The 52474-nt window shown below is 68.7% G+C and carries 59 protein-coding genes, 1 tRNA gene and 1 pseudogene (1 of these 61 cut by a window edge); 29 read left to right on the plus strand and 32 right to left on the minus strand.

Features of this window, described 5'->3' with window-relative positions:
- Positions 1-427 (minus strand): alcohol dehydrogenase catalytic domain-containing protein (locus tag I7S92_RS05310; protein ID WP_197642452.1); only part of this gene is annotated, 427 nt, incomplete at its 3' end.
- 98 nt (positions 428-525) lie between these two features.
- Between I7S92_RS05310 and I7S92_RS05315 the strand changes: the two genes are divergently transcribed.
- The gene (locus I7S92_RS05315) at positions 526-801 is read left to right on the plus strand and encodes an I78 family peptidase inhibitor (RefSeq protein ID WP_197642453.1); all 276 of its coding nucleotides are present in this window, start codon (positions 526-528) and stop codon (positions 799-801) included.
- A gap of 57 nt (positions 802-858) precedes the next feature.
- Here the strand turns inward: I7S92_RS05315 and I7S92_RS05320 are convergent, their stop codons facing one another.
- Entirely contained in the window at positions 859-1302 is a 444-nt protein-coding gene (locus I7S92_RS05320) for a c-type cytochrome (protein ID WP_197642454.1), read from the minus strand.
- Between the two features lie 234 nt (positions 1303-1536).
- On the opposite strand from I7S92_RS05320, the gene I7S92_RS05325 reads away from it, so the two are divergent.
- The 9 genes from I7S92_RS05325 to I7S92_RS05365 all read left to right on the plus strand — a co-directional run bounded on the left by I7S92_RS05325 (position 1537) and on the right by I7S92_RS05365 (position 9035).
- The gene (locus I7S92_RS05325; protein ID WP_197642455.1) at positions 1537-1755 is read left to right on the plus strand and encodes a hypothetical protein; all 219 of its coding nucleotides are present in this window, start codon (positions 1537-1539) and stop codon (positions 1753-1755) included.
- A gap of 13 nt (positions 1756-1768) precedes the next feature.
- Positions 1769-3070: an RNA polymerase factor sigma-54 gene (locus I7S92_RS05330; RefSeq protein WP_197642456.1), complete on the plus strand. Its 1302-nt coding sequence runs from the start codon at positions 1769-1771 to the stop codon at positions 3068-3070.
- A 33-nt stretch (positions 3071-3103) separates the two neighbouring features.
- Entirely contained in the window at positions 3104-5104 is a 2001-nt protein-coding gene (locus I7S92_RS05335) for a hydantoinase/oxoprolinase N-terminal domain-containing protein (RefSeq protein WP_197642457.1), read from the plus strand.
- A 272-nt stretch (positions 5105-5376) separates the two neighbouring features.
- Positions 5377-5453: transfer RNA gene (locus I7S92_RS05340), tRNA-Met, on the plus strand.
- Positions 5454-5558: 105 nt separating this feature from the next.
- The gene (locus tag I7S92_RS05345) at positions 5559-6020 is read left to right on the plus strand and encodes a RidA family protein (RefSeq protein ID WP_197642458.1); all 462 of its coding nucleotides are present in this window, start codon (positions 5559-5561) and stop codon (positions 6018-6020) included.
- Positions 6017-6790 carry a glycerophosphodiester phosphodiesterase family protein gene (locus I7S92_RS05350; RefSeq protein ID WP_197642459.1) on the plus strand — a complete coding sequence of 258 codons (774 nt, stop codon included), beginning with the start codon at positions 6017-6019 and terminating at the stop codon, positions 6788-6790. The genes I7S92_RS05345 and I7S92_RS05350 overlap by 4 nt, the downstream gene beginning before the upstream one ends.
- 96 nt (positions 6791-6886) lie before the next feature.
- On the plus strand, positions 6887-8038 hold the full coding sequence (locus I7S92_RS05355; RefSeq protein WP_197642460.1) for a GNAT family N-acetyltransferase: 1152 nt from the start codon (positions 6887-6889) through the stop codon (positions 8036-8038).
- A gap of 23 nt (positions 8039-8061) precedes the next feature.
- Positions 8062-8673, plus strand: a complete 612-nt coding sequence (locus I7S92_RS05360; protein WP_197642461.1) for a glutathione S-transferase family protein — start codon at positions 8062-8064, stop codon at positions 8671-8673.
- On the plus strand, positions 8670-9035 hold the full coding sequence (locus tag I7S92_RS05365) for a 4a-hydroxytetrahydrobiopterin dehydratase (RefSeq protein ID WP_197642462.1): 366 nt from the start codon (positions 8670-8672) through the stop codon (positions 9033-9035). The genes I7S92_RS05360 and I7S92_RS05365 overlap by 4 nt, the downstream gene beginning before the upstream one ends.
- A 38-nt stretch (positions 9036-9073) precedes the next feature.
- Here the strand turns inward: I7S92_RS05365 and I7S92_RS05370 are convergent, their stop codons facing one another.
- Entirely contained in the window at positions 9074-9559 is a 486-nt protein-coding gene (locus I7S92_RS05370) for a peroxiredoxin (RefSeq protein WP_197642463.1), read from the minus strand.
- Positions 9560-9603: 44 nt separating this feature from the next.
- Here I7S92_RS05370 and I7S92_RS05375 point away from each other — a divergent pair, with 44 nt between their 5' ends.
- The 4 genes from I7S92_RS05375 to I7S92_RS05390 all read left to right on the plus strand — a co-directional run bounded on the left by I7S92_RS05375 (position 9604) and on the right by I7S92_RS05390 (position 14147).
- On the plus strand, positions 9604-10851 hold the full coding sequence (locus tag I7S92_RS05375) for an NAD(P)/FAD-dependent oxidoreductase (RefSeq protein WP_242070085.1): 1248 nt from the start codon (positions 9604-9606) through the stop codon (positions 10849-10851).
- Entirely contained in the window at positions 10848-11408 is a 561-nt protein-coding gene (gene rsmD / locus I7S92_RS05380; RefSeq protein ID WP_197642464.1) for a 16S rRNA (guanine(966)-N(2))-methyltransferase RsmD, read from the plus strand. Before I7S92_RS05375 ends, rsmD begins: the two co-directional genes overlap by 4 nt.
- Positions 11405-12061, plus strand: coding sequence for an HAD family hydrolase (locus I7S92_RS05385; protein ID WP_197642465.1), 657 nt, complete (start codon positions 11405-11407; stop codon positions 12059-12061). The genes rsmD and I7S92_RS05385 overlap by 4 nt, the downstream gene beginning before the upstream one ends.
- A 61-nt stretch (positions 12062-12122) precedes the next feature.
- Positions 12123-14147 carry an NADPH-dependent 2,4-dienoyl-CoA reductase gene (locus I7S92_RS05390; RefSeq protein ID WP_197642466.1) on the plus strand — a complete coding sequence of 675 codons (2025 nt, stop codon included), beginning with the start codon at positions 12123-12125 and terminating at the stop codon, positions 14145-14147.
- Here the strand turns inward: I7S92_RS05390 and I7S92_RS05395 are convergent.
- Positions 14144-14401, minus strand: a complete 258-nt coding sequence (locus tag I7S92_RS05395) for an EF-hand domain-containing protein (protein ID WP_197642467.1) — start codon at positions 14399-14401, stop codon at positions 14144-14146. The two genes, I7S92_RS05390 and I7S92_RS05395, sit on opposite strands and share 4 nt — an antisense overlap.
- A gap of 112 nt (positions 14402-14513) precedes the next feature.
- On the opposite strand from I7S92_RS05395, the gene I7S92_RS05400 reads away from it, so the two are divergent.
- Together I7S92_RS05400 and I7S92_RS05405 are read left to right on the plus strand one after the other, a co-directional pair.
- Positions 14514-14693, plus strand: a complete 180-nt coding sequence (locus tag I7S92_RS05400) for a hypothetical protein (RefSeq protein WP_197642468.1) — start codon at positions 14514-14516, stop codon at positions 14691-14693.
- Positions 14694-14763: 70 nt separating this feature from the next.
- Positions 14764-15669, plus strand: a complete 906-nt coding sequence (locus I7S92_RS05405; protein ID WP_197642469.1) for a LysR family transcriptional regulator — start codon at positions 14764-14766, stop codon at positions 15667-15669.
- Positions 15670-15700: 31 nt separating this feature from the next.
- Here I7S92_RS05405 and I7S92_RS05410 read toward each other — a convergent pair whose 3' ends face one another.
- Genes I7S92_RS05410 through I7S92_RS05420 form a run of 3 tightly spaced genes read right to left on the minus strand, consistent with a single transcriptional unit; the run spans position 15701 to position 18066 of the window.
- Complete coding sequence (locus tag I7S92_RS05410) at positions 15701-16645, minus strand: OmpA family protein (RefSeq protein ID WP_354001304.1); 945 nt, start codon at positions 16643-16645, stop codon at positions 15701-15703.
- A 21-nt stretch (positions 16646-16666) separates the two neighbouring features.
- Positions 16667-17350, minus strand: coding sequence for a GNAT family N-acetyltransferase (locus tag I7S92_RS05415; protein ID WP_197642470.1), 684 nt, complete (start codon positions 17348-17350; stop codon positions 16667-16669).
- Positions 17347-18066 (minus strand): competence/damage-inducible protein A, encoded by a 720-nt coding sequence (locus I7S92_RS05420; RefSeq protein ID WP_197642471.1) that lies wholly within the window; start codon positions 18064-18066, stop codon positions 17347-17349. The genes I7S92_RS05415 and I7S92_RS05420 overlap by 4 nt, the downstream gene beginning before the upstream one ends.
- Positions 18067-18175: 109 nt before the next feature.
- Between I7S92_RS05420 and map the strand changes: the two genes are divergently transcribed.
- Entirely contained in the window at positions 18176-18985 is an 810-nt protein-coding gene (gene map, locus I7S92_RS05425) for a type I methionyl aminopeptidase (RefSeq protein WP_197642472.1), read from the plus strand.
- A gap of 57 nt (positions 18986-19042) precedes the next feature.
- Here map and I7S92_RS05430 read toward each other — a convergent pair whose 3' ends face one another.
- From I7S92_RS05430 to I7S92_RS23450, 5 genes and pseudogenes are all read right to left on the minus strand, one after another.
- Positions 19043-19402: a hypothetical protein gene (locus I7S92_RS05430; protein ID WP_197642473.1), complete on the minus strand. Its 360-nt coding sequence runs from the start codon at positions 19400-19402 to the stop codon at positions 19043-19045.
- A gap of 7 nt (positions 19403-19409) precedes the next feature.
- A complete protein-coding gene (locus I7S92_RS05435; protein WP_197642474.1) occupies positions 19410-20162 on the minus strand; it encodes a DUF6478 family protein in 753 nt (250 codons plus the stop codon).
- Positions 20163-20168: 6 nt separating this feature from the next.
- Positions 20169-21902 (minus strand): dihydroxy-acid dehydratase, encoded by a 1734-nt coding sequence (gene ilvD, locus I7S92_RS05440; protein ID WP_197642475.1) that lies wholly within the window; start codon positions 21900-21902, stop codon positions 20169-20171.
- Between the two features lie 76 nt (positions 21903-21978).
- Positions 21979-22797, minus strand: coding sequence for a hypothetical protein (locus tag I7S92_RS05445; protein WP_242070086.1), 819 nt, complete (start codon positions 22795-22797; stop codon positions 21979-21981).
- A gap of 15 nt (positions 22798-22812) precedes the next feature.
- Positions 22813-22908: pseudogene (locus I7S92_RS23450) on the minus strand (zinc-ribbon domain-containing protein); the annotation flags it as partial.
- Between the two features lie 164 nt (positions 22909-23072).
- On the opposite strand from I7S92_RS23450, the gene I7S92_RS05450 reads away from it, so the two are divergent.
- From I7S92_RS05450 to I7S92_RS05460, 3 genes are read left to right on the plus strand one after another with little or no spacing between them, the layout of a single operon-like run.
- Positions 23073-23744, plus strand: coding sequence for a cell division ATP-binding protein FtsE (locus tag I7S92_RS05450; protein ID WP_197642477.1), 672 nt, complete (start codon positions 23073-23075; stop codon positions 23742-23744).
- The gene (locus I7S92_RS05455; RefSeq protein WP_197642478.1) at positions 23741-24637 is read left to right on the plus strand and encodes a cell division protein FtsX; all 897 of its coding nucleotides are present in this window, start codon (positions 23741-23743) and stop codon (positions 24635-24637) included. The genes I7S92_RS05450 and I7S92_RS05455 overlap by 4 nt, the downstream gene beginning before the upstream one ends.
- The gene (locus I7S92_RS05460) at positions 24634-25371 is read left to right on the plus strand and encodes a lysophospholipid acyltransferase family protein (protein WP_197642479.1); all 738 of its coding nucleotides are present in this window, start codon (positions 24634-24636) and stop codon (positions 25369-25371) included. The genes I7S92_RS05455 and I7S92_RS05460 overlap by 4 nt, the downstream gene beginning before the upstream one ends.
- Here I7S92_RS05460 and I7S92_RS05465 read toward each other — a convergent pair.
- The gene (locus I7S92_RS05465; protein ID WP_197642480.1) at positions 25354-25683 is read right to left on the minus strand and encodes a DMT family transporter; all 330 of its coding nucleotides are present in this window, start codon (positions 25681-25683) and stop codon (positions 25354-25356) included. The genes I7S92_RS05460 and I7S92_RS05465 overlap by 18 nt on opposite strands.
- Before the next feature lie 25 nt (positions 25684-25708).
- The gene (locus I7S92_RS05470; protein WP_197642481.1) at positions 25709-26668 is read right to left on the minus strand and encodes an acetyl-CoA carboxylase carboxyltransferase subunit alpha; all 960 of its coding nucleotides are present in this window, start codon (positions 26666-26668) and stop codon (positions 25709-25711) included.
- Between the two features lie 134 nt (positions 26669-26802).
- On the opposite strand from I7S92_RS05470, the gene I7S92_RS05475 reads away from it, so the two are divergent.
- The gene (locus tag I7S92_RS05475; protein ID WP_197642482.1) at positions 26803-27657 is read left to right on the plus strand and encodes a glycosyltransferase family protein; all 855 of its coding nucleotides are present in this window, start codon (positions 26803-26805) and stop codon (positions 27655-27657) included.
- Between the two features lie 316 nt (positions 27658-27973).
- Here the strand turns inward: I7S92_RS05475 and I7S92_RS05480 are convergent, their stop codons facing one another.
- Positions 27974-28936 carry an L-malyl-CoA/beta-methylmalyl-CoA lyase gene (locus I7S92_RS05480; protein WP_197642483.1) on the minus strand — a complete coding sequence of 321 codons (963 nt, stop codon included), beginning with the start codon at positions 28934-28936 and terminating at the stop codon, positions 27974-27976.
- A 140-nt stretch (positions 28937-29076) separates the two neighbouring features.
- On the opposite strand from I7S92_RS05480, the gene dgcA reads away from it, so the two are divergent.
- Genes dgcA through I7S92_RS05495 form a run of 3 tightly spaced genes read left to right on the plus strand, consistent with a single transcriptional unit; the run spans position 29077 to position 31295 of the window.
- Positions 29077-30039: an N-acetyl-D-Glu racemase DgcA gene (gene dgcA, locus I7S92_RS05485; RefSeq protein WP_197642484.1), complete on the plus strand. Its 963-nt coding sequence runs from the start codon at positions 29077-29079 to the stop codon at positions 30037-30039.
- A gap of 3 nt (positions 30040-30042) precedes the next feature.
- Positions 30043-30906, plus strand: a complete 864-nt coding sequence (locus I7S92_RS05490; RefSeq protein WP_197642485.1) for a D-amino-acid transaminase — start codon at positions 30043-30045, stop codon at positions 30904-30906.
- A complete protein-coding gene (locus I7S92_RS05495) occupies positions 30906-31295 on the plus strand; it encodes a rhodanese-like domain-containing protein (protein ID WP_197642486.1) in 390 nt (129 codons plus the stop codon). The genes I7S92_RS05490 and I7S92_RS05495 overlap by 1 nt, the downstream gene beginning before the upstream one ends.
- Positions 31296-31297: 2 nt before the next feature.
- Here the strand turns inward: I7S92_RS05495 and I7S92_RS05500 are convergent, their stop codons facing one another.
- The 7 genes from I7S92_RS05500 to paaN all read right to left on the minus strand — a co-directional run bounded on the left by I7S92_RS05500 (position 31298) and on the right by paaN (position 39383).
- Complete coding sequence (locus I7S92_RS05500) at positions 31298-33232, minus strand: 3-hydroxyacyl-CoA dehydrogenase NAD-binding domain-containing protein (protein ID WP_197642487.1); 1935 nt, start codon at positions 33230-33232, stop codon at positions 31298-31300.
- Position 33233: 1 nt separating this feature from the next.
- Complete coding sequence (locus I7S92_RS05505; protein WP_197642488.1) at positions 33234-33935, minus strand: ABC transporter ATP-binding protein; 702 nt, start codon at positions 33933-33935, stop codon at positions 33234-33236.
- Positions 33922-34692, minus strand: a complete 771-nt coding sequence (locus I7S92_RS05510) for an ABC transporter ATP-binding protein (protein WP_197642489.1) — start codon at positions 34690-34692, stop codon at positions 33922-33924. Before I7S92_RS05510 ends, I7S92_RS05505 begins: the two co-directional genes overlap by 14 nt.
- On the minus strand, positions 34689-35645 hold the full coding sequence (locus I7S92_RS05515; protein WP_197642490.1) for a branched-chain amino acid ABC transporter permease: 957 nt from the start codon (positions 35643-35645) through the stop codon (positions 34689-34691). Before I7S92_RS05515 ends, I7S92_RS05510 begins: the two co-directional genes overlap by 4 nt.
- Before the next feature lie 2 nt (positions 35646-35647).
- Positions 35648-36520 (minus strand): branched-chain amino acid ABC transporter permease, encoded by an 873-nt coding sequence (locus I7S92_RS05520; protein WP_197642491.1) that lies wholly within the window; start codon positions 36518-36520, stop codon positions 35648-35650.
- 64 nt (positions 36521-36584) lie between these two features.
- The gene (locus I7S92_RS05525; RefSeq protein WP_197642492.1) at positions 36585-37715 is read right to left on the minus strand and encodes an ABC transporter substrate-binding protein; all 1131 of its coding nucleotides are present in this window, start codon (positions 37713-37715) and stop codon (positions 36585-36587) included.
- A 30-nt stretch (positions 37716-37745) separates the two neighbouring features.
- Positions 37746-39383, minus strand: coding sequence for a phenylacetic acid degradation protein PaaN (gene paaN, locus I7S92_RS05530; protein WP_197642493.1), 1638 nt, complete (start codon positions 39381-39383; stop codon positions 37746-37748).
- Positions 39384-39502: 119 nt separating this feature from the next.
- Here paaN and paaG point away from each other — a divergent pair, with 119 nt between their 5' ends.
- The 4 genes from paaG to I7S92_RS05550 all read left to right on the plus strand — a co-directional run bounded on the left by paaG (position 39503) and on the right by I7S92_RS05550 (position 42769).
- The gene (gene paaG, locus I7S92_RS05535) at positions 39503-40297 is read left to right on the plus strand and encodes a 2-(1,2-epoxy-1,2-dihydrophenyl)acetyl-CoA isomerase PaaG (protein WP_197642494.1); all 795 of its coding nucleotides are present in this window, start codon (positions 39503-39505) and stop codon (positions 40295-40297) included.
- Between the two features lie 14 nt (positions 40298-40311).
- Positions 40312-40743, plus strand: a complete 432-nt coding sequence (gene paaI / locus I7S92_RS05540) for a hydroxyphenylacetyl-CoA thioesterase PaaI (RefSeq protein WP_197642669.1) — start codon at positions 40312-40314, stop codon at positions 40741-40743.
- A gap of 30 nt (positions 40744-40773) precedes the next feature.
- The gene (paaK, locus tag I7S92_RS05545) at positions 40774-42084 is read left to right on the plus strand and encodes a phenylacetate--CoA ligase PaaK (protein ID WP_197642495.1); all 1311 of its coding nucleotides are present in this window, start codon (positions 40774-40776) and stop codon (positions 42082-42084) included.
- Between the two features lie 85 nt (positions 42085-42169).
- Positions 42170-42769, plus strand: a complete 600-nt coding sequence (locus tag I7S92_RS05550; RefSeq protein ID WP_197642496.1) for a TetR/AcrR family transcriptional regulator — start codon at positions 42170-42172, stop codon at positions 42767-42769.
- Here the strand turns inward: I7S92_RS05550 and I7S92_RS05555 are convergent.
- The 10 genes from I7S92_RS05555 to I7S92_RS05600 all read right to left on the minus strand — a co-directional run bounded on the left by I7S92_RS05555 (position 42753) and on the right by I7S92_RS05600 (position 52228).
- Positions 42753-43370: an acyltransferase gene (locus tag I7S92_RS05555; RefSeq protein WP_197642497.1), complete on the minus strand. Its 618-nt coding sequence runs from the start codon at positions 43368-43370 to the stop codon at positions 42753-42755. The genes I7S92_RS05550 and I7S92_RS05555 overlap by 17 nt on opposite strands.
- Complete coding sequence (paaZ, locus tag I7S92_RS05560; protein ID WP_197642498.1) at positions 43367-45445, minus strand: phenylacetic acid degradation bifunctional protein PaaZ; 2079 nt, start codon at positions 45443-45445, stop codon at positions 43367-43369. Before paaZ ends, I7S92_RS05555 begins: the two co-directional genes overlap by 4 nt.
- A gap of 53 nt (positions 45446-45498) precedes the next feature.
- Positions 45499-46254 carry a Phenylacetic acid catabolic protein gene (locus I7S92_RS05565; protein ID WP_197642499.1) on the minus strand — a complete coding sequence of 252 codons (756 nt, stop codon included), beginning with the start codon at positions 46252-46254 and terminating at the stop codon, positions 45499-45501.
- A 7-nt stretch (positions 46255-46261) separates the two neighbouring features.
- Positions 46262-47338, minus strand: a complete 1077-nt coding sequence (paaE, locus tag I7S92_RS05570) for a 1,2-phenylacetyl-CoA epoxidase subunit PaaE (RefSeq protein WP_197642500.1) — start codon at positions 47336-47338, stop codon at positions 46262-46264.
- Positions 47339-47363: 25 nt separating this feature from the next.
- Positions 47364-47888: a 1,2-phenylacetyl-CoA epoxidase subunit PaaD gene (gene paaD / locus I7S92_RS05575; RefSeq protein WP_197642501.1), complete on the minus strand. Its 525-nt coding sequence runs from the start codon at positions 47886-47888 to the stop codon at positions 47364-47366.
- Between the two features lie 4 nt (positions 47889-47892).
- Complete coding sequence (paaC, locus tag I7S92_RS05580) at positions 47893-48669, minus strand: 1,2-phenylacetyl-CoA epoxidase subunit PaaC (RefSeq protein WP_197642502.1); 777 nt, start codon at positions 48667-48669, stop codon at positions 47893-47895.
- Entirely contained in the window at positions 48669-48953 is a 285-nt protein-coding gene (gene paaB / locus I7S92_RS05585) for a 1,2-phenylacetyl-CoA epoxidase subunit PaaB (RefSeq protein ID WP_197642503.1), read from the minus strand. The genes paaC and paaB overlap by 1 nt, the downstream gene beginning before the upstream one ends.
- Before the next feature lie 60 nt (positions 48954-49013).
- A complete protein-coding gene (paaA, locus tag I7S92_RS05590; protein WP_197642504.1) occupies positions 49014-50015 on the minus strand; it encodes a 1,2-phenylacetyl-CoA epoxidase subunit PaaA in 1002 nt (333 codons plus the stop codon).
- Positions 50016-50028: 13 nt separating this feature from the next.
- Positions 50029-51234 carry a 3-oxoadipyl-CoA thiolase gene (gene pcaF / locus I7S92_RS05595; protein WP_197642505.1) on the minus strand — a complete coding sequence of 402 codons (1206 nt, stop codon included), beginning with the start codon at positions 51232-51234 and terminating at the stop codon, positions 50029-50031.
- A 160-nt stretch (positions 51235-51394) separates the two neighbouring features.
- Positions 51395-52228, minus strand: a complete 834-nt coding sequence (locus I7S92_RS05600) for a PaaX family transcriptional regulator C-terminal domain-containing protein (RefSeq protein ID WP_354001305.1) — start codon at positions 52226-52228, stop codon at positions 51395-51397.
- Positions 52229-52356: 128 nt separating this feature from the next.
- Between I7S92_RS05600 and I7S92_RS05605 the strand changes: the two genes are divergently transcribed.
- Positions 52357-52474, plus strand: partial view of an AzlC family ABC transporter permease gene (locus I7S92_RS05605; protein WP_197642506.1) — the 5' portion only. 581 nt of this gene lie beyond the right edge of the window; the window shows 118 of its 699 coding nt (coding positions 1-118); it begins with the start codon at positions 52357-52359; its stop codon lies beyond the right edge, outside the window.

Consider the following 52474-nt stretch of genomic DNA (forward strand, 5'->3'; position numbering starts at 1 on the left):
CGAAGGTCGAGCAGCCCATGTAGTGATGGATCGGCGTGCCGTCGAGCATCGAGAACCGCGTCGTCCCGTCCGGCATCAGCCCCTTGCCTTGCGTGTCGCGGATCGCGGTGCAGAGGTTGGTCTTGCGGCTGAGGCAGGACGGGCATTCCCGGCATTCCGGCGTGTAGAGCGGGATCACATGGTCGCCCGGTTTCAGGCTTTTCACCCCCGGCCCGCATTTCACCACCACGCCCGCGCCTTCATGGCCGAGAATGGAGGGGAAGATCCCCTCCGGGTCCGCGCCCGAGAGGGTGAATTCGTCGGTATGGCAGATGCCGGTGGCCTTGATCTCGACCAGGACCTCGCCTTCCCTGGGGTCGTCGAGATTGACCTCCATCACCTGCAAGGGTTGTCCGGCGGCGACTGCAACGGCGGCTCGGGTGCGCATGGGGTTTGACCTCCTTCAAGATTTTCCGGAACCTGTGCCAAACTCGGGCGTAAAGCAATCAGGTATTCCCGATGCACCCCAGGACTATGGAGCGAAAGATGAAACATGGCCTGCCCCTGCTGCTCTGCGCCCCGCTGCTGCTGGCCGCCTGCGTCGAGCCGATGCCGCCCCCCTACGACCCGGTGGACGCCTGCGGCGCGTCCGAATTCCAGTATCTCGTCGGCAAGCCCGGCGTGCTTCTGGACGGGATGCATTTCAGCCAGGAGGTGCGGGTGATCCAGTACGGGATGGCGGTCACGATGGACTTCCGCGCCGACCGGCTGAACTTCTGGCTGGACCGGCGTGACGTGATCGAAAAGGTCGTCTGCGGCTGATCGCATGAAAAAGGCCCCGGTCGGAGGACCGGGGCCCGTGCTTCCGTGTGACGGGACTTATTCCTTCATCACGCGATAGGTGGTGTGGCAATCCTTGCAGGCGCCGCCCAGCTTGCCCATCCCCGCGCCGATGCTTTCGGCCGAGGCGACATCCATCGCGCCCGCCGCCTCGCCAAGCGTCTTGGCCTTGACCAGGAAATCCTCCCAGTTGGTCCAGATCTCGGGCTTGGCTTCCGAGACCGGATCGGTCGCGCCCGGCTCGGCGAAGGTGGCCTCGATCTTGCCCGCGGCTTCGACCAGGGCGGCCTTGGCGGTCTCGGCCTGGGCGGCGTCGAAGGCAGTCTTGCCCTTGGCCATGTCGCCCAGGATGCCGGTGTTCTTGCCGACCAGTTCCATCAGCTCCTCGCGGGCGATGGCGTTCGGGTCGGTGCGTTCGGCCTCGGCCTGGGCGGTGCCGGCGGCAAGGATGGTGGCGATGGCGAAGGCTTTCGCAAGTTTCATTCGTCGGGCTCCCGTGCGGTTTTGTCGCAGGCCACTATAGGGACGGCGATCCGGCCCGGAAGCGGGCGTTACACCCCCTCACGCAGTTGTCATTGCAACCGCAGGTTCGGACTCGGCCTGTGCGAGGCAGGGCGGGGATGGCCCGAGCCAAAGGAGAATGAATGTCCGGTCGGCGCATCCTTGCGCTCTGGTTGCCGCGCCCGGCGCCGGAGTGTCCAGCACCTCCGCCCGGACGTGCTGCACGCGCCGCTCGCCGCCGTGGCCGAGGTGAACGGGGCCGAGGCCGAGGCGGGGAGAATCCCGGCTGGCGCGAGGGTGCGCGATTGCCGATGGCTGGTATTGCGGGAGATCTTCGGCTGGCCTCGCGGCGGGGCGACGGAATTCCAGGAAGAATTCCGGCCCGGAAATCGTTCGATTTCCGGCGTTTCGCTTGCCAGCCTCGTGCCCGCGTGAAACGATCCGGCCCATGAAGTCCAGAAGCCGCATCTCGGTGCAGCAGACGCAGCGGCTGACGCTGACGACGAAGCTCGCCGCCTCGATCCGCCTGTTGCGCGCCGATGCCGCCGGGCTGAGCCGCTATCTCGAGGAACAGGCGGCGGAAAATCCGCAACTGCTTCTGTCGCGCCCGCCGCCTGCCGACTGGCTTCCCCGCTGGCGGGCGGCTTTCGCCCCGGCCGGAGAGCTTCCCGAAACCGCTGCCCTGGCGCCCAGCCTCGTCTCGCACGCGCTTGCGCTGGTCGACACGCTGCGCCTCTCCCCGCGGGAGGCCCGCATCGCCGAGGCCCTGGTCGAGGGGCTGGAGCCTTCGGGCTGGCTTGGCCCGCCGCTTTCCGCCATCGCCCGGCAAGCCGGGGCGTCCCTGGCCGAGATCGAGAGCCTGCTTTCCCGCCTGCAGGCCCGCGCCGAGCCGACCGGCCTTTTCGCCCGGAACCTGTCGGAATGCCTGCGCCTGCAGGCCGAGGACGCGGGTGAGCTGGATCCGCCGATGGTGGCCGTTCTCGACCGGCTCGACCTGGTGGCGCGGGGCGAGATCGACCGGATCGCCCGCGATTCCGGTTTCGACGCCGATGCGATCCGCCTGCGCATCGGTCGCCTGCGCCGCTACGACCCGAAGCCCGGTGCCGGATTCCACCCCCTTGCCGCGCCGCTGCGCGAGCCCGATCTGGTCGCCGAAAAGCGCGAAGGGGTCTGGGTGGTGCAGCTGAACCGCTCGGCCCTGCCGACGCTTGCCGTCGCCCCCGGCCGGGGTGGCGGCCGGGCCGAGGCGCGGGCGCTGATCCGGTTGGTCGAAGGGCGGAACGCCACGCTCCTCAGCGTCGCGCAGGAGATCCTGGCGCGGCAGCATCCCGCCTTGGAACTGGGGCCCGGCGCGCTTCTGCCGATGACCATGGCCGAGGTGGCCGAGGCCCTGGGCCTGCATGAAAGCACCGTCAGCCGGGTGGTTGCCGGAACCGCCGTGGACACGCCGCGCGGCACCTGGTGGCTGCGCGCGCTGTTCACCCGGCCGGCGCGCGACGGCGGGCCGGCGGCCGGGGCACTGCGCGACCGGCTGGCCCGGCTGGTGGCCGAGGAGGACCCCGCCGCGCCCCTGACCGACGAGGCCCTGGCCCTGGCCCTGGCCGAGGGCGGGGCCCCGCTCGCCCGGCGCACCGTGGCCAAGTATCGCGCCATGCTGGGCCTGCCGCCCGCCCATCGCCGCCGCCTGCGCGCCGCTCGACCGACGGCGCGTGTCGCTTCCGGGGATGACAGGGGTCAGAAGCTGGCTTAGCTGGCAGGAAAGGGCAGGCAGGCAGGGACTGGCATGGCGATCTTTCTGGGTGTCGATACCGGGGGCACCTATACCGATGCGGTGATCCTGGACGATGTGGCGAACCAGGTCCTCGGCAAGGCCAAGGCGCTGACCAGCCGGCATGACCTGGCCATCGGCATCGGCCAGGCGGTCGACGCGGCCCTTGCCGCCGCCGGGGTCGCCGCGGGCGAGGTGGCGCTGGTCTCGCTTTCCACCACGCTGGCGACCAATGCGCTGGTGGAAGGGCAGGGCGCCCGGGTGGCGCTGGTCTTCATCGGCTTTGGCGACAGCGACCTGTCGCGCGGCGGCCTGTCCGAGGCGCTGAAGGGCGACCCCGTGATCGCCCTCGGCGGCGGCCACACCCATGCCGGGAACGAGGCCGCGCCCCTGGACCTCGCCGCGCTGGAGGAGGGGCTGCGCACCCTCGGCGATCAGGTCTCGGGCTATGCCATCGCCTCCAGCTTCGCCACCCGCAACCCCGAGCACGAGATCGCCGCGCGGAATCTGGTCCGCCGCCTGACCGGCAGTCCGGTGACCTGCAGCCACGAGCTCTCGGCCAATCTGAACGGCCCCAAGCGCGCGCTGACCGCCGTGCTGAACGCCCGGCTGATCGGGATGATCGACCGCCTCGTCGCCGCCTGCGAGCGTCACCTGGCCCGGGTTGGCATCGACGCGCCGCTGATGGTGGTGCGCGGCGACGGGGCGCTGATCAGCGCCGCCATGGTGCGCGAGCGCCCGATCGAGACCATCCTCTCCGGCCCCGCCGCCAGCATCGTCGGCGCGCGCTGGCTGACCGGCGCCTCGGACGCGCTCGTCTCGGACATCGGCGGCACCACGACCGACGTGGCGCTGCTGCGGGACGGCCTGCCCGAGATCGACCCCGAGGGCGCGCGCGTCGGCGGCTTCCGCACCATGGTCGAGGCGGTGGCGATGCGCACCTCGGGCCTGGGCGGCGACAGCGAGGTGCATCTGGTCACCGAGGGCCTGGCGGGCGGGTTGCACCTTGGACCCCGGCGGCTGATGCCGGTCTCGCTCCTTGCGATGGAGCACGGGCCGATGGTCCATGCCGCCCTCGACCGCTGGCTCTCGACCGAATCCGCGGGCGAGATGGACGGCCGTTTCGTCGTCCCGATGACCGGCCAGCGCGGCGGGCTGAACGCCCGCGACATCGCGGTGCTGGACCGGATCACCCGGCCGATGCCGATGGCCTCTGCCCTGACCTCGCGGCTGGAGGTGGCGGCGCTGGAGCGGCTGGTGGCGCGCGGCCTCGTGATGATCTCGGGCGTGACGCCCTCGGATGCCAGCCACATGCTGGGGCGGCAGGAGGGGTGGGACGCGGCGGCGGCCGAAAAGGCGCTGCGCCTGCTGGCCCGGCGCCGCACCGGCGCGGGCGAGCGCTTCGCCGGCGGGCCCGAGACCCTGTCGCAGGCGATCGTGGACCAGCTGACGCGGCAGACCGTCGACTGCCTTCTGGAAGCCGCCTTCGCCGAGGACCCGCGCTTTGCCGCCGAGCCCCCCGTCGGACTGGCCCGCCACGGCCTGACCCGCGCCGGGATGGACCAGCATCGCGGCATCGTCGAGATCGGCCTCCGGCTCGGCGTGCCGGTGATCGGCCTCGGCGCCTCGGCCCCGTCCTATTACGGCGCGGTGGGCGAGCGGCTGGGCTGCCCGATGATCCTGCCCGACCATGCCGGGGTCGCCAATGCCATCGGCGCCGTCGCGGGCCAGGTCAGCCAGCGCGCGACCGGCACCATCTCCTCGCCGGCCGAGGGGCGCTATGTGACCCATCTCGCTTCCGGGCTGCAGAATTTCTCCACCCCCGAGGCGGCGCTCGAGGCGCTCGAGGCCGCGCTGGTGGCCGAGGCGTCAGAGCGCGCGCGTGAGGCCGGGGCGGTGGACCTGCGCCTCACCATCGACCGCCAGGTGAAGGACGTCGAGATCGAGGGCCGCACCATGTTCATCGAGGCAAGGGTCTCTGCCACCGCCTCGGGCCGCCCCCGCGTCGCCCGCTAGCCGGGCTCGACCCGGGGCAGGGTGAAGATTTCCGGCAGCGCCGGGGCTCAGGCTGCGGTTGGCCTCGTTAAAGATGGCGGAACCTCCGGGGCCGGCTCCGCAAGGCCGGGCGTCGCAGCCATGGCCGCCTACTCCAGATCCGCCAGAACCTGCCCCTCGCGGAAATCGGCCTCCTCCATGGCATGCGGGATGCTGCATAAGTGGCCGGAAGGCAAACCCGCCCAGATTCACCCTTGACCTCGCCCCGCCGCGCCCTTAATCCGCGCCGCAGTGGCTAGGTAGCTCAGCTGGTTAGAGCGTGCGACTCATAATCGCAAGGTCGAGGGTTCGAGTCCCTCCCTCGCCACCATTTCCCTCTCGGACGCGTCGCAAGTGCCTGGAAAGGCGTCGGCCCCGCCTTGCCCCTCCTCCGGCCAGCCGCTAGGCTCCGCCCCGACCAGCTGCGGAGGACCCCATGCACCCGATCGAGAAACGCCTTGCCGAACTGGGCGTCACCCTGCCCGACGCCCCCGCCCCGGCGGCGAATTATGTGCCCTTCGTGCAGCTGGGCAATCTGGTCCACATCTCGGGCCAGATCAGCCAGAGCGAGCAGGGCCTGATCAAGGGTCGGTTGGGTGCGGACATGGCCGTCGAACAGGGGGCCGAGGCGGCGAAACGCTGCGCGATCTCGCTTCTGGCGCAGCTGAAGAAGGCCGTCGGCGGCGACTGGGACCGGCTGGACCGCGCGGTCAAGCTGGTGGGCTTCGTGAACTCCACCCCCGATTTCACCGACCAGCCCAAGGTGATCAACGGCGCTTCCGACTTCATGGTCGCCGTCCTGGGCGATGCCGGCCGCCACGCCCGTTCGGCCGTCTCGGCCGCCTCGCTGCCCCTCGGCGTCGCGGTCGAGATCGAGGCGATCTTCGCCCTGAAATGAGCCGGGTCCCGCTGCCGGAAAGCTTCCTCCGCCTGCCGATCGCGCATCGTGCCCTGCACGACCGGGCGGCGGGCCGGATCGAGAATTCGCCCGCCGCGATCCGCGCGGCGGTGGCGGCGGGCTATGCGATCGAGGTGGACCTGCAGCTGTCGCGCGATGGCGTGGCGATGGTCTTCCATGACGAGGAACTGGACCGCCTGACCGGCGAGACCGGCCCGGTGAACGCCCGCAGCGCCGAGGAACTGGGTCGCATCCGCCTGAAGGATGCGGCCGACACGATCCCGACCCTCGCCCAGGTCCTGGCCCTGATCGATGGCCGCGTGCCGCTGCTGGTCGAACTTAAGGACCAGACCCTTGCCATGGGCCCGACCGACGGCCGGCTGGAGGCGGCGACGGCCCAGGCGCTGACCGGCTACCGGGGCGATGTGGCGGTGATGTCCTTCAATCCCCACTCCATCGCCCATATGGCCCGCCTTGCCCCGCAGCTGCCGCGTGGGATCACCACCTCGGCCTATGACCCCGAGGACTGGGCCCCCCTGCCTCCCGCCACCTGCGACCGGCTGCGCGCGATCCCGGATTACGCCCCGACCCTCTCCAGCTTCATCAGCCACGAGGCCGCCGACCTTGCCCGCCCCCGCGTGGCCGAACTGAAGGCGCAGGGCGCGGCGATCCTGTGCTGGACCATCCGCTCGCCCGAGGCCGAGGCGAAGGCGCGCGAGATTGCCCAGAACGTGACCTTCGAAGGCTATGCGGCGCAGTTCCCGGCTTGACCTTGCCCTGGTGGCGGCCAGTTCCACATTGGTCGAAATATCCTGCGGGGGTGCGGGGGTGCAAAACCCCCGCGGGTTCCGCCTGGGGAACCCCGCATGGCCGATCTGACACTTCACGACAGCCTGTCCGAGATTGCCGCCTCGGACTGGGACGCCTTGGCCGCACCCGAGCCGGGCCGCCCTGTCGACCCTTTCACCACCCATCGCTTCCTCTCCGCCCTGGAAGCCTCGGGCTCGACCGGCCCCGGCACCGGCTGGCAGGCCCGGCCGCTGGCCCTGCGCGAGGGCGGGCGCCTCGTGGCCGTCACGCCGCTTTACGTCAAGGCGCACAGCCAGGGCGAATACATCTTCGACCATGGCTGGGCCGAGGCTCTCGAAAGGGCAGGGGGGCGCTACTATCCCAAGCTGCAGGTCGCCGTTCCCTTCACCCCCGCCACCGGCCGCCGCTTCCTTGGCGCGGACCCGTGTCGTGAAACCCTCTGGCGCGCCGCCATCGGCATCGCAGCGCGGAACCGTCTCTCTTCCCTGCACGCCACCTTCTGTACGGCAGAGGAAGCCGCGGCGCTGGCGGGCGTCGAGGGCACGCTCCACCGCGTTACCCAGCAGTTCCACTGGCAAAACCGGGGGTACGGCAGCTTTGCCGACTTCCTGTCCGACCTCTCCAGCCGCAAGCGCAAGATGATCCGGAAAGAGCGCGAAGTGGCGCTGGCCTCGGGTCTGACGTTCCGCAGCCTGACCGGGGACGAGATCGAGTCCGCGCATTGGGCGGCGTTCTGGGCCTTCTACCAGGACACCGGCAGCCGCAAATGGGGCCGCCCCTACCTGACGCGGCAGGCGTTTGATCTGTTCCACCAGACCATGCGCGACGACATCCTTCTGGTCCTTGCATTCGACGATGGGCGTCCCGTTGCCGGGGCGCTGAACTTCATCGGCCGCGATGCGCTTTACGGTCGCTACTGGGGCTGCATCCAGGACCACCCCTGCCTGCATTTCGAGCTCTGCTATTACCAGGCCATCGACTGGGCCATCGCCCATGGCCTGCAAAGGGTCGAGGCCGGGGCGCAGGGCGAGCACAAGCTTGCCCGTGGCTACCTGCCGGTTCAGACGCATTCCCTGCACTGGATCGCCGAGCCCGCCTTCCGGACGGCGGTGGACCGCTACCTGCAGGCGGAACGCCGCGCAGTCGGCGAGGAGATCGAGGTGCTGACCAGCTATGGCCCCTTCCGCCGGGGGCCGGATCGGGAGTAGCCTTCCCGGGGGAGGACCCGCCGATGCTGACCTTCTACACCAACCCGATGTCGCGCGGCCGCATTGCCCGCTGGATGCTCGAGGAGTTGGGCCAGCCCTACAGGACCCAGGTCCTGGAATACTACACCACGATGAAGGCGCCGGACTATCTGGCGCTCAATCCGATGGGCAAGGTTCCCGCGATCGTCCACGATGGCAAGGTCGTGACCGAGGTGGCGGCGATCTGCACCTATCTGGCGATGACCTTCCCCGAGGCCGGGCTGATGGCCGAGGACAAGGCCGCCTTCTTCCGCTGGATGTTCTTCGCCGCGGGCCCGCTGGAGCAGGCGGCGGTCAATGCCTCTTTCGGCTGGCATCCCTCGGGCCCGCAGGAAAAGCGCCGGGCGGGCTATGGCGACCTGGCCGATGTCCTGGGCGCGTTGACCGGGCATCTGGCCGCACATGATTTTGTGGCCGACGGCCGCTTCACTGCCGCCGATGTCTATGTCGGCAGCCAGATCGGCTGGGGGATGCAGAACGGCGGCATTCCGGCCAATGCCGTGTTGCAGGCCTATTGGGCGCGGATCAGGGACCGCCCCGCCCGCCAATCGGCCGAGGCCCTCGACAATGCCCTGATCCGGGAGAACCAGCCATGACCCAGCTTCTGCCCGAAGCGGACCGCAAGACCCTGTTGCCGCCCCTGGCCGAGACCGGCTGGGCCGCCGTGCCGGGCCGCGACGCGATCCGCAAGATCTGGAAGTTCCGCAGCTTTTCCGAAGCCTGGGGCTTCATGTCCCGCGCGGCCCTGGTGGCCGAGAAGCTGAACCACCACCCGGAATGGAGCAATGTCTACAACGTGGTCGACGTGACCCTGACCACGCATGACTGCCAGGGGCTTTCGCGCCTTGACCTCGATCTCGCCAAGGCGATGGACCGCTTCGCGCCCGGCGCCGAAATCCAGCGCGATCATGGCGAGCCGGTCAGCTGCCTGTGCGAGATCCACGCGCGCAAGGCGTGAGGCGGGAAGGTGGGCAGATTGCCCACCCTGCGACGGGTTCAGAGCTGCGACAGCAGGTGTTCGCCCGCCGAAATCTCGCAGCCCGGCCCGGTTTCGGGGTTGAACTGCGTGACCACGCCATCCTCCGCCACCAGCGAGTAGCGTTTCGAGCGGGCCAGAAGGCCGAGATGCGGCAGGTCCAGGGTCATGCCGATCGCCCTGGTGAAGCTGGAATCCGCATCGGCGACCATCGAGATCCCGGCGGCATCGGCACCCGTCGCCTCGCCCCAGGCCTTCATCACGAAGGGATCGTTGACCGAGACGCAGATGATCTCGTCCACGCCCTTTTCGGCCAGCTTCCCCGCAGTGCGGATGAAACTTGGGACATGCGCGGTCGAGCAGGTGCCGGTGAACGCGCCCGGCAGGCCGAAGATCACCACCTTGCGGCCCTTCAGCACCTCGGTCAGGTTCACCGGCTCGGCCCCGGCCTCGGCCATGCGCAGAAGGGTTGCCTCGGGCAGCTTCGCCCCGATCGTCAAAGTCATTTTCGTCATTCCTCGTCACCAGGCTGCGTTGCGCAGGTTGCGCCATGGGTTATAGGCTCTGGCGCAAGGGTTTCCAGAGGGATGCGGGCATGCGGGTGGTGATCGTCGGGGCAGGGCAGGCAGGCGCGGCATTGGCGGCCAGGCTGCGCGCGCTGGGCCATGCGGGGGAGATCGTGATGCTTGGGGACGAGCCCGCGCCGCCCTACCAGCGCCCGCCGCTGTCGAAGGCCTATCTGCTGGGCGAGATGGAGGAGGACCGGCTCTGGCTTCGCTCGCCCGAATTCTGGGCCGAGAACAACGTGACCCTGCGGCTGGGCCAGGCCGTCACCGACCTTGATCTCGTGGCCAAGACCGTGACCGTCGGCGGCGAGGCGCTGGAATACGACCAGCTTGCGCTGACCACCGGCTCCTCTCCCCGCCGCCTTTCCCCGGCGCTGGGCGGCGCGCTGGAGAGGGTGTTCGCGGTGCGGACGCTGGCCGATGTCGATGCCATGCGCGCCGAGTTCCAGCCCGGCCGCCGCGTCATCATCGTCGGCGGCGGCTATATCGGGCTGGAGGCGGCGGCGGTCGCGGCGAAGCTTGGTCTCAACGTCACCGTGCTGGAGATGGCGCCCCGCATCCTGCAACGCGTCGCGGCGCCCGAGACCTCGGCCCATGTCCGCGCGCTGCACCAGTCCCACGGCGTCACCGTGCTGGAGGAAACCGGCCTTGACCGGCTGGAGGGCGACGACCGGGTGACCGGGGCGATCCTGAGGGACGGCCGGGTCCTGCCGGCGGATTTCGTGATCGTGGGCGTCGGCATCACGCCGAACACCCACCTGGCCGAGAATGCGGGCCTTGCGATCGACAACGGCATCGCCACCGATGCTTATGGCCGGACCTCCGACCCGGCGGTCTGGGCGGCGGGCGATTGCGCCTCGTTCCCGCATGGCGGCGGGCGGCTCCGGCTGGAATCGGTCGGCAATGCCATCGACATGGCCGAGGCGGTGGCCGCCAACATTCTGGGCGCCGGCCAGCCCTATGAGGCGAAGCCCTGGTTCTGGTCCGACCAGTTCGACCTGAAGCTCCAGATCGCCGGGTTGAACACCGGCTATGACCGCATCGTCACCCGCAAGGGCGAGGGGGATGCCGTCAGTTTCTGGTATTACCAGGGCGACCGCCTGCTCGCCGTGGACGCGATGAACGACAGCCGCGCCTATATGGTCGGCAAGCGCCTGATCGAGGCCGGCAAGTCCCCCACGGCCGAGGCGGTGACCTCGACCCCCGACCTCAAGGCCCTGCTCAAGGCATGAGGATCATCGGCGGCGCACGCCGGGGCCTGAAGCTGGCCGATGTGGGCGAGGGCGATGCCGCCGCCCATCTCCGCCCCACATCGGACCGGGTGCGCGAGGCGATCTTCAACTTGGTGATCAACGCCCGGTCCTTTCCGCTGCACGGGGCGCGGGTGCTGGACCTCTTCGCCGGGACCGGCGCGCTGGGGCTCGAGGCGATCAGCCGCGGCGCGGCCGAGGCGGTGTTCGTCGATGACGGCGCGAAGGCGCTGGCGCTGCTGAAGGCCAACATCGCGAAGATGCGGGCCGAGGGCGAAACCCGCGTCCTGCGCCAGAATGCCACCCGCCTGCCGCCGAACCCTGCCGCCCCCTTCCCGCTGGTCTTTCTCGATCCCCCCTACGGCAAGGCGCTGGGCGAGGCCGCGCTCGCCTCGGCCCGGGTGCGGGGCTGGCTGGCGCCGGGTGCACTGATCGTCTGGGAGGAAAGCCAGCCCCCGGTGCCGCCGGAAGGCTTTGCCCTTGTCGACCAGCGGAAGTATGGCGACACCATCGTCACCCTGCTCGAGGCCCCCGCATGACCCGCCCCTCTGCCGTCCTTTTCGATTGCGACGGGGTGATCACCGACAGCGAAGGGCCGACCTTCGACCTTCTGATCGCCGACCTTGCCGGCCATGGCCTGCCGCTTACCCGGCACCAGCTTGAGACCGACTATATCGGCGGCACCATCGAGACCGTGGCCCTGCGCGCCCGCGCCGCCGGGGCGGTGCTGCCCGAGGACTGGGTCGCCCGGTTCTATGACCGGATGTATGCGATGCTGGCGGAGGAAACCGCGCTGATCCCCGGCGTGGTCGAGGTCTTCGACCGGCTGGATGCGGCGGGGGTTCCCTTTGCCGTCGGCTCGAACGGAACGCCCGAGAAGATGCGGATCAGCCTTGGCCAGCACGGGCTGCTCCCGCGTTTCCGCGCCGTGCTGTCCGGTCAGGCGCTCGGCCGTCCGAAACCCGCGCCCGATGTCTACCTTGCCGCCGCCGCTGCCTGCGGGGCGGAGCCCGCCGCCTGCGTGGTGATCGAGGACAGCCCCTCGGGCGCCCGCGCCGCGCTCGCGGCCGGGATCCCCTGCCTGGGCTTCGCCCCGCACGGATCCGGCAGCCCGCCCGCCCGCGGCCTTGCGGCGCTGGGCGTGCCGCTGTTCCACCGCATGTCCGACCTGCCCGCGCTGCTGGAGCTGTGACGTCGCGTTGCGGGTGACAGGCCCCGCGCGCCGGGCCATTCTGCCGGGAAAAGAGGGAACCATGACCAGCCATCCCCATCTCCTCGCCCCGATCACGCTCGGCTGCCATACCTTGCGCAACCGCTGCCTGATGGGCTCGATGCACACCGGGCTGGAGGAAACCGGCGACTGGTCCCGCGTCGCCGCCTTCTACGCCGCGCGCGCCAGGGGCGGGGCCGGGTTGATCGTCACCGGCGGCATAGCCCCGAATGCCGAGGGCGGCGTCTTTCCCGGCGCGGCGGGCCTTTTCACCGATCGTGACATCGCCAACCATGCCGGGGTGACCGATGCCGTCCATGCCGAGGGCGGCCATATCGTCATGCAGATCCTCCACGCCGGGCGCTACGCCTATTCCCCCGATTGCGTCGCGCCCTCGGCCGTGAAATCGCCGATCTCGCCCTTTCCACCGAAAGAGCTGGACGAAGCCGGGATCGAAAAACAGATCGCCGACATCGCCACCGCCGCCGCCCGCGCCATTCAGGCCGGCTATGACGGGGTCGAGGTCATGGGCTCCGAAGGCTATTTCCTCAACCAGTTCCTCGTCACCCACACCAACCGCCGCAGCGACCGCTGGGGCGGCCCTTACGCCAACCGGATGCGCCTGCCGGTCGAGGTGGTCTCGCGTGTGCGGCAGGCCATCGGGCCGGGCGCGATCCTGGTCTATCGCATCTCGCTGATCGACCTGATTCCCGACGGCTCCAGCTGGGAGGAGATCGTCCGGCTCGCCCGCGCCATCGAAGCGGCAGGAGCGAACATCCTGAACACCGGCATCGGCTGGCACGAGGCGCGGGTGCCCACCATCGCCACCTCGGTCCCCCGCGCCGCCTTCGCCCGGCTGACCGCCCGCCTGCGGCCCGAGGTCGGCATCCCCGTCATCGCATCGAACCGGATCAACACTCCCGAGGTGGCCGAAGAACTGCTGGCCTCGGGGGTCGCCGACATGGTCTCGATGGCCCGCCCCTGGCTGGCCGAGCCCGAGTTCATCCTCAAGGCCGCCACCGGCCGCGCGGCGGAAATCGCCCCCTGCATTGCCTGCAACCAGGCCTGTCTCGACCACACCTTCTCGGGCAAGCTCACCTCCTGCCTGGTGAATCCCCGCGCCTGTCATGAGACCGAGCTGACCTATGCGCCCGCCCTGGCGCCAAAGCGCATCGCCGTGGTCGGCGCAGGCCCGGCCGGCATGACCGCCGCCATGGTCGCGGCGGAGCGGGGTCACCAGGTCACGCTGTTCGACAGGGCCTCGCAGGTCGGCGGCCAGCTCAACCTGGCGAAACGGGTTCCGGGGAAGGAGGAGTTCCGGGGCCTGGTGGACTGGTTTGCCGTCCGGCTGCAGGCCTCCGGCATCACCCTGCGCCTCGGTCGCGCCGCCAGCCTCGCCGACCTTCGCGACTTCGATGAGGTGGTGATCGCGACCGGCGTCACCCCGCGCGATCCGGGGATTCCTTTTGAACCGGGGGCGCGGGTCCTGTCCTATGTCGACGTGCTGCAAGGCACCGATCCTGGCCGCCGGGTGGCCATCGTCGGCGCGGGCGGGATCGGCTTCGACGTGGCCGAGACGCTGGTCCACGCAGGCACCAGCCCGACCGAGGACCCCGCGCTCTGGCGCCGGGAATGGGGCGTCACCGCGCCGTGGGAGGATAGGGGCGGCCTGGCGCCGCAAGGACCTGCGCCGGAGCCCCCGGCGCGCGAGGTGCATCTGCTGCAGCGCAAACCCGAAAAGCCTGGCCGCCACCTTGGCAAGACCACCGGCTGGATCCACCGCGCCACCCTGGCGATGAAGCGGGTCAGGATGCGGGGCGGGGTGAACTATGACCGTATCACGCCCCAGGGCCTCTGGCTTTCCCACGGACCCGACCGCGAGAGGCCAGAGCTTCTCGCGGTCGATGCCGTCGTCCTTTGCGCAGGTCAGGTGCCGGATCGGACCCTGTCCGAGGCCCTGACCCGGGCGGGCATCCCCCACCATCTGATCGGCGGAGCGGATGTGGCGGCCGAACTGGATGCCAAGCGCGCGATCGATCAGGCCGCGCGCCTGGCCGCCCGGCTTTAGTTGCCGGTCGCCGGCGCGGCGATCACGCCATTGTCCAGCGCCGTCTGCAGCTCGGTCGCGTCGACCTGGCCGTCGGTATTCGTGTCGATGCCGGCAAAACCTTCCTCGGTCAGGTCGGTCCAGACCGCCTGCAACTCCACCAGCGACCAGGTGCCGTTGCCATCGGTGTCCGTCACCTCGGGCAGGGTCGCGGTCTGGGCGACGGCGGCCGTGGCCAGGGCCAGAGGTGCAAGGAACATTGCGATGCGGGTCATGGGAATCTCCTTCTTGGTCCATGAGGCGGATGGCGTTGATGCCACCAGCGGGGCAGAACCTGCGCAATCCCGGAAGGATATTCCAGATGTCCTGTGAGATTCTGCGGCATGCTTGGCGAAACCCCGCATTTCTGGTGGCTTCTGGGAACATTTTCCTGCCGATGCCGAATATTGGGCCTTCCGCCGCCCATACCTGCTGATGGAAGCGGCGGACCGCCGCGCAACCGCCATCCCCGAGTTACGTTTCGACGCCATGAACGATCCCCCAGAATACCCCGGATCGGTCGCTTGAATGCCGCCATCCTGCCCGATTTGGCCGGGAAAGATGGAAGGCAAGGCGTGAAGTTCCCGAAGAGGACGAAATGGATCGACTGACCGAGATGGAGGCCTTCGCCACTGTCGTGGACCAAGGCGGCTTCACCGACGCGGCGAAGAAGATGGGGATTTCCAAATCCGCTGTTTCCAAGCATGTCTCCGCGCTTGAGGCGCGGTTGGGCGCCCGCCTCTTGAACCGCACCACCCGCCGTGTCAGCCCGACCGAGATCGGCCTTGCCTATTATGACCGCGCCCGCCGCGTGCTGAACGACGCGGGCGAGGCCGACGCGCTGGTGACCTCGATGCAATCCGCGCCCTCGGGCCTCTTGCGGGTGTCGGTCGCCACCGATTTCGGCGTCAACCTGCTGTCGCCGATCCTGGGGGATTTCCTGCTGGAATATCCCGAGATCACCGTGAACATGGTGCTGAACAACCGCTATGTCGAACTGATCAGCGAGGGTTTCGACATGGCGATCCGTGTCGGCGACCTCGAGGATTCCAGTCTCCGCGCCCGCAAGCTGACCGAGACGACCAAGCGGATGATCGGTGCGCCGTCCTATTTCCAGAAATTCGGCCGCCCGCAGAAGATCGACGATCTGAACGACCACAAGCTTCTGCACTATTCCAACCAGGCCAACGGGAACGTCTGGAAGATCACCGCGCCCTCGGGCGAAAAGCGCCAGGTCCGCTCGATCGGATGGCTGACGGTGAACGATGGGCAAAGCCTGCTGAACGCCGCGATTTCGGGCCTGGGCATCGCCTACCTGCCCAGCTTCCTTTACGCCGACGCCATGCGCCAGGGTCTGGTGGAGGAGGCGATTCCCGGCCTGCCGGTCGAGACGCTCGGCATCTACGCCGTCTATCCGCCGGGCCGCTTCACCCAGCCCAAGGTGCGCGCCTTCATCGATTTCCTCGCCAAGCGCTATCAGGAAAAGGGCCCCGACAACTGGTGATCGCGGCGCGGGGCAACCCTTGTTCCGATCCTCAGCGGGTCGAGGTCACCACGGCCTCGACCCGCCGGTTCTTCTGGCGACCCTCCTCCGTCTGATTCGTCGCGCGCGGGGCCAGGAAGCCCACGCCCTCGGCCATGACCCGGCCAGGATCGGCGCCATAGCGATCCTCCAGCACCTGCGCCACCGCCTCGGCCCGGCGTTCCGACAGCGCGATATTCGCTGCCAGGCTGCCCGAGGCATCGGTATGGCCGACCAGCGCCAGTGTCCCGTCCGGGTTCGCCTCCAGCCAGGCCGCCAGTGCCGCCAGCGAGGGATAATCCCCCTCGGCCAGCGCGGACGAGCCGCTGGCAAAGACCAGATCCTCCAGCACCGCCGCGCCCTCCGCATCCAGCGTGGCGCCGATCTCGCCGGTTGGCGCAATGGGCAGGGCCTGCGGCTCCGCCACCTCCAGATCGACGCTTGCCGCTACCGGGGCGGCGGTCGGATCCGAGGGCCGGACCCGCGTCACCTGCACATAGATCGACGCGGCCGAGCGGCTGACCAGGACCGAGACCGCCTCCTCGCCCTTTTCGGCCGAGAGGAAGCGGAAATCGCCCAGGTCGACATGCATATCGGGCTCGGGCATCACATCGGTGCCGAAACGGAAGTCGAAGCCGCCGCAGGCACGGGTCTCGCAGTCGAAGACCACCCTGAAGCCCGCCGCGACGATCTGCGCGCGCAGACCCTCGATCACCCCCAGCGTCGTCTGATCGCCCGCCTCCAGCTGCCAGGCCCGCTGGTCCACCGCCCCGTCCACCTGCCGCGAGGGCACCGACTGCCCGTCGAAGGGGCCCAGCGGCAGGGCATGGCTGCCCCTCGCCTCGCTGCGGCTCTCCTCGCCCAGGATCTTGCCCGGAAGGTCCAGCGTCAGCCCATGCGCAAGTCCTGGCAGGGCTGCCAGCAGCAGGGAAACCACAGCCTTGAAGACGTTCTGCACTGCCCGCGCCGCTTTCCGCGATCACTTCATCCGGTAGTGATACTGTCCCACATTCCGCAACCCGAGACGAGCGTAGAGCGCCCGGGCGGCGATGTTCCGCTCTGTCACCACCAGTGACAGCCGCGTCGCCCCCTCGGCGGCGGCCCAGTTCGCCGCCGCGCGCAGAAGATTCGCGCCCACGCCCTGCCGCCGCACGCTCTCGCGCACCTCAAGCGCATGGAGCATCGCCTCCTTCCCGTGCAGCGCGACGAACGCGGCCCCGGCGGGGTGATCCTCGTGCCGGGCCAGGATCGCGGTGCGCTTGCCCACGGTGCGCTCCATCACCGCGACGCGTTCGGGGCCGATCCCGCCCTCGGCCCAGATCGTCCTGGCAATCGCCAGCGGCGCCCAGTGCGGGAAGGCGGACAGCGGCGGCAGGTCGGCGTTCAACTCCGCCACCGGCGCGGCATAGGCCACCACCGGATCGACCATGCGCCAGCCCCGCGCCTCCAGCGCCCGGTCCAGCGCCGTCTCGCCCTCGCGGATCAGCACCAGCCCCTGGTCCAGCGCGTCGAGATCCGCCTCGGTCCAGTCCCCCGCAGAACTTGCCGCCGAGACGCGCTTGCCGCCCCCCGCGCCATCGCGGCACAGGAACGGCCCCTGGCGCCAGACCCGCGCCGCGGGCCAGGTCGCCTCCATCACCGCCGCCAGCTCCTCGGGCGTCATGCGAACAGCCGCGTCAGCCGGACCATCGCCTCGTCCAGCCGCCCCGGATCGGTGCCCCGGATCACCAGGTTGGTGCCATAGGCGCCGTTCTGGATGAAGGGGTAGGAACCCATCGAAAGATCGGGAAACTCGGCCGCCAGTGCGCCGAAGGCCTCGGCAACCTCGCCCTCGCCCCGGTCCACCCGCAGGTTCTGCGACAGAAGCGGCGGCCCCCCCGTCAGCCTGGGCAGGACGCTGGCGACCATCGCCTGGAAGATGTTCGGCACGCCCGCCATCACATGCACATTGCCGATGGTGAAGCCCGGCGCGATCGAGACGGGGTTGTCGATCAGGCCTGCTCCCTCCGGGATCCGCGCCATGCGCTGCCGCGCCTCGTTGAAAGGCAGCCCGGAACGGTCGTAATGCGCCTGCAAGAGCGCCATCGCATCCGCCCGATGCCCGATCCTCGCCCCCATCGCCTCGGCCACCGCATCGGCGGTGATGTCGTCATGGGTGGGGCCGATCCCGCCCGAGGTGAACAGATGGTCATACCGTCCCGACAGTTCCCGTACGGCGGCGACGATCTCGGCGTGGACATCCGCCACGATCCGCGCCTCGCGCAGGGTGATGCCGGCGCGGGTCAACTCGCCCGCCAGATAATGCAGGTTCGAATCGCGGGTGCGCCCGGACAGGATCTCGTCCCCGATCACCAGAATCGCCGCGGTTGGGTTGGTCATCGCTCGCTCCCTTGGCTGGTTTTTGTATAGCCAAGCACTGCAGGCTTTCAAACCCCGCCTCTGGCCAATTCCGCGCAAGGCTCTTATGTAGGGGACAAGGAGACCGGGATTGGACGAACAGCGCGCGCGTATCACTAAGGATGGCATCCGCATCTATGAAGACGCGGATTTCGCGGGCATGCGCACCGCCGGGCGTGTCGCGGCCGAGATCCTGGACGCCGTCGCCCCGCTGGTCCTGCCCGGCACCACGACCGGCGCGATCGACGATTTCATCACCGAGGAGATCAAGCGCCGTGGCGTGATCTCGGCAACCATCGGCTACAAGGGCTACAAGCACGCCTCCTGCATCAGCGTGAACCACGTGGTCTGCCACGGGATTCCGGGGCCGAAGGTGCTGCTGGACGGCGATATCCTGAACGTCGACGTGACGGTGATCGTGGATGGCTGGTACGGCGATACCAGCCGGATGTATGTGGCCGGCGCGCTGCCCCGCAAGGCCGAGCGTCTGGTCGAAGTCACGCATGAGGGCCTGATGCGCGGCATCGCCGCCGTCAAGCCGGGCAATACCTTCGGCGACATCGGCCATGCGATCCAGTCCTATGTCGAGGCGCAGCGCATGTCGGTCGTCCGCGACTTCTGCGGCCATGGCCTCGGCCGGGTGTTCCACGCGCCGCCGAACGTGCTGCACTACGGCCGCGCGGGATCTGGTCCGGTGCTGGAAGAAGGCATGTTCTTCACCATCGAGCCGATGGTGAACCTGGGCCGTCCCGAAACCAAGGTGCTTGCCGACGACTGGACCGCCGTGACCCGCGACCGTTCGCTTTCGGCGCAGTTCGAGCACTCGGTCGGCGTCACCGCCACCGGCTGCGAGATCTTCACCCTGTCCCCGGCAGGCAAGTTCCACCCGACCTGGGGCTGAGGCGCGCCCAAATTCCTTCGAAGGAATTTGCAAAAGTTTTCGAAAACTTTTGCGCCTCTATTCCGACGTTTCCGCGCAATGCCGTCGGAAGGCCCGCTTCAGCAACTCAAGCTCTGCCCGCAACAGGCCGACCTCTGCCCGCAGGTCTTCATCCGGCGGCAACCCGGCGATCAGGGTGATCCGCGACAGCACCTCGCCGTCCAGCCGCAACAGCACCACCTGCACCCCTTCGGACAGGATCGTGCCCGGCAGCGGCACCCGCACCGCGTGACCCTCGGGCAGCGCCACGACCTCCACTCCCGGCAGGGCGGCGCCATCATGCAGCGCCTCGACCCGGGGCGCCGCGCCCGCGCCGGTCAGGAGGCCCTCCCAGGTTCCATTTGCGATCCGCGTCTGGGTCAGGGTCGGTCCGGCCATCACATGCTCACAGTCCGGCGCGCGGGCGGCGGCTGAGGACCGCGTCGCGCAAAAGGATACGGGTCATCGCCACATCGTTGAAGATCAGGTCCAGCCAGGCCCGTTCGATCCGCGCCTCGCCGATCCCGGCATAGGCCAGGTCGAACTCGGCCTCCCCGCCCTGCGTCAGGTCGCTGGTCTGCTGCGCCAGCCCGGCCGAGTGCTTGAGGTTCAGCCGCGCAAAGGCGCGCAGCGGCCGGTCGGCCTCGATCACAGCATCCAGCCGCAGCACATGGCGCGGGCCCAGGCCGGTTGCGGCGCCTTCAGGCAGGCCGAGCGAGAGCGACAGGAAATTGCCGCGAAAGCCGAAAACCTCCAGCGCAAGGCCGAAAGGCGTGCGCCCTTCCGTGTTCCGCAGCTGGCGGAAGGCGATTTCGGACAGCGGGCAGTCGTGGTAGAGGGCAAGATCCTCGCTGACCTGGCTCGCCTGCCCGGCGATGACCTCGCCCGGATCGGGCAGCGGCCCGCGCCAGCCATCCGGCCGCCAGATCCAGTCGGTTCCCAGCGGCCATTCCTGACGATCGGTCAGCGGCAGGGACAGGCGGGCGTCGGCGGCATGGACCAGCCGGTCGATCTGGCGGCGCATGGCCCGCGCCTCGGCCCGCAGCGCGGGAAGCTCGAAGAGGTCGAGCTCCGGCGCATCGGTGCCGGCCCGCGTCCAGCGCCCCTGCACCCGGCGCAGGCACCAGCGGTCAAGCGCCTGGGCCAACCGTCCTGCCATGGAGCGTCACTGGTCCATGTAGACGTGGCTTTCTTCCTTCGCGCCCGGATGCGTCACCGCCCCCCAGCGCGCGCCGCCGACCAGTTTCGCGAACTTGTGCACCGCGCCCGAGGTGTATTGCGTCTTGCGCGGCCCTTTCCACTCGGCCTTGCGCTTCGCCAGTTCCTCGTCCGACAGCGCCACCGACAGCTCGCCGGTCAGGGCGTTCAGGCTGATGATGTCGCCGTTCCTGAGGAGCGCAATCGGCCCGCCATGCGCCGCCTCCGGCCCGACATGGCCGACGCAGAAGCCCCGCGTCGCGCCCGAGAAGCGACCGTCGGTGATCAGCGCCACCTTCTTGCCCATGCCGTGACCGGACAGCGCGGCGGTGGTCGCCAGCATCTCGCGCATCCCCGGCCCGCCCGCCGGGCCTTCGTTGCGGATGACGATGACCTCGCCCTCCCTGTATTCCCGCTTCTTCACCGCCTCGAAGGCGTCCTCCTCGCATTCGAAGACGCGGGCCGGGCCGGAGAACACCTGCTCGGTCTCGGTCATCCCCGCGACCTTCACGATGGCCCCGTCCGGCGCGAGGTTGCCCTTCAGGCTGACCACGCCCCCGGTCTTGGTGATAGGTGAGCTGATATGATAGATCACCCGCCCATCCGCCTCGCCCCGGATTTCCTCAAGGCTTTCGCCCAGGGTCTTGCCGCTGGCGGTGATGCAGTCGAGGTGCAGGAGCCCCTCGCGCGCCAGTTCCTTCATCACCACGGCCACGCCGCCCACCTCGTGCAGGTCCTTGGCGACGTATTTTCCGCCCGGACGCAGGTCGACGAAATAGGGCGTGTCCTTCATGATCTTGGCCACGTCGAAGAGGTCGAAATCCAGCCCGGCCTCGTTCGCCAGCGCCGGCAGGTGCAGCGCCGCGTTGGTGGAGCCGCCGGTGCAGCCCACCACCCGCGCCGCATTCTCCAGCGCCTTCCGCGTCACGATGTCCCGGGCGCGGATGTTCTTCTCGATCAGGTTCATCACCGCAACACCCGAAGCCTCGCCATACTGGTCGCGGCTTTCATAGGGCGCCGGGGCCGAGGAGGAATTCAGCAGCGCCAGCCCGATCGCCTCGCTGACGCAGGCCATGGTGTTCGCAGTATATTGCGCGCCGCAGGCACCGGAGGACGGGCAGGCGACCTTCTCCATGATTTCCAGCTCGGCCTCGCTCAGGACGCCGGCCTGGTTCTTGCCCACAGCCTCGAACATGTCCTGCACGGTGATGTCCTGGCCGTTGTAGCGGCCGGGCAGGATCGACCCGCCGTAGATGAAGACCGAGGGCACGTTCAGCCGAACCATCGCCATCATCATCCCCGGCAGCGACTTGTCGCAGCCCGCCAGCCCGACGATGGCGTCGTAGCAGTGCCCCCGCATCGTCAGTTCCACCGTGTCGGCAATCGCATCGCGCGACGCCAGCGAGGACCGCATCCCCTCATGCCCCATGGCGATGCCGTCGGTCACGGTGATCGTCGTGAACTCGCGCGGGGTGCCGCCGCCCTTCTTGACTCCCTGCTTGACGATCTGCGCCTGGCGGTTCAGCGCGATGTTGCAGGGGGCCGCCTCGTTCCAGCAGGTCGCCACGCCCACCCAGGGCTGGTGGATCTCTTCTTCCGTGATCCCCATCGCGTAGAAATAGCTGCGATGGGGCGCGCGCGCCGGGCCTTCGGTCACATGGCGGCTGGGAAGCTTCGACTTGTCGAAACGCTGGTTGGACATGGCGGTTTCCTCACGGAATGTGCTTACCGCAAGGGATAAAGACCCGCCCGGTCCGGGGCAAGCCGATTTGCCGGGCTCAGCCGCCGTTCAGCGCCACCGTGGCCTGGCGCATCACCCCGTCCAGCTGCAGCCGCAACCCGTTGATCAGCGCGACATAGCTGTCCAGCGGCTCGGCCAGCGCCGGGACCAGCCGCGACAGGGCAGGGGCCGCAAGGTAGACCGCCGCGCCGATCATCGCCACCGCCATCACCATCAGGAAGCCGCTGCGGAACCCGCCGCCGGTCTCGGGCGGGGGCAGGTCGGCCGGGGTGTGGTCCTGCTCATGCTCGGACGGCCGCAGCGAGGAGTTGATCTCCTCGACATCCGGCAGAAGGTCGCGCCGGGCCGCGGGCCGGGCTTCTTCCGCGACCGGGGCGGCCGCCGGGGCGGCGGCGGCCGCGGCCAGGGCAGCGCCAAGCGCGGGCGGCGGCTCCGAGATATTGGTCTCGGCCCGCCGCGCCTTCACCTCGCGCTCGGCCTCCTCGCGCAGGATCGCCAGCACCGAGTCATCCACCTTGTAGGCGGGCGCGGCCTCGATCTCTGGCTCAGGATCGACCTCGGGCTCAGCCTCGGACGCAGCCTCGATCCCCGGCTCCGGCGCGATCTCGGGTTCATCTTCCGGGGGTTCTTCGGGGGCATCCTCGGGCAGATCGACCGGAATCTCGACGGGCAACGCGCCGGGCAGTTCCTCCGGCACCTCCTCGGGCAGGTCTTCCGGCAGGTCCTCGGGCGTGATCTCGGGTTCGACCTCGGGTTCGGGCTCCGGCCTCTGGGCGGAGGGCGCCGCCGTCGCCACCGGCGGCGCCTCGGCCACGGGCGTCAGGACCGGGGTCGGTTCGGCCGCAACGGGGCGCATCTGGAACCAGGCGTGATTGCAATTCGCGCATTGCACGTCGCGGCCGCCTTCCGGGATGGCGTCGTCCGGAACCTCGTATTTCGCCTCACATTTCGGGCAAACCAACCGCATCCTGTTCCCTCAACGCCAGTTTCGGCTACCGCTCGGAAGTTCTCTATCCCTTAATTCCTGTGGTTCCAAGGGTTTGTCTCGCGGCCTTTTACAATCCTTTCCGCCTGTGCGATGGAAAGCGCAGTCAAGCCGCGCGGCCAGCCGCCAAAGTCAGGGAACCCGTCGTGATCGCCTTCGAAAACGTGGCCTACAGCTATGGCGGCGGCGAGCTTCTGACCGATGTCTCGCTGCGCCTTGCTCCGGGCTCGTTCCATTTCCTGACCGGCCCTTCCGGCGCGGGGAAATCCACCTTCCTGAAACTCGCCTATGCCGAGCTGAAGCCCACCTCCGGCCGCGTCACCCTGTTCGACCGCGAGCTTGCCAGCCTCACACGCGACGACGTGGCCCGCAGCCGCCGCCGGATCGGCATCGTGCACCAGGACTGCAAGTTCCTCGACCACATGACGCTGGCGGCGAACATGGCGCTGCCCTTCACCGTTTCCGACCGCGAGAGCGATCCGCAGGACATGGACGACCTCCTGTCCTGGGTCGGGCTGAAGCATCTGGCCGACGCGCTGCCGCCGCAGCTTTCCGGCGGCGAGCGCCAGCGCGCGGCGCTGGCCCGCGCGGTGATCGTCGATCCCGACGTGATCCTGGCGGACGAGCCCACGGGCAACGTGGACTGGGAAATGTCCCTGCGCATCCTCACCCTGCTGGTCGAGCTGAACCGGATGGGCAAGACCATCCTGGTCGCCACCCACGACCTGAACCTGATCCGCCAGGCCAAGGCGCAGATCCAGGCCCGCGTCCTGCGCATCGCCGGGCACCGGGTGCAACTCGCGGGGGCCGACCTGTGAGGCTTCCCAAGGCGAAACCCGCCAGCCCGGCAACGCGCGCGCTGCAGGTCGTGCCGCCCTCCGGCCCCACGGGCTGGCTGACGACCTTCACCGCAGGCGCGATGGCCTTCCTCTGCGTCTTCGCCCTCGCGCTCTCGCTCGCTTCCGGCCGTCTCGCCGACCGCTGGTCCGAGGCGCTGGCCCGGACCGCCACGATCCGTCTCTCCGCGCCGGTGGAGCAGGTGCAGATCCAGACCGACGCGATCCTTGCCGTCCTCGCCACCACTCCCGGCGTGGCCAGTTTCCGCGCCCTGGACGAGGCCGAGACCCGCGCACTCCTCGAACCCTGGTTCGGCCCCGACCTCCCGGTCGAGGCCCTGCCGATCCCCCGCCTGGTCGAGCTGGTCGAGGCCGATCCCGGCTATGACGCCCAGGGCCTGCGCCAGCGCCTTGCGGCCGAGGCCCCAGGAGCGACGCTCGACGACCACACCCGCTGGCGCCGCCCCCTGGCCGAGGCCGCGGCCCGCCTGCGCCTGCTTGGTGTGCTCTCCATCGCCCTGATCGGCGCGGCGATGGCCGCGATGATCACGCTCGCCGCCCGCGCGGCGCTGGCGACCAATGCCGGGGTGATCCGCGTCCTGCGCCTCGTCGGCGCCAAGGACAGCTACATCGCCCGCGCCTTCGTGCGCCGCTTCACCCTGCGCGCCCTGGGCGGGGCCGGGGTCGGGGCCGCCGCCGGCATGGCCGGGGTCGCGGCCCTGCCGGCAACCGACGCCGCCGGGGGCTTTCTCACCGGCCTCGGCTTTACCGGCACCGGCTGGCTCTGGCCCCTGGCCCTGCCGCCGCTTGCCGCGCTCGTCGCCTTCCTCGCCACCCGCCGCGCCGCCTTCCAGAAACTGAGAGAGCTGACATGACCCCGATCCGCTGGCTGCTGTCGCTGGTCTTCATCGTGCAGATGTATCTCGCCATGGCGGTGATCGCGGTGGTCTTCGCCCCCTGGGCGCTGGCCTCGCGCCACGGTGCGCGGGTCGCCTGCAAGACATTCTGCCGCTGGACGATCTTCTCGCTGCGCGTCCTCACCGGCCTGAAATCCGAGGTCCGGGGCACCCCGCCGACCGGCGAATGCATCATCGCCGCCAAGCATCAGAGCTTTCTCGACATCATCCTGATCTTCAACGCCGTCCCGGCCGCCAAGTTCATCATGAAGCGCGAGCTGATGTACACGCCCTTCCTCGGCCAATACGCGCTGCGCATAGGCTGCGTGCCGGTCGATCGCGGCAAGCGCGGCGCGGCGATCGCCCGGATGAAGTCCGACGTGGCAAAGGGCACGGCCGAGCCCGGCCAGCTGATCATCTACCCCCAGGGCACCCGCGTCGCGCCCGGCGACGTGAAGCCCTACAAGGTCGGCACCGGCCTGCTTTACGACCAGCTCGGCCAGCCCTGCCACCCGGCCGCGACCAATGTCGGGATCTTCTGGCCCAAGCGCGGCATCCTGCGCAAGCCCGGCACCGCCGTGGTCGAGTTCCTGGAGCCGATCGCCCCCGGCCTGCGCGTGGCGGAGTTCATGCGCCGGCTGGAGGCCGAGGTCGAGACACACTCCGACCGCCTGATGGCCGAAGCTGGTTTCAGATCAGAAGCGCAGGGGTAGGGTGGGCAGTATTGCCCACCTTACGATACCGCTTCCGGCGAATTTCAGCGCCACGATACCGGCGAAGATCAGCAGGTTTCCCGCGACCCGCATCAGGTTCACCGGCTCGTGGAACAGGGACACCGCCGCCACCGCCGTCCCCACCGCGCCGATGCCGACCCAGACCGCATAGGCCGTGCCGACCGGCAGTGTTTTCATCGCCGCCGCCAGCAGCCAGACCGACCTCAGCATCAGCACCACCGTCACCACCGCGGGCCAAAGCCGGGTGAACCCGTCGGAATACTTCAGTCCAAGCGCCCCCCCGCTCTCCATGCGATGACGACGGTAAGCCAGGGGCTCAGGCGGCCAGGCCCTTCGCCCCCATGTCCAGGAATTTCTGCCGCCGGTCCTTGACCAGCGTCTCGGGCTTCTTGCCGGAAAGTTCCTTCAGCATCGCCTCGATCGCCTTGCCGACCGCCTCGATCGTCTCTTTCGGCGCGCGCTGCGCACCGCCCATCGGCTCCTTCACGATCCGGTCGATGATCCCCAGCTTCTGCAGGTCCTGCGCCGTCAGGCGCAGGGCCTCGGCCGCCTCGCGCATCTTCTCGGCATCCTTCCACAGGATCGAGGCGCAGCCCTCAGGCGAGATCACCGAATAGACCGAATGCTCCAGCATCGCCACCCGGTTCGCCGTGGCGAAGGCCACCGCCCCGCCGCTGCCGCCCTCGCCGATCACCACGCTGATCAGGGGCACCCCGATCGCCAGGCACTTCTCGGTGCTGCGGGCGATCGCCTCGGCCTGGCCGCGCTCCTCGGCGCCCTTGCCGGGATAGGCGCCGGGCGTGTCGACCAGCGTGATCACCGGCAGGCGGAAGCGATCCGCCAGGTCCATCAGCCGGATCGCCTTGCGATAGCCTTCGGGCCGCGCCATGCCGAAGTTGCGCTCGATCCGCGACTTGGTGTCGTTGCCCTTCTCGTGCCCGATCACCACCACCGGCTGGTCCTGGAACCGCGCGATCCCGCCCATCACCGCATGGTCGTCGGCAAAGGCCCGGTCGCCCGCCAGCGAGGTGAATTCGGTGAACAGCCCCTCGACATAATCCTTGCAATGCGGCCGGTCCGGATGCCGCGCCACCTGGCACTTCTGCCAGGCCGTCAGGCCCTTATACAGGTCGCGCAGAGCCGCTTCCGCCTTGCGGTCCAGCGCCTCGGCCTCCTTGGTCAGGTCCACGCCGCCGCCGGTCCTGGCCAGCGCGCGCAGTTCCTCGGCCTTGCCTTCGAGTTCGGACAGGGGCTTCTCGAATTCGAGGTAGTTCATCGCGCGCTCCATCTTCCGGCGCTGCCTATATGGCCAAAGGGCGGTGCAAAGGCAACCGTCGGACCCGCCATCGGCCTTGCGTCGCCCCGTCCGCCCTGTCTAGCCTTGCGCCACGCCCCAGCACCGGACCTTTCGTGACCCTTTTCCTTGCCAACGACACTTCCGAGGTCCAGCACGCCGGCTGCAAGGCCGTCATGCGCTCGCTTCACGCCGCCATCGCCGGGGCAGGGATGACGATCACCGGCCGCCATGTCACCGGAACGCGCGCAATAGACCCGGAAGCCTTCGCGCAGGCCGGGGTGCTTCTGATCAACGGCGAGGGCACGATCCACCATTCCGGCCCCCGCGCCCTGTTCCTGCTGGAACTGGTCGCGCGCGCCCGGCGCGAGGGGAAGCGCGTCCTTCTGGTCAATGCGCTCTTCCAGCAATACGACTGCCCCGCCCCGGACATCCTGTCCGGCCTGACGCTCCTCGCCACGCGAGAGCCGCGCAGCGCCGCCTTCGCCCGCCGCTTCGGGGGAGAGCCGCTTGTCCTGCTCGACTCCGCCGCCGACCCCGCCTTTCTGGCGCAGGGCAAGGCCCGCCCCCTGCTTGACGGCCGGCTGGTCGGCGGGGCGCATCCGCATGGGCTGATCCCCGATCCCTTCGCGGGCCTCCCCGGCGAGAAGCTGGGCCTGCGCCGCCTTCCCTTCGAGGACATCGTCGCCACCCTGCGCGGCGCCGAACTGTATCTCACAGCCCAGCACCATGGCGTCTATGCCGCGGCGCTTGCCGGCTGCCCCTTCGTCACCACGCCGTCGAACAGCCACAAGATCGAGGCTTTCGTGGACTGGACCGGCCTTCCGATTCCGGTCTGCCTGCGAAAGTCCGAGATCGAGCCCGCCATCGCCTTCGCCCTGCGCAACCGCTCGCTCTATGCCGAACTGGCGGATTTCATGCGAGAGCACTCGGTGTTGACCCCGGACCATCTCCGTCAGGCGCTCGGCTGACCCGGCTGCGTATTGGCGGATCCGTGGCCTGCCTTTCGGCACTCCGGGGCATTCCGCATCGGGCACCCCAAAGGGCCAAACCTTACCAGAGTATTAATGCTCCCGGACAAGTCACTGATTTTGCAGGATTCGGATTCCCGCCACGCGTGGACACCCCCCGAAACAGCAGCGCCCCGTGGCCGGGCCACGGGGCGTGCATCCTCCCATTCGCCGCGCGGGGTCTCCCCACCCCTGATGCGCGGCTCAGGTATCCTTCGCGGTCCGCCCGGCTTTCAGGCGACCGATGGGGAACGCTGCCCCTTTCCCGGGCAACCTGTCAACGATTCCCCGAGATGATGTCGGCCTGCCGCACGATCACCTCCGCCTGCCGCATCGAGGCGATGTCCACCAGCCGGCCCTTGTAGACCGCCGCGCCCTGGCCCGCGGCCTTGGCCGCCTCCATCGCAGCCAGAATCTCGCGCGCCTCGGTCACCGCCGCCTCGGACGGGGTGAAGACCTCGTTCGCCAGCGCCACCTGCTTCGGATGGATCGCCCATTTGCCGACCATCCCCAAGGTCGCCGACCGCCGCGCCTGGGCCCGGAACCCCTCCTCGTCCGAGAAGTCGCCGAACGGCCCGTCCACCGGCAGCACGCCATGCGTCCGGCAGGCCGCCACGATCGCCGCCTGCGCCCAGTGCCAGGGATCGGACCAGTATTTCGCCCCCTCGCGGTGCATGTAGTAGTTCTCCTGCGTCCCGCCGATCCCGGTGGTCTGCATCCCCATCGAGGCCGCGAAATCCGCCGCGCCCAGGCTCATCGCCTGCAGGCGCGGTGAGGAGGCCGCGATCTCCTCGACATGGGCGATCCCAGCCGCCGTCTCGATGATCACCTCCAGGCTGATCCGCTTCTTCCGCCCCGCCGCCGCCTCGCAGGCGGTGACCAGCGCGTCGACCGCATAGACATCCGCCGCGCAGCCCACTTTCGGGATCATGATCTGGTCCAGCCGCTCGCCCGCCTGTTCCAGGAGGTCGACCACGTCGCGATACCAGAAGGGCGTGTCCAGCCCATTGATCCTGACCGAGAGCGTCTTGTTCCCCCAGTCCACCTCGGAGACCGCCCGGGTGATGTTCGCCCGCGCCTGGGCCTTGTCGGCCGGGGCGACCGAATCCTCCAGGTCGAGGTTGATCACGTCTGCCGCCGAGGCCGCCATCTTGGCGAACAGCTCGGGCCGCGAGCCGGGGCCGAAAAGCTGGCAGCGGTTCGGGCGGGCGGGGGCGGGGGGTTGCAGGCGGAAGCTCATGGGGATACCTGTCGGCAATGATATTACGCGGGTTGCGGTGATGTGGTTATATTGTTGCGCGCCGCAGTGCAACATGCCTTTTGCGGCCGCAGAAATCCCTGCGCCTTCCCAAACCCAGCCTGTCCCCCTACAGTCCGCCCATGATCACCGCCCAGGCCGAGACCTTCCCGCTTCGCAATCCCTTCACCATCTCGCGCGGATCCAAGACCGAGGCGCGGGTGGTGACGGCCACCGTCACCCGCGGCGGCCATCGCGGCTGGGGCGAGGGGCTGCCCTACCCGCGCTATGGCGAAACCGTGGAGGAGGCCATTGCGGCGATCCACGCCCTGCCCGAAGCGATCACCCGGGCCGCCCTGCAACACGCCATGAAGCCCGGCGCGGCGCGGAATGCGGTGGACTGCGCGCTCTGGGATCTGGAGGCCAAGACCACGGGCAAGCCGGTCTGGCAACTTGCGGGCCTGCCCGAGCCGAGGCCGGTGGAGATCGCCTTCACCCTCTCGCTCGACACGCCGGAGGCGATGCGCGCCGCCGCCGCCCGTAATGCCCATCGGGCCGTGCTGAAGGTCAAGCTCGGCACCCCCGCCGACATGCCCCGGATCGAGGCGGTGCGGCAGGGCGCCCCCAAGGTCCGCCTGATCGTCGATGCGAACGAAGGCTGGACGCCCGAGGTCTACTCCGACCTCGCGCCGCACCTGATCCGGCTGGGGGTGGAGATGGTGGAGCAGCCCCTGCCGCAAGGCGCCGATGACATGCTGGCCGAGATCGCCCGCCCGCTGCCGGTCTGCGCCGATGAAAGCGCCCATGATGCGGCCTCGCTGCCGGGGCTGGTCGGCCGGTATGACGTGGTGAACCTGAAGCTCGACAAGACCGGGGGCCTGACCGAAGCCCTGCGGGCGCGGGACGAGGCGCGGCGGCTGGGCCTGAAGGTGATGGTCGGCTGCATGATCTCGACCTCGCTCTCGATGGCCCCGGCGATCCTGGTCGCGCAGGGGGCCGACTGGTCCGACCTTGACGGCCCCGCCGACATGGCGCAGGACCGCGCCCATCCGGTCATCTACGACGACCGTACCATCCACCCGGCCTCGCCGCAGCTTTGGGGATAGAGAATGACCCGCACCGTCTATGTGAATGGAGACTACCTGCCCGAGACCGAAGCCAAGGTCTCGATCTTCGACCGCGGCTTCCTGATGGCGGACGGGGTCTATGAGGTGACCTCGGTGCTGGAGGGCAAGCTGATCGACTTCGATGGCCACGCCAAACGCCTGGCGCGGTCGCTGAACGAGCTGGAGATGACCTGCCCGATCCCGGAGGAGGAGCTTCTGGCGATGCACCGCGAACTGGTGGCGCGGAACGGGATCGACCAGGGAATGATCTACCTGCAGGTCACCCGCGGCAATCCGGGCGACCGCAGCTTCGTCTTCCCCGATGCCTCGCTGCCGGGGACGATCGTCGCCTTCACCCAGAACATTCCGAACCTCGCGGATGCGCCTGCGGCGAAGACCGGGTTCCGGGTGATCACCATCCCCGACCTGCGCTGGAGCCGGGTCGACATCAAGACGGTGCAGCTTCTCTACCCGTCGATGGGCAAGATGGCGGCGAAGAAGGCCGGCGTCGATGACAGCTGGTTCACCGACGAGGCGGGCCGGGTGACCGAAGGCACCTCGAACAACGCCTATATCGTCAAGGGCAACCGGATCATCACCCGGGCGCTCGGCAACGACATCCTGCACGGGATCACCCGCGCCGCCGTGCTGCGGTTCGCGGCCGAGGCGCAGTACGAGATCGAGGAGCGGCCCTTCACCCCCGAAGAGGCCCAGGGCGCGGACGAGGCCTTCTCGACCGCCGCGTCGATCTTCGTGATGCCGGTCGTCGAGGTGGACGGCAAGCCGGTGGGGACGGGCAAGCCCGGCCCGGTGGCGGTCCGGCTGCGCGAGATCTATCTGGACGAAATGCGCAAGGCGGCGATCTGATGCCGCTGGCGCTGTCCTCGGCCGCGATGGTCGCCGCCGCCCGGGCCCGGATCGAGGAGATCCCGGCGGCCGAGGCGGTGGCGTTGCTGGGAAGGTCGGATGTGGTCTTCGTCGACCTGCGCGACGTGCGGGAGCGCGAGCGGTCGGGATTCATCCCCGGCAGCTTCCACTGTCCGCGCGGTATGCTGGAGTTCTGGGTGGACCCGGACAGCCCCTATTTCAAGCCGGTCTTCGCCGAGGAGAAGCAGTTCGTGTTCCACTGCGCCTCGGGCTGGCGGTCGGCGCTGGCGGTGGCGACGCTGCAGGACATGGGCTTTGCCGCCAGCCACATTCCCGAGGGCTTCACCGGCTGGGTCGCGGCCGGGGGGCGGGTCGAGACGAAGGGCTGACCTCAGCCCTCCGCCGCGAACATCGGCCCGCCGCGCCAGCGCGGGTAGCCGTAGCCGTGCACTTCCACCAGGTCGATGTCCGAGGGCTTCAGCGCGATGCCTTCCTCCAGGATCGCCTTGCCTTCAGCCGCCATGGCTCCGGTGAGGCGGCTGGCGATCCCTTCCGCCGTCAGGGTCGGGCCTGCGGTGATCCGGCCCGCCAGCAGGCCGGCGGTCGTGTCCGAGGGCTTCGGCGTCCGGTCGCCGGGCGCGTAGTCGTACCAGCCGCCGCCGGTCTTCTGCCCCTTGCGGCCCGCGCGGACCAGGATGTCTCCCAGCGTTTCCGGCGCGTCCTGGCCCGAGGCGCGGGCGCCTTCGCGCTGGAGGTAGGCGATGTCGAGACCGCCCAGGTCCTGCGCCTCGAACGGGCCCATGGCGAAGCCGTGGGCGCGCATGGCCGCGTCGACGGCGGCGATGGGGGTGCCGTCGCGGACCAGCGTTTCCGCCTCGGCCCGGTAGCGTTTCAGGATGCGGTTGCCGATGAAGCCGTCGCAGATCCCGGCCTGGACCGGGATCTTGCCCAGTTGCCGGGCAAGGGCGAAGCCGGTGGCGAGGGTTTCGGGCGAGGTCGTCGGGGTCGGCACGATCTCCAGCAGTTTCATCACATTGGCCGGGCTGAAGAAGTGCAGGCCGATGAAACGGTCGGGGTGGGGCAGGCCCTCGGCGATGAGGCGGGGGTCGAGGTAGGAGGTGTTGGTCGCAAGGATCGCGTCGGGGCGGCAGGCCTGGCCCAGCCGGGCGAAGACGGCGCGCTTGACGGCGAGGTCCTCGAAGACGGCCTCGATGACGAGGCCGGTGCCGGAGAGGAGCGCATAGTCGCTGCCTGCCGTCACCCCGTCCATGCGGGCCCGGGCCTGCGCCTCGGTCAGCCTGCCGCGCTTGACGGCGCCGTCGAAGATGGAGCGGAGGTTCGCAAGGCCGCGCTGGACGGCTTCCTCGTCGCGCTCGATCAGCACAACGGGCAGGCCCGCGTCGCGCAACGCGGCGGCGATGCCCGCGCCCATCGTGCCGCCGCCGATCACGGCGGTGGAGCGGATCTCGCGCGGCTTCACACCGGCCAGATGCGCGGGCTTGGGCGCGGCGCGTTCGGCGAAGAAGATGTGGCGCAGCGCGGCGGCCTGGTCGGAGGCGCGCAGTTCCAGGAAGGTCGCGCGTTCGTGGGCCATCGCCTCGGCGAAGGGCTTCTCGGCGGCGATGCGCAGGCAGTCGAGCGCGCGGAGGGGGGCGACCTCCCCCTTGGCGCGCTTGGCGATGGCCTTGCGCTGCTCGTCCCACCAGGCCGGGTCAGGCGAGGTGACGGGGCGGGCCGAGATCGGCGGCGGCAGGGGGTGGGTCAGGGCCTTGCGGGCGAAGGCCAGGGATTCGGCGCGCAGGTCTCCGCTGACGACGGCATCGACAAGGCCCATCGACAGCGCCTTGCCGGCCTTGACCGGACGGCCGGTGGTGACCAGCTCGACGGCCGCTTCCACGCCCGCAAGACGCGGGGTCCGGACGGTGCCAGAGGCCCCGGGCACGATCCCAAGGGTCACTTCGGGAAGGCCGACCGAGGCGCTATCCAGCGCCACGCGGAAGCGGCAGCCCATGGCGACCTCGAACCCGCCGCCGAGGGCCGAGCCGTGGATCGCGGCGGTCCAGGGCTTTGCTGCGCCCTCAAGTCGGTCCACGAGGTCGGGCAGATGCGGGGGCACAGGGGGCTTCCCGAACTCGCTCACGTCGGCCCCGGCGATGAAGGTGCGCCCGGCGCAGATCAGCACCACCGCGCGGACGGTCGGATCGGCGTCCAGTGCGCCCACGGCGTCCCAAAGGCCCTGGCGCAGGGCCTGGCCAAGGGCGTTCACCGGCGGGTTGTCCACGGTGACCAGGGCGATGTCGCCGTCGCGGTCGATGCTGACAATCATCTCAAATCCCCAGGTAAGCTTCGCGGATGCGTGGGTCGGCGATCAGCGCCTCGGCCGGGCCGTCCATCGTGATCCGGCCCGTCTCCATCACATAGCCCCGGTCCGCGATCTTCAGCGCGCCATAGGCGTTCTGTTCGACCAGGAGCACGGTGACATCCAGCGCCTTGAGCCCCTTCACCACGTCGAAGATCTGCGCGACGATGATCGGGGCAAGGCCCATCGAGGGTTCGTCAAGGAGCAGACAGGACGGCCGGCCCATCAGCGCCCGCGCCATCGCCAGCATCTGCTGCTGTCCGCCGGACAGGCCCCCGGCCGCAAGGTTGCGCTTTTCCTTCAGGATCGGGAACATCTGGAAGGCGTCAGCCATGTCCTTCTCCACCCGGTCGTCGGCGTAGAGATAGGCGCCGAGGCGGAGGTTCTCCTCCACCGTCAGGTTGGTAAAGATCTGCCGGCCTTCGGGCGATTGCGACAGGCCCCGGCCGACGCGGCGCCAGGCGGGGACGCCCGACATCGGCTCGCCCCGGAAGGTGACGGAGCCTCCGGCCAGGGGATGCACGCCCGAGAGGCAACGCAGAAGCGTGGTCTTCCCCGCCCCGTTCGCCCCGATGACGGTGACGATCTCGCCCGAGTTCACGGCAAGGTCGATCCCGTGCAGCACTTCGATCCGCCCGTAGCGGGCGCGCAGACCTTCAACCAGCAGCATTTTCGGCCCCCAGATAGGCAGCGATGACGGCAGGGTTCCGGCTGACCGAGGCTGGGTCGCCCTCGGCGATCTTCTCGCCGTGGTCGAGGACGACGATGTGGTTGGAAATCCGCATCACCATCTTCATGTCGTGCTCCACCAGCAGGATCGCCACGCCCGAGGCGGCGATCTCGGCGATCAGGTGGTCGATCTCCTCGGTCTCGACCGCGTTGCAGCCTGCGGCGGGTTCGTCCAGAAGCAGGACCTTGGGCTTCAGCGCCATGGCCCGCGCGATCTCCAGCCGCTTGAGCGAGCCATAGGAGAGGCTGCCCGCCTCACGCTCGGCCGCGCGTTCCAGGCCGACGCGCTTCAGAAGCTCCCGCGCCCCGGCCTCGGCCGCTTTCGCGCGGCGGCGCGAGGCGGGGAGGTTCAGGAGATCGGACAGTACATGGCCGCTTTCCTGCAGGTGATAGCCCGCGATGGTGTTCTCCAGCACGGTCATCGACTGGAAGACCTGGAGGTTCTGGAAGGTCCGGCACATGCCCCGGCGGGCCAGAAGGTGCGGGGACATGGCGGTCACGTCCTCGCCATTGAGCACCACCTTGCCCATGCCGGGCCGGTAGACGCCCGAGATCATGTTGAACAGCGTGGTCTTGCCCGCCCCGTTCGGCCCGATGACCGAGACGATCTCGCCGGGTTTCACGGTGAAGGAGACGTCGTTGACGGCCTTCAGCCCGCCGAAGCTGATCCCCAGCCCCTCGATCGACAGCAGAGTCATTCGCCCCTCCCCCGGATCTTGCGCAGGATCGACGGGACGACGCCTTCGCGCAGGAAGATCATCACCAGCACCATCACGGCGCCGAGGACCAGTTGTTCGTATTCGGCAAAGACCGTCAGCACCTGCGGCAGCAGCGTCAGCACCGCCGCGCCGAAGATCGCGCCCGCGACCGAGCCGACGCCGCCCAGGACGGCCATCGTCACCATCTCGACCGAGTGCATGAAGCCCGCGACATCCGGCGTTATGAACTTGTTCTGCAGCGCCAACAGCGAGCCCGCGACCGAGGCGTAGACGGCCGAGATCACGAAGGCCTGCAGCTTGAGCCGCGCCACGTCCATGCCCACGGTCTTGGCCGCGACTTCGGAGCCATGCAAGGCCCGCAGCGCCCGGCCCGTGGCGCTGTCGCGCAGGTTCAGCGCCAGCCAGGCGCCAAGGATCAGGACGATGCCGCAGAAGAAATACCAGAACTGGCCGTTCGACAGGTCGAGCCCCGCGTCCTTCAGCACGCCGCGCAGGCCAAGCTCGGCCACGTCGATGCCATCGGGGCCGCGCGTGAGCTCGCGTTCGTTGTTCAGGACCATCGAGATCAGGATGCCCATCCCCAGCGAGGCGACGGCGAGGTAATAGCCCTTGAGCCGCAGGATCGGGCGGCCGACGAGCCAGGCGAGGACGGCCGAGATCGCCGCGCCGAGAACGACTGCCAGGGCGGGATGGATGCCCCAATGCACCGGAGCCAGGGCGCAGGCATAGGCGCCGATCCCGGCGAACCCGGCGTGGCCAAGGCTGATCTGCCCGGCCCAGCCGGTCAGGATCACGATGCCGGTGACGGCCAGCGCGTTGACGAAGATCAGCGCGCCGATGCGGTAGTAGAAGCCCGAGGGGAAGAAGATCGGCGACAGCGCGATCAGGACGACAAGGGCGAGGAGCGTGACGGATTTCGGAGTCAGTCGCATGGTCACACCCGGTCGGTCGATTTGCGGCCGAAAAGGCCCTGCGGCAGGAAGAAGAGCACGCCGAGGATCACGATGAAGGCGGCGGCGTCCTTGTATTGCGAGGACAGGTAACCCGCCGTCAGCCCCTCGAGCACGCCCAGGAGGAAGCCGCCGACGAGTGCGCCCTTGGGATTGCCCATGCCGCCCAGCATGGCGGCGGCGAAGCCCTTCAGCGCGAAGGCGAGGCCCACGTCGTATGAGGTCATGGTGATCGGCGTGACCAGCACGCCCGCCAGCGCGCCGATCCCGGCGGAAAGCGCGAAGGAGAGGGTCATCACGAAGGGCGTATTGATCCCCACCAGCTGCGCGGCGAGGCGGTTGTTCGAGGTCGCGAGCACCGCCCGGCCGAGCAGCGTCCGGGTGAAGAACAGCCAGAGGCCGACGAAGACCGCGAGGGCCCCGCCGATCACCCAGAGGCTTTGCGGCAGGATCGTCGCGCCCAGGATGCGGAGCGGGTCGTCGCCCGAGAAGGCCGGGAAGCTGTGGATCTGCTTGTCGAACACCAGCTGCGCCGCGCCCCGGATGAAGATCGACACGCCGATGGTGATGATGACCAGCGACACGACCGGGGCGCCCCGCGCGGGCTCGATCGCGAGCTTGTTCATCGCCACCCCCAGCGCGGCGGTCGCCACGATCGCGACCAGCGCGGCCAGTGGCAGCGGCGCGCCTGCGGCATAGGTGAAGACGGTGATCATCCCGCCCAGCATGACGAACTCGCCTTGCGCGAAGTTCACCACGTCGGAGGCGTTGTAGATGATGGTGAAGCCCAGGGCGACCAGCGCGTAGACTGCGCCGACCGTCACCCCGGACAGAAGGAATTGCAGAAGTTCCGACATGCGTCCCAGCCCCCCGATGGCCCGAAATGGGTCGCCGCGCCCGGTCAGGGGCGCGGCGGGTGGATTACTGAACCAGGGTCCATTTGCCGCCCTGGATTTCCAGCATGCGGAAGGCGGTCAGGTCGAGGCCCAGGTGATCCTCGGGCGTGAAGGTGTAGACGCCGGTGGTGCCGGCGAGGCCCGAGGTCGCCTCGATTGCGTCGCGGATCGCGGCGGGCTCGGCCGAACCGGCGCGGGTGATGGCGTCGGTCATGATCAGGAAGGCGTCATGCGCATAGCCGCCGAAGGTGCCGACCGGAGTGCCGGTCTTTTCCTCGAACATCGCCTTGTAGGCATCGACGACCGGCTTCTGCGGGTCATCCGCCGCCAAGAGGCCGGCGACCAGAAGCGCGGTGCCCGGCAGGCGCACGCCCTCGGCCGCTTCCGTTCCGGCAAGCTCGATGAACCCGTCCGAGGCGACGCCATGCGACTGGTAGAACGGCAGCTCGATCGCCAGCTGCTTGTAGTTGCGGGTCACGATCGACGGGCCCTGGCCGAAACCGGGGTTCAGGATCGCCTGCACGCCCTCGGTGCCCTTGATCTTGGTCAGCTGCGCGGTCATGTCCGCGTCCTTGGGATCATAGGTCTCGTCGGCGACGATCTCGATTGCGTAGTCCGGGGCCACCGTCTTGCACTGGGCCTGCATCGAGGCGCCAAAGCCGTCGGTGCCCGAGATCATGCCGATCTTGGTGATCCCGGCCTTCTGCATGTCCTCGAAGATCTTCTGGCAGGCCATGCGGTCGGTGTGCGGGGTCTTGAAGGTGTAGGGCTTCACCGGGTCGATGATGTCGATGGCCCCGGCCAGCGAGATGAAGGGGATCTCGGCGTCCTCGGCCACGGCCAGGATCGACATGGTGGTGCCGGTGGTGGTGCCGCCGATGATGGCGACCACTTCGTCGTCCTCGACCAGGCGGGTCGCGAAGGTGCGGGCCTTGTTCGGGTCGCCATTGTCGTCATAGGCGATCAGGGTGACTTCCTCGCCGTTGATGCCGCCCTTGGCGTTCAGGTCCTCGACCAGCATTTCCAGGGTCTTCAACTCCGGATCGCCCAGGAAGGCGGCCGGGCCGGTCGCGGAAATCGAGGCGCCAAGCTTGATCTCGGCCATGGCGGGCATGGCAAGGGCGATCAGGGCGGTGGTGGTCAGGAAAGTCTTCATGGGTCTCCTCCCAGAGAGTTACTGATGAATTCAGGCCGCCAGCCGGCGCGACATCACCCGGCGGAAGCGGGTGGCGACGAAGGCGGTGTCGGTCAGGCTGGCGTTGCCGGCGGGGTTGGCCCCGGTGACGTGGAAGTCGCTGAAGGCCGCGGACTGGTTGACGAAGATGTTGCCGGTCAGGTTGATCGACAGGTTCACCCCGGCTTGCGCAAAGGCGGCTTCGGCGCGGCCGATGCGCGATTCGTCGGTGTCGTAGAGCGCGGCGGTGATCGCGCCCTTCTCGGTCGCAAGGGTCGCGGCCTGCCGGATCGCGGCGTCGGCGTCCTTGGCCGCAATCAGGAAGGCGACAGGGCCGAAACATTCTTCGCCGGTGACGGCGTCGTTGGCGTCCACTGCCAGCAGAAGCGGCCCCGGTTCGCCCTTGGCAGCCCCGGCGCGCAGGATACGGCCCTTGGCGGCGGTCCCCTCGGCGCGGGCTTGGGTTGCCGGGTTGGCGATGGCTCCGCAGACGCCTGCCGCACGGGCGGGGTCGGACAGGAGGGTGTCGATGGCCGTCACAAGGCCGGCGGCGACCTCGTCAAAGGACTTGTGGCCCTTGTCGGTCTCGATGCCGCCCGCGGGGATGTAGAGGTTCTGCGGCGAGGTACACATCTGGCCGGAATAGAGCGAGAGCGCGAAGGCGAGGTTCGCGCACATGCCATCAAGGTCGCGGGTCGCGGCGATGACGACGCTGTTGACGCCGGTCTCCTCGGTGAACAGCTGCGCCTGGCGGGCGTTGTCGCGGAGCCATTGGCCGAAGGTGGAGGAGCCGGTGTAGTCGATCAGTTTCACCTCGGGCCGGGTGGCGAGGTCCTTGGTGATCTCGGCCCCCGGTTCGTCGACGGCCAGCAGCACCGCATCGGCGGGCAGGCGCGCTTCGGCCAGCACCTCGCGGAGTACCCGGACGGTCAGCGCCAGCGGCAGGATGGCGCGGGGATGCGGCTTCACGATCACCGGGTTGCCGGTGGCAAGGCTGGCGAAGAGACCGGGGTAGGAGTTCCAGGTCGGGAAGGTGTTGCAGCCGATGGTCAGCGCGATCCCGGCGGGGCGGAGCGTCCAGGACTTCTCCACTACGATCGGCGCGGCCTTGCCCTGCGGCTTCTCCCAGCGGGCGGTGGCGGCGAAACGGGTCATCTCGGTCCAGGCGGCGGCGACGGCTTCAAGGCCGCGGTCCTGGGCATGCGGGCCGCCGGCCTGGAAGGCCATGGCGAAGGCCTGCCCGGTGGTGTGCATGGTGGCGTTGCCGATCAGGAAGCTCTGCCGGTTCAGCCGGGCCAGCGCCTCGAGGCAGACACCGACGCGGGTTTCGGGCGAAGCCGCGGCCAGTGCGGGCGCGGCAGCCGTGGCGGCGGCGATCAGTTCGTCGGGCGTCGCAGCGGGGTAGCGGATGGCGAGGGTCGGGCCGAAGGGCGAGACCTCGGCCCCGGCGCGAGCCTGGCCCGGATGGCCGGGCAGGTCGAATTCCTGGCCCAACAGCGCGGCGAAGGCGGACTCGCCCTCGGCCTTGGCGGTTTCGCCATAGATCCTGCCGCTGGGCACCTCCGGGTAGGGGGTCCAGTATTCGCGGCATGCAAGGGCCGAGACGGCCGCCTCAAGCGTCGGCCGGTGAAGGTCGAAGAAGTCCGCCATGATATCCTCCTGCCGAGGGCTCTCCTCCCCGACGGGTTTTATCATTGACCGGCCGGTCGGTTTATGCAAGAGCTTTTTCAAGGCGTCCGGAAAATGGATCCGGACGGGGAGACGCTCCAATGACCACATCCGACACCGTCCTTGCCAGCCTTGACACGGGCGTGCTGCGCCTGACCCTGAACCGGCCGGACAAGCTGAATTCCTTCAACGAGGAGATGCTCCTGGCGCTCCGCGCCCAGATCCGGCGCGCGCATGAGGACGAGGCCGTCCGCGCCGTCCTGCTGACCGGGGCGGGGCGCGGCTTCTGCGCGGGCCAGGATCTTGGCGACCGCGATCCGCGCAAGGGCGGGCCGGTCCCCGATCTCGGCCACACGCTGGAGACCTTCTACAACCCGACGCTGCGGCTGATTCGGGGGCTGGAGAAGCCGGTGATCTGCGCGGTGAACGGCGTGGCGGCGGGCGCAGGCGCGAACATCGCCTTCGCCTGCGACATCGTGCTGGCGGCAAAGTCGGCGAAGTTCATCCAGGCCTTCGCCAGGATCGGCCTGATTCCCGACGCGGGCGGCAGCTGGTCGCTGGCCCGCATCCTGGGCGAGCCGCGCGCCAAGGCGCTGGCCCTGACGGCGGAGCCGCTGCCCGCCGAAAAGGCCGCCGACTGGGGCCTGATCTGGAAGGCCGTTGAGGATGCCGAACTGATGGCCGAGGCGGCGAAGCTGGCCGGATCGCTTGCCGCCGGGCCGACGCTGGGCCTTGGCCTCACCAAGCGGCTGATCCAGGCCGCCGCGACCAACTCGCTTGACGAACAGCTCGACATGGAACGCGATCTTCAGCAGCAGGCCGGCCGAAGCGCCGATTATGCCGAGGGCGTGACCGCCTTCCTGGACAAGCGCCCCGCAAGGTTCACCGGCAAATGAAACCTGTCGCGCAGATGACCCCGCAGGAGCTGGCCGAAGCCTCGGCCAAGGCGCTCTGGAACGACGATTCGGCCAGCCAGCGGCTGGGGATGGTGATGGACCATCTCGCCCCCGGCGAGGCCACGCTGTCGATGACCGTGACCGAGGCCATGTCGAACGGCCACGGCACCTGCCACGGCGGCTATATCTTCACCCTCGCCGACAGCGCCTTCGCCTTCGCCTGCAACGGCTACAACCAGCGCACGGTCGGGCAACATGCCTCGATCACCTATCTCGCGCCCGGCCGTGTGGGCGACCGGCTGACCGCCGCCTGCCGCGAGGTGTCGCGCCAGGGCCGGTCGGGCGTCTACGACGTCCGCGTCACCAATCAGGACGGGGTGCATGTCGCGGAATTCCGCGGCCTGTCGCGCACCGTCAAGGGCACCCATCTTCCGGTCGACGGCTGACCGGCGTAGCTATTTCCCGAGGGAGGAACCATGGAAGATCTTACCCCCCGCAAGCAGGACCTGGACCCGATCGAGATCGCCTCGCGCGACGAGATCGAGGCCCTGCAGTTCCACCGCATGAAGCGGTCGCTGAAACACGCCTACGAGAACTCGCCCTTCTACCGCAACCGCTTCATCGAGCATGACGTCCATCCCGAAGAACTGAAGACGCTGAAGGACATCGCCAAGTTCCCCTTCACCTACAAGCAGGACCTGCGCGAGACCTACCCCTTCGGCATGTTCGCCGTTCCCCGGTCGAAACTGGTCCGCGTGCATGGTTCATCCGGCACCACGGGCAAGCCGACGGTGGTGGGCTATACCGCGGGTGACATCGACGTCTGGGCCAACCTGATCGCGCGCTCGATCCGCGCCGCCGGCGGCCGTCCCGGCGACATGCTGCACAATGCCTATGGCTATGGCCTCTTCACCGGCGGCCTCGGCGCTCATTACGGGGCGGAACGGCTGGGCTGCACGGTCGTCCCGATCTCGGGCGGGCAGACCGAGCGCCAGGTCTCGCTGATCTCGGACTTCCAGCCGCAGATCATCATGGTCACGCCCAGCTACATGCTGTCGATCCTGGACGAGTTCCGCCGCCAGGGCCTCGACCCGCGGCAATCCTCGCTGAAGGTCGGCATCTTCGGGGCCGAACCCTGGACCAACGCGATGCGGCAGGAGATCGAGGAGGCGTTCGACATGCACGCCGTGGACATCTACGGCCTGTCGGAAGTCATGGGCCCCGGCGTGGCGCAGGAATGCGTGGAGACCAAGGACGGGCTGCACATCTGGGAGGACCACTTCTACCCCGAGATCATCGACCCGGTGACGGGCGAGGTGCTGCCGGATGGCGAGATGGGCGAGCTGGTCTTCACCACGCTGACCAAGGAAGGCCTGCCGATGGTGCGCTACCGCACCCGGGACCTGACCCGTCTGCTGCCCGGCACCGCCCGCAGCATGCGGCGGATCGAGAAGATCACCGGCCGCAGCGACGACATGATCATCCTGCGCGGCGTCAACGTCTTCCCGACCCAGATCGAGGAGCAGATCCTGAAATGCCGCGGCCTCGCCCCGCATTTCCAGATCGAACTCGCGCGGGAGGGGCGCATGGACAACATGACCGTCCATGTCGAATGCACCGCCGACATGGTGGACGCCGATGCCCGCGCCAGGTCGGCAAAAGAGCTTGCGCATCACATCAAGGCCATCGTCGGTGTCTCCACGCGCATCAACGTGACCGATCCGAATGCGATTGCCCGTTCCGAAGGCAAGGCCAAGCGCGTCGTGGACAATCGCCCGAAAGGCTGACCGTCCGGTCAGTGACACAATCATATGCTTGCTTTAGAAGGGGCAGCGATGCCCCTTCGACATTGGCAGCGTCAGGAATAACATCATGGCTCGGACACGGGCAGCAGATTTCGAGGAAAAGCAGCGCGGCATTCTGGACAAGGCGGCCCAGGTCTTTGCGGAACAGGGGATGGAGAAGGCCTCCATGTCCCAGATCGCAAGCGTCGCCCAGGTGTCGAAGGCGCTGCTGTACCACTATTATCCCAGCAAGGATGCGCTGATCTTCGCGATCATCATCACCCATCTGGAAGGCCTGGACGCAGCCATCGAGGAGGCCGACGATCCTACGCTCCCGCCCGAGCAGCGCCTGCGCAAGCTGGTGGGCACGGTGCTGGAGAATTACCGGGGCGCGGACAATCAGCACAAGGTGCAGTTGAACGCGACCGCAGCCCTGTCGGATGAGCAGAAGGCCGAGATCATGGCGCTGGAACGCAGCATCGTGCGGCGGTTCTCTACCGTGCTGGACCAGGTCAAGCCGGGGCTGAACACCAGGGAGCGGCCGCTTCTGATGCCGGTGACCATGTCGCTTTTCGGCATGATGAACTGGGTCTACATGTGGTTCAAGGACGGCGGCCGGATCAGCCGCGAGGATTATGCCGACGTGGCGACGACGCTGATCCTGGAAGGGATCAAATCCGTCCGTTGAGGCCCGCCAGAACCTTCGGGTCATAGGCCGGCGCCTCGGCGCGCCTGCGATCCGGCTCGGGCGCGGTCAGGGGCGTGACGGGGCGCAGTTTCTCCGGCGCCTCCAGGGCAAGGCGCTGATAGATAGCGGTGCCCTGCGATTTCCAGGCGATCTCGTCGTCGGACAGTTCCCGCAGCACCTTGGCCGGCGACCCCACCGCCAGGCTGCGCGGCGGGATCACCGCCCCCGCCTTCACGAAGGCCAGCGCCGCGATGATCGAGTTCTCGCCCACCATCGCCTCGTCCATCACCACGGCGTTCATCCCGACCATGGCATTGCGGCCGATCCGGCAGCCATGCAGCACCGCGCCGTGGCCGATATGGCCGGCTTCCTCGATCACCACATCCTTGCCGGGGAAGGCATGGACGACGCAGGTCTCCTGCAGGTTGCTGCCCCTCTCCATCACGATGCGGCCGAAGTCGCCGCGCAGCACGGCACCGGGGCCGACATAGCAGGCCGGGCCGATCAGCACGTCGCCGATCACCACGGCCTCCGGATGGACGAAGGCCGTGGGGTCGATCACCGGGACGATGCCGTCCCAGCTGTAGATGCGCCGGGTCACTCGGCCGCCCGAGCGGCGACCGGCGGCCAGACCTTGGCCACCATGGTCAGAACGTCGTACTGCGCCACCACGGCCCCGGTCTGCTTGGTCACCCGGCAATCCCAGCGCACCTCGCCGTGTTCGGCGCCGGCGCGCGGGTTGATTTCCTTGCAGGTCAGCCGGACCTGCAGCGTGTCGCCGAAATAGACCGGCGTCAGGAAGCGCAAGGAGTCGACGCCGTAGTTCGCCAGCACCGGGCCGGGCGCGGGATCGACGAAGAGGCCCGCCGCGAAGGAGGCGATCAGGTAGCCATGCGCCACGCGGTCGTCGAAGAACGGGTTCGCCCTGGCCGCCGCGCTGTCCATATGGGCATAGAAGGTGTCGCCGGTGAAATGGGCGAAATGTTCCACATCCTCCTGCGTCACCTGCCGCGCCGCCGTGACCAGCTGGTCGCCGATATTCAGCTCGGCCAGCGACTTGCGGAACGGATGCACGCCCTGCTGCACGTCGGCCCCCTCGACCCAGCGGCCCGTCACCGCCGACAGCAAGCGCGGGCTGCCCTGCACGGCGGTGCGCTGCATGTAGTGCTTCACGCCGCGCATCCCGCCCATCTCCTCGCCGCCGCCGGCCCGGCCCGGACCACCGTGGACCAGCGGCGCAAGCGGCGAGCCGTGCCCGGTGGAGGATTTCGCCGTCGCCCGGTTGCCGATCAGCACCCGGCCGTGATGCGGAGCGAGGCCCAGCACCGCCGCTTCGGCCACCTTGGGATCTTCGGTGAATACGGACGACACCAAGGAGCCCTTGCCCCTGGCCGCCAGCGCCACGGCTTCCTCGATATCGTCGTAGGGCATGACGGTGGAGACCGGGCCGAAGGCCTCGACATCATGCGCCGCGCCCGCCGCGAAGGGCTTGTCGCAATACATCAGCACCGGGTTCAGGAAGGCCCCCGCGTCGGCATCGCCCGAGGCGACGCGGACCTGATCCGGATTGCCCGCCACGATCTCGGCATCCGCCTGCAGGTCGCGGATCCGCGCTCGGACCTCGTCGCGCTGGTCAAGCGAGGCCAAGGGACCCATCCGCGTCCCCTCATCCCCCGGCAGGCCGAGCGGTGTCTTCTCCAGCCGGTCGCCAAGCGCGGCGATCACCGCCTGCACATGGGCGCGCGGCACGAAGACGCGGCGGATCGCGGTGCATTTCTGCCCGGCCTTCGCCGTCATCTCGCGCGCCACTTCACGCACGAACAGATCGAACTCCGCCGTTCCCGGCCCCGCATCGGGACCCAGGATCGAGGCGTTCAGGCTGTCCGCCTCCATCGTGAAACGGGTCGAATTCTCGATCACCGCCTTGTGCGATTTCAGCTTCCGCCCCGTCCAGGCCGAGCCGGTGAAGGTCACCGCGTCCTGCCCCGTCACATGGTCCAACAGGTCGCCGACCGAACCGGAGATCAGTTGCAGCGCGCCTTCGGGCAGAAGGCCGGTTTCCACGATCCGCCGCACCACCAGCTCGGTCAGGTAGGCGGTCTGGCTGGCCGGTTTCACGATGCAGGGCACGCCCGCGATCAGGGTGGGCGCGATCTTCTCCAGCATCCCCCAGACCGGGAAGTTGAAGGCGTTGATGTGGACCGCCACGCCCTGCAGCGGCGTGAAGATGTGCTGGGCGACGAAGCTACCGTCCTTCGACAGCACCTCGACCTCGCCATCGGTCAGCACGCGGGTGTTCGGCAGTTCCCGCCGTGCCTTGGAGGCGAAGGTCAGCATGGTGCCGATCCCGCCCTCGATGTCGATCCAGCCATCCGCGCGGGTCGCCCCGGTGTGCAGGCTTTCGGCGTAGAATTCTTCCATCAGTTCCATCAGCTTCAGGCCAAGCGCCTTCAGCATCCCGGCCCGATCATGGAAGGACATGGCGCGCAGCTTCGGCCCCGCCATCTCGCGTCCGTAGGCGAGTGCTGCGGCAAAGTCGATGCCGGTGGAGTCGATGGTGGCCACGACGTCTCCGGTCGCGGCGTCGCGCAGGGCCTGGCCCTCCTTGGCGCCGGGGGTCCAGCGGCCGGAGACAAAGCTTTCCAGACGGCGCGGGGGGCGTGCCGAAATGGTCATGGGCATATTCCTTGGTCAATGCGCGGGACGGGCCTTGCGCCCGCCCCGTCAGGTCAGTTCAGGCCGATCGGGCCCAGTGTCTCGGCGACCAGCGCGTCCCAGCGGGCGTGCAGGGTCTCGTTGGTCGCATGGCGCAGGCCGAACCGGGCCTGGGTCTGGTAGCGGGCCGAATTGGCGATGCCGAAGGTCACGGCGACGCGCGGCCGCCAATAGGCGACGGCGGCCTTGGCCTCGGCCTTGCCGTCCTCGGTGGCGACAAGCTGGTCCAGCCCCTCGATCCCCAGCGCGGCATGACGCGCCTCCCGCGGGGCGATCTCGCGGAAGACCTCGGCCAGCGGCGCATAGGAGACGCGGGTCAGCTCGGTCATCTGGACGCCGGTGGCGAGGCCCATCAGCACGTTCATCACCACCGCATCGGCCCAGCCGGTGATCGGGTAGTGGAACACCGACAGCCGCATGTCGCCCCCGGTCCGGGTCGAGCCGAAGTCGGCCTCCCGCGGCAGCCGCGCCGCCCAGTCGTGCTGGCGCTGGTAACGCGCGGTGTCGGTGCCGAAATCGGCCATCACGGCCAGCACGCGTTCCGCATGGTTGGCCTTCTCCAGCGTGATCCGGCTGGCGGCGATCCGCTCCTTGATCCCCGGCGCGAAGTTGATCGACGCGGCGAACCCGGCCGAGGCCGCCAACTCGCTGTCCACGAAGGAGGACATCAGCCGCAACAGTTCGCCCCGGTAGCGGGCCGGCACATTGCCCGGAGAGGTCAGGACGCCGCCCTGCGCGAGGTAGTCCTCGATGTTCATCGTCTGGGTCATCTGGTCCTCACTCGTCATAGGTGACGACGACCTTGTCGGTCATCGGGAAGCTCTGGCACGACAGGACGTAGCCGGCCCGCACCTCGTAATCCTCGAGCGCGTGGTTGGTCAGCATCTCGACCTCGCCCTCGATCACCTTGCAGCGGCAGGTCGAACAGACCCCGGCCTTGCAGGAATAGGGTGCGTCCAGAGCGGCCTCGATGGCGGCGTCCAGGATGCTTTGCCCCTGGCGCGGCATCTGGAAGCTGCGGGTGGTGCCGTCCAAGGTCACCGTCGCGGCGGTGGAGTTGCCGGTGCCCAGCTCGGCCTTGGTGACCGGCTTTGCCTTGGCGCGGCCCGGCTGGCCCGAGGCGAACAGCTCGAACTTGATCTGGGCATCGGTCAGCCCGTGGTCGCGCAAGGACGCGGCGATGGCCAGCATCATCGGCTCTGGCCCGCAGATGAAGGCGGTGTCGACGGACCTGGGGTCGATCCAGCCGGTGAACAGCGCCTTCATCTTCTCGGCATCGACGCGGCCGGTGAACAGGTCGATCTCCTGCGCCTCGGTTTCCAGCACATGGATCACCGAGAAGCGGCCGAGGTAGCTGTTCTTCAGGTCCTCAAGATCTTCGCGGAACATGATCGAGTTGATCGCGCGGTTGGCGTAGACCAGCGTGAAACGCGAATTCGGCTCGTCTGCCAGCACAGTCTTGATGATCGACAGGACCGGGGTGATCCCGGAGCCACCCGCGAAGCCGAGGTAGTGCTTCTCGGCGCTGGCGTCGATCGGGGTGAAGAACTTGCCCATCGGCGGCATCGCCTCGATCTCGTCGCCGGGCGCGAGGTTCTCGTTGGCCCAGGTCGAGAAGGTGCCGCCGTCGACGCGCTTGATCCCGACCTGCAGCACGCCCTCGTGCCGGCCGGCGCAGATCGAATAGGACCGGCGCAACTCCTCACCGTCGAAGGCGCGGCGGAAGGTCAGGTACTGGCCTTGGGTAAAGTCGAACAGCGCGCGGTCCTCGTCGCGCGGGGCGAGGGTCACCACCACGGCGTCGCGGGTTTCGCGGCGGACCTCGGTGACCTTCAGCGGATGAAAGCGAGACATCATGTCCTCCCGGTCGGGCGCATCCTCAGATGCATTTGAAATAGTCGAAGGGTTCCAGGCAGTCGGTGCAGCGGTAACTTGCCTTGCAGGGGGTCGAGCCGAACTGGCTGACCTTCTCGGTCTTGGCCGACCCGCAGCGCGGGCAGGCGATCACCAGGTTCGAGGTCCCGGCCAGCCGGGCCACCCGGCCGGCAAGGCGCCCGTCGGCGGCGGTGCCGTCCACCGGCGGGGCAATGCCGTAGGCGCGCAGCTTCTCGCGGCCCTCAGTGGTGATCCAGTCGGTCGTCCAAGGGGGGGAAAGCTGGCGTTCCAGCCGCAGCTTCTGGATCCCCTTGGCGCGCAGCGCGGCCTCGATGTCCAAGTTGATCACGCTGGTCGCGGGGCAGCCGGAATAGGTGGGCGTGACCGTGACGACCAGCGTGTCATCCTGCCATTCCACCTCCCGGATGATGCCCAGGTCGGTCAGGCTGATCACCGGGATTTCCGGGTCCGGCACCTGGGAAAGCCAGTGCCGGACCGTCTCCAGATCGGGAAGCGCCGCGCCGGTCATGGGCTTACCAGGTGCCGCCCGGATAGGCGCGCTGCAGGAACTGCATGTCGGCCAGGATGAAGCCGAGCGCCTCGGTATGCCGGCCGGCCTTGCCGCCCCTGTGCTGGAAGGTGCCCTCGGGCAGCGAGAGCGTCGCCTCGGCCATCACCTCGGCCACAGTGCGGTCCCATGCGGCTTTCAGGCTTTCCGGCGCAGGCGCAATCCCCGCCGCGACCACGGCCTGATCCACCGCATCGGCCATGAACAACTCGCCCGTATAGGGCCAGAGCACGTTCAGCGCCTTCTGCATCCGGGCGCGGCTTTCCTCGGTCCCGTCGCCCAGACGGATCACCAGATCGGCCAAGCGTTCCAGGTGGTAGGCCACTTCCTTCGCCGCCTTGGCCGCGATTTCCGCCACGCGCGGGTCGCTGGACTTCTGCAGCGCGCGCAGAAGCTCCATGTGCCAGGCATCGAACAGGAACTGGCGCATCAGCGTCTGGCCGAAGTCGCCGTTCGGGCGCTCGACCAGCAGCACGTTGCGGAACTGCGCCGCATCGCGCAGGTATGCCAGCTTGTCTGCGGTCCGGCCCTTGCCCTCGACCTCGCCGGCGAGACCCAGCCAAAGCTGCGTCTGCCCGATCAGGTCCAGCGCGGTGTTTGCCAGCGCGATATCCTCTTCCAGCACGGGGCTGTGCCCGCACCATTCCGAGACCCGGTGCCCCAGCACCAGGCAATTGTCGCCCAACCGGCAGAGCCAGTCGAAATAGGCGGCCTGATCGACCGCAATGTCAGCGGTCGCCATCACATGTGCCCCACTTCGGCCGGGATGTCGAAGAAGGTCGGGTGACGGTAGATCTTGGAGTTCGAGGGCTCGAACAGCGGGCCTTTCTCGGACGGGGCCGAGGCGGTGATCTCGTTCGACTTCACGACCCAGATCGACACGCCCTCGTTGCGGCGGGTGTAGACGTCGCGGGCATTGCAGATCGCCATCTCGGCGTCGGGGGCGTGCAGGCTGCCGACATGGCGGTGGTTCAGGCCATGCTGGCCGCGGATGAAGACTTCCCACAGGGGCCATTCGCTGGACATCGGTATCTCCTCCCGGAGGTTGAAGGGTGGGGGCGGGCAATGCGCCCGCCCGGAAATGGGTTACTCGGCAGCCACGCGGGCGGCGGCGCGGCGGGCGTCCTGCTTCTTGGCATGCGCCATCAGACCCTCGCGGAACCAGGCGCCGTCTTCCCAGGCGGTGACACGGGCCTCCATCCGCTCGACGTTGCAGGGGCCGTTGCCATTGATGACGTCGAAGAACTCGTTCCAGTCGGGCTCGCTGAAATCATACCCACCCTTCGCCTCGTTCCACTTCAGGTTCGGGTCGGGGATGGTCAGGCCCAGGTATTCGGCCTGCGGCACGGTCTGGTCGACGAACTTCTGGCGCAGCTCGTCATTGGTGTTGATCTTGATCTTCCACTGCATCGACTGCGCGGAATGGACCGAGTCCTTGTCCGACGGGCCGAACATCATCAGCGACGGATACCAGAAGCGGTTCAGCGCATCCTGCGCCATCTCCTTCTGCTCGTGCGTACCCTGCAGGCACATCTTCAGCAGGATGTCGTAGCCCTGGCGCTGGTGGAACGACTCTTCCTTGCAGATCCGGATCATCGCGCGGCTGTAGGGACCGTAAGAGGTCTTCTGCAGCTGCACCTGGTTCATGATCGCCGCGCCGTCGACCAGCCAGCCGACAGTGCCGATGTCGGCCCAGTTCAGCGTCGGATAGTTGAAGATCGACGAGTATTTCATCTTGCCATTGTGCAGCAGCGCCAGCAGCTCATCCCGGCTCACGCCCAGCGTCTCGGCGGCGGAGTAGAGGTAGAGCCCATGCCCCGCCTCGTCCTGCACCTTGGCCAGAAGGATCGCCTTGCGCTCCAGCGTCGGGGCGCGGGTGATCCAGTTGCCTTCGGGCAGCTGGCCGACGATCTCGCTGTGCGCATGCTGGCCGATCTGGCGGATCAGCGTCTTGCGATAGCCCTCCGGCATCCATTCCTTGGGCTCGATCTTCTCGCCCCGGTCGATGCGGTCCTGGAAGACGCGTTCCTGCTCGCTCATCTCCTCGCGGGACTTGGCGCCTTCGGCCTTGACCATCTGTGCATACATGGTGGGTCCTCCCTCAGACTTTCTCGATGATGATGGCGATGCCCTGGCCCACGCCGATGCACATGGTGCAAAGCGCATAGCGGCCGCCCGTGCGGTGCAGCTGGTACATCGCCGTTGTGATCAGCCGTGCGCCGGACATGCCCAGCGGATGGCCCATGGCGATGGCCCCGCCGTTCGCGTTCACATGCGCGGCGTCATCCGGCAGGCCAAGGTCGCGCAGCACGGCCAGCGCCTGCGCCGCGAAAGCCTCGTTCAGCTCGATCACGTCCATCTGGTCCAGCGTCATGCCGGCCCGCGCCAGCACCTTGCGCACCGCCGGAGCCGGGCCGACGCCCATGATCCGTGGCTCGACTCCCGCCGCCGCCATCGCGACGATCCGCGCCTTGGGCGTCAGGCCCTGCGCCGCCGCAGCCTCGCCCGACAGCACCGCCAGCGCAGCCGCCCCGTCGTTCACGCCCGAGGCGTTGCCCGCCGTCACCGACAGCTCCGGCCCGTTCACCCCGCGCAGCTTCGCCAGCTGCTCCAGCGTGGTGCCGGGGCGCGGATGCTCGTCCGTGTCGATGACCAGCGGATCGCCCTTCTTCTGCGGGATCACCAGCGGCACGATCTCGTCCTTGAAGACACCCGCCGCCTGCGCCGCCGCCCAACGCTGCTGGCTGCGCAGCGCGAAGGCATCCTGGTCGGCGCGGCTGATGTCGTAGTCCGCCGCCACGTTGTCGGCGGTTTCCGGCATCGAATGGGTGCCGTAGATCTTCTTCATCGCCGGGTTCGGGAAGCGCCAGCCGATGGTCGTGTCATAGACCGCATTCGACCGCGAGAACGCCGTCTCGGCCTTGGGCATCACGAAGGGCGCGCGGCTCATGCTCTCGACGCCGCCCGCGATGACGAAATCGCAGTCCCCGGCCTTGATCGCCCGGGCGGCCATGCCGACCGCATCCATGCCCGAGCCGCAAAGCCGGTTCACCGTCGTCCCCGGCACGCCGATGGGCATCCCGGCCAAGAGCACCGCCATCCGGCCCACGTTGCGGTTGTCCTCGCCCGCCTGGTTGGCGCAACCGTAGATCAGGTCGTCGACCGCCGACCAGTCCACGCCCGGATTGCGCGCCATCAGCGCCTTCAGCGGCTCGGCGGCAAGATCGTCGGCACGCACCTGTGCCAGAGCACCGCCATAACGCCCCACCGGCGTCCTGACCGCATCGCAAATGAAGGCGTCGCGCATCCTTCCTCCTGTTGTCTGCTGAGACCGGCGATTCCTCATTCGCCGACCGATCGGTCAACGTATACATCTGGAAGCATCACAGGAAAAGCGATTTTTTTAGAATCCTTGTAATGCTTTCGTGCGCCGTGAAATTACGATGCGCGCGCAATGGCTTGCAGGATCAGACCGGAGTGAGAAGACGCGCCAGCCGGCGGGCGGTGGCCTCGGTTTCGGCCGGCAGCAGGCCATCCGCGCCCTCGCAGCACAGGGCGATATGGCGGTGCGCGCCGGGGGTCAGGCCCCCATAAAGCCTGCGGAAGAGGGCGCGCGCCTCGGCGCCGTTCCAGTCCGCCGGCAGGTGTTCGGCCGGCAGGCGGGGATCGCGCAAGAGGACCATGCGATAGGCATGGACGAGGAGGAGACGCGCCACCAGCGCCTGATGGTCGGAGAGGCGCGCAGGCTCCAGCATGTCGAACAGCGCCATGAAACGGTCATATCCGTCGCGAAGCGCGCTCAGGTCCCAGAACCCGGCCAGCGGCTCGGCGGTGGTCACCGTCTCGGCATGGAAGACCAGCGCCGCGGGCGGCAGGGGCTGGCCCCGGTCGGGGCGGATGAAGACCGGCCCGCCCATGTGCCCCATGCGCAACCGCCGCGCATCCTCGATCCGCAGGTCGGGATCATGGATGATCTGCCAGCCCTTCGAGGGCCGGTCGGGACCGTAAAGCAGGTCCGCCGCCTCCATGAAGGTCGCAACGGCGCTGCTTTCCAGCCGGTAGAAACTGCGCCGCCCGATCCGTTCGCCGGTCAGTTGCGCCGCCGCGACCAGGCGCGAGACGGCGGTGCGGACGAGGGATTCGCTGATCCCGACCTCGGCGCAAAGCTCGATCAGCGTGCCGGTCCAGAGGACGCCGCCGCGCGGCACCACGACATCGCCATAGATGGTCACGATGAAGGTCGCCGCGTTCAGTCGCAGCTCCTGCGTGATCGTCTGGATCATGTCGGCGGTCTTGGGCACGCGGGGTCCTGTCGTTCGCAGGCCCGGACTAAGCCGAACGGGTGGCCCGCGGCAAGAGGCGGCAGGTTGACGGGCTGGGGGGCGGGTTCTAACCCTTCCCTGGCCGGCAATGGAGGAAGGGGGCGGGCATGGGCAGGGCGCTCTTCACCTGGAACGGCTTCCGGCGCGGTGCGCGCGAGGGCCTGCCGCTCGCGGCCAGCATCTTCGCCTATGGCCTGGGCTTCGGCCTGGTCGCGGCGCAGGCGG

Origin of the sequence: Tabrizicola soli (assembly GCF_015999335.1) — a bacterium.
GTDB classification, from domain to species: Bacteria; Pseudomonadota; Alphaproteobacteria; order Rhodobacterales; family Rhodobacteraceae; genus Tabrizicola; species Tabrizicola soli.

What these genes read in the sequence shown, in the direction of transcription:
- I7S92_RS05315 (WP_197642453.1), top strand. Translation starts at nt 526, where the DNA reads ATGAAACATGGCCTGCCCCTGCTGCTCTGCGCCCCGCTGCTGCTGGCC.
- I7S92_RS05320 (WP_197642454.1), bottom strand. Translation starts at nt 1,302, where the DNA reads ATGAAACTTGCGAAAGCCTTCGCCATCGCCACCATCCTTGCCGCCGGC.
- I7S92_RS05330 (WP_197642456.1), top strand. Translation starts at nt 1,769, where the DNA reads ATGAAGTCCAGAAGCCGCATCTCGGTGCAGCAGACGCAGCGGCTGACG.
- I7S92_RS05335 (WP_197642457.1), top strand. Translation starts at nt 3,104, where the DNA reads ATGGCGATCTTTCTGGGTGTCGATACCGGGGGCACCTATACCGATGCG.
- I7S92_RS05345 (WP_197642458.1), top strand. Translation starts at nt 5,559, where the DNA reads ATGCACCCGATCGAGAAACGCCTTGCCGAACTGGGCGTCACCCTGCCC.
- I7S92_RS05350 (WP_197642459.1), top strand. Translation starts at nt 6,017, where the DNA reads ATGAGCCGGGTCCCGCTGCCGGAAAGCTTCCTCCGCCTGCCGATCGCG.
- I7S92_RS05355 (WP_197642460.1), top strand. Translation starts at nt 6,887, where the DNA reads ATGGCCGATCTGACACTTCACGACAGCCTGTCCGAGATTGCCGCCTCG.
- I7S92_RS05360 (WP_197642461.1), top strand. Translation starts at nt 8,062, where the DNA reads ATGCTGACCTTCTACACCAACCCGATGTCGCGCGGCCGCATTGCCCGC.
- I7S92_RS05365 (WP_197642462.1), top strand. Translation starts at nt 8,670, where the DNA reads ATGACCCAGCTTCTGCCCGAAGCGGACCGCAAGACCCTGTTGCCGCCC.
- I7S92_RS05370 (WP_197642463.1), bottom strand. Translation starts at nt 9,559, where the DNA reads ATGACTTTGACGATCGGGGCGAAGCTGCCCGAGGCAACCCTTCTGCGC.
- I7S92_RS05375 (WP_242070085.1), top strand. Translation starts at nt 9,604, where the DNA reads ATGGGTTATAGGCTCTGGCGCAAGGGTTTCCAGAGGGATGCGGGCATG.
- rsmD (WP_197642464.1), top strand. Translation starts at nt 10,848, where the DNA reads ATGAGGATCATCGGCGGCGCACGCCGGGGCCTGAAGCTGGCCGATGTG.
- I7S92_RS05385 (WP_197642465.1), top strand. Translation starts at nt 11,405, where the DNA reads ATGACCCGCCCCTCTGCCGTCCTTTTCGATTGCGACGGGGTGATCACC.
- I7S92_RS05390 (WP_197642466.1), top strand. Translation starts at nt 12,123, where the DNA reads ATGACCAGCCATCCCCATCTCCTCGCCCCGATCACGCTCGGCTGCCAT.
- I7S92_RS05395 (WP_197642467.1), bottom strand. Translation starts at nt 14,401, where the DNA reads ATGACCCGCATCGCAATGTTCCTTGCACCTCTGGCCCTGGCCACGGCC.
- I7S92_RS05405 (WP_197642469.1), top strand. Translation starts at nt 14,764, where the DNA reads ATGGATCGACTGACCGAGATGGAGGCCTTCGCCACTGTCGTGGACCAA.
- I7S92_RS05415 (WP_197642470.1), bottom strand. Translation starts at nt 17,350, where the DNA reads ATGACGCCCGAGGAGCTGGCGGCGGTGATGGAGGCGACCTGGCCCGCG.
- I7S92_RS05420 (WP_197642471.1), bottom strand. Translation starts at nt 18,066, where the DNA reads ATGACCAACCCAACCGCGGCGATTCTGGTGATCGGGGACGAGATCCTG.
- I7S92_RS05430 (WP_197642473.1), bottom strand. Translation starts at nt 19,402, where the DNA reads ATGGCCGGACCGACCCTGACCCAGACGCGGATCGCAAATGGAACCTGG.
- I7S92_RS05435 (WP_197642474.1), bottom strand. Translation starts at nt 20,162, where the DNA reads ATGGCAGGACGGTTGGCCCAGGCGCTTGACCGCTGGTGCCTGCGCCGG.
- ilvD (WP_197642475.1), bottom strand. Translation starts at nt 21,902, where the DNA reads ATGTCCAACCAGCGTTTCGACAAGTCGAAGCTTCCCAGCCGCCATGTG.
- I7S92_RS05445 (WP_242070086.1), bottom strand. Translation starts at nt 22,797, where the DNA reads ATGCGCCCCGTTGCGGCCGAACCGACCCCGGTCCTGACGCCCGTGGCC.
- I7S92_RS05460 (WP_197642479.1), top strand. Translation starts at nt 24,634, where the DNA reads ATGACCCCGATCCGCTGGCTGCTGTCGCTGGTCTTCATCGTGCAGATG.
- I7S92_RS05465 (WP_197642480.1), bottom strand. Translation starts at nt 25,683, where the DNA reads ATGGAGAGCGGGGGGGCGCTTGGACTGAAGTATTCCGACGGGTTCACC.
- I7S92_RS05470 (WP_197642481.1), bottom strand. Translation starts at nt 26,668, where the DNA reads ATGAACTACCTCGAATTCGAGAAGCCCCTGTCCGAACTCGAAGGCAAG.
- I7S92_RS05480 (WP_197642483.1), bottom strand. Translation starts at nt 28,936, where the DNA reads ATGAGCTTCCGCCTGCAACCCCCCGCCCCCGCCCGCCCGAACCGCTGC.
- dgcA (WP_197642484.1), top strand. Translation starts at nt 29,077, where the DNA reads ATGATCACCGCCCAGGCCGAGACCTTCCCGCTTCGCAATCCCTTCACC.
- I7S92_RS05490 (WP_197642485.1), top strand. Translation starts at nt 30,043, where the DNA reads ATGACCCGCACCGTCTATGTGAATGGAGACTACCTGCCCGAGACCGAA.
- I7S92_RS05495 (WP_197642486.1), top strand. Translation starts at nt 30,906, where the DNA reads ATGCCGCTGGCGCTGTCCTCGGCCGCGATGGTCGCCGCCGCCCGGGCC.
- I7S92_RS05500 (WP_197642487.1), bottom strand. Translation starts at nt 33,232, where the DNA reads ATGATTGTCAGCATCGACCGCGACGGCGACATCGCCCTGGTCACCGTG.
- I7S92_RS05505 (WP_197642488.1), bottom strand. Translation starts at nt 33,935, where the DNA reads ATGCTGCTGGTTGAAGGTCTGCGCGCCCGCTACGGGCGGATCGAAGTG.
- I7S92_RS05510 (WP_197642489.1), bottom strand. Translation starts at nt 34,692, where the DNA reads ATGACTCTGCTGTCGATCGAGGGGCTGGGGATCAGCTTCGGCGGGCTG.
- I7S92_RS05515 (WP_197642490.1), bottom strand. Translation starts at nt 35,645, where the DNA reads ATGCGACTGACTCCGAAATCCGTCACGCTCCTCGCCCTTGTCGTCCTG.
- I7S92_RS05520 (WP_197642491.1), bottom strand. Translation starts at nt 36,520, where the DNA reads ATGTCGGAACTTCTGCAATTCCTTCTGTCCGGGGTGACGGTCGGCGCA.
- I7S92_RS05525 (WP_197642492.1), bottom strand. Translation starts at nt 37,715, where the DNA reads ATGAAGACTTTCCTGACCACCACCGCCCTGATCGCCCTTGCCATGCCC.
- paaN (WP_197642493.1), bottom strand. Translation starts at nt 39,383, where the DNA reads ATGGCGGACTTCTTCGACCTTCACCGGCCGACGCTTGAGGCGGCCGTC.
- paaG (WP_197642494.1), top strand. Translation starts at nt 39,503, where the DNA reads ATGACCACATCCGACACCGTCCTTGCCAGCCTTGACACGGGCGTGCTG.
- paaI (WP_197642669.1), top strand. Translation starts at nt 40,312, where the DNA reads ATGACCCCGCAGGAGCTGGCCGAAGCCTCGGCCAAGGCGCTCTGGAAC.
- paaK (WP_197642495.1), top strand. Translation starts at nt 40,774, where the DNA reads ATGGAAGATCTTACCCCCCGCAAGCAGGACCTGGACCCGATCGAGATC.
- I7S92_RS05550 (WP_197642496.1), top strand. Translation starts at nt 42,170, where the DNA reads ATGGCTCGGACACGGGCAGCAGATTTCGAGGAAAAGCAGCGCGGCATT.
- paaZ (WP_197642498.1), bottom strand. Translation starts at nt 45,445, where the DNA reads ATGACCATTTCGGCACGCCCCCCGCGCCGTCTGGAAAGCTTTGTCTCC.
- I7S92_RS05565 (WP_197642499.1), bottom strand. Translation starts at nt 46,254, where the DNA reads ATGACCCAGACGATGAACATCGAGGACTACCTCGCGCAGGGCGGCGTC.
- paaE (WP_197642500.1), bottom strand. Translation starts at nt 47,338, where the DNA reads ATGTCTCGCTTTCATCCGCTGAAGGTCACCGAGGTCCGCCGCGAAACC.
- paaD (WP_197642501.1), bottom strand. Translation starts at nt 47,888, where the DNA reads ATGACCGGCGCGGCGCTTCCCGATCTGGAGACGGTCCGGCACTGGCTT.
- paaC (WP_197642502.1), bottom strand. Translation starts at nt 48,669, where the DNA reads ATGGCGACCGCTGACATTGCGGTCGATCAGGCCGCCTATTTCGACTGG.
- paaB (WP_197642503.1), bottom strand. Translation starts at nt 48,953, where the DNA reads ATGTCCAGCGAATGGCCCCTGTGGGAAGTCTTCATCCGCGGCCAGCAT.
- paaA (WP_197642504.1), bottom strand. Translation starts at nt 50,015, where the DNA reads ATGTATGCACAGATGGTCAAGGCCGAAGGCGCCAAGTCCCGCGAGGAG.
- pcaF (WP_197642505.1), bottom strand. Translation starts at nt 51,234, where the DNA reads ATGCGCGACGCCTTCATTTGCGATGCGGTCAGGACGCCGGTGGGGCGT.